Genomic DNA, 57,671 nt, shown 5'->3' on the forward strand with positions numbered 1-57,671 from the left:
ATCTTGGCCTCATCTCCTCTGCCCTCATTATATTTTGAATCAGAGGAGGTGTCCAAACGAGTTAGGGGGCCTGAGAGATATACTCTGAAAATCGTCGATATCAAAACGCAGGTCAATATTTCGCTAAAAAAAACCGTTGTCTCAGCCGACAGGAGCCGTTTTTCAATAGCCTGCAGGCAGAAAGCCCGGTTCTGAATAGCAGAACCGGGCTTTCTCTTTAATTATTAATGTATTTTTCAAACACGTAGCCGAAATCTCTGATGCTGTACTGCTTTTTCGTGTCCATCATCCAGTTGAATGCAGTCTGGTTCATTTTTTTGAATTCTTCGGAGAGGTTTCCGTCGGTGCTTCTCATGTTGCCGAGAGTCGTGGATGCCATTTGCAGACTTTGCTTCGCATATTCCAGGGCCTGGTGGCTTTCACGGTTGATTTCAGCAATTTTGATCAAGGCTTTGTAGAGGTCTTTCAGCTCTTCCAGGTGTTTTTTATGTACATCAATGGAGAAAGCTGTGTTTCCGAGCTTGAATTTAATCTCTACGTCCAGGTCGACCGTGCCGGCTGTTTCGAGGAAAACATCGGTAATCTTATTGGCGCGGTACTCGAAGCGCTTCAGGGTGCGTTTTTTGCTGGCTGCGCTTGCTCCATCAAGATGTACCAGGGCCCGGTTGGTGAAGCAGTATTCGTCCGCTTTTGATTTGATCAAGAAGTAAATGCGCTCATTATCCTCGTGCAGGATGTAGTCATCCGCATCCACCTTATCAAAATCCGCAGGCTTGATGACACTTCCAATATCGCTGAGTCCCAGCATATCTGACGCTACTTTTCCAAACATTGTCCTCTTCCTCTCTTCATTCAGGCTGCTATTATTTACGTCTTACCTTGTAAAAAGTTTCATCATTATCTTGGACGGGCAATGATCCCGTTGTGCACTTTGATGTAACCGTGACGGAGAATATCAAAACCGCCTTCATACATGTACAGCCCCATCTGCCGGATATCCATCAGCTCCCGGTACGTATGATTCATGACGTCCGCCATAATGGTGTAGAACAGCTTCGATTTCATCTGCAGCCTCGGTGTTGTCATGATCACATAGCCTCCAGGCTTTAAAAACCTGCGGTGCCAGTCCATGACCTCTCCTTTGAGCTCGTCTGGAAAATGCTCAAGCAGTCCGACACTGAGGATGATATCGAATTCTTTTCCAAATGATAGATTGCGGATATCTTCCACGATGTACGTGATCTTCATCTGATCTTTAAACCATACTTTGAGACTTCCTGTTGCAGGATTAGTGCCGAGAAACGGATACGTCTCAGGGAAGTGCCCGAACCGGTCAGTTTTGCAGAATTCGTCATAGTCAGCCATCACAATCTCTCCGCCGGGATACATGGCATGGAACTGCATAGCTTCATACCCTTCAGCTGCCCCGAGAAACAGGATCCTCGGTTTGCTGACATCCAAGCCTTCAAACGGGGCCCCATACACCATCTTCAATCCGGTGGGCATAATTCCAAAGCGACAACCGGACCGTTTCACCCAGAGCTTCCTTCACATCGGCAAGCCGGAACCGTGCCAGATGGCTTTTCAGTTCCTGCCTGCTTTTGGTGAGCTCCCCCGGTACGTCTTTTACAAACCACTCATGAAAGGAGCGGTTGAAATATTCCCATGACGTTTTAACAGACATCTCTCCGTTTTCCTTTTCATACGTGCGCTTCGATTTGGCCACCGTCCGGACTTCGTAAGGCTTGCGGGCTTCCTTCCAGGTCAGCTGGGACCAATCACTGACAAGGCCTGCATGAAAAAATCGGTCCCGGTGCCCATCATGCCTCATATCAATGCGGTAGCTTGGCAGAAGCTCGGTAACCCCCGCATCATCCTCGGTATAGCGAAGCGGTCTGTCAGCTGCTGTCATCCATTCCAATAAAATCACGCTCCAATCGGATTTTATACGCGGAAGGAATAAGTGCTTGATTAAGAGAGGGCGCCGGTAGATTTGCGTATACCTTTCCTATTCCATACAAAATTAAAAAACCCTTCAAGCCCATTCACTGCAGCATCGCATATACCCAGTCGCTCCCTTTATCAGAGGAGTAGCGCTCCTCTGCCTCGGAAGCGGTTCCGACAAACGAAAAAGCACCGTTCTTGAGCACGCCGATCCGGTCAAAAAGGGTTACGATTTCGTTCAGGTCATGGGTGGTATACACAATCGTTTTTCCATCCTGTGCCAGCCTTTTAACAAGCTGATTGATCTCAAGCTTGGACTGCAGATCAATCCCGACAGTCGGTTCATCCATCAGAAGAATATCAGGATCATGGATGAGAGCCGCTGCAATGTTCAGTTTTCGCTTCATTCCTCCGGAGAGGCTGCTCACTTTTTCGTTCCACTGGTCCTCGAGCTTTACGTCCGAACACAGCTTTTTCAGTTCGTCCTTAGTTGCCTTGGATTTCGAAAGCCTGCCGAAAATGGTCATGTTCTCTTTAACTGTGTTTTGCTCCCAAAGGGCGACATCCTGAGGGACGTAGCCTATTTTCCGACGGACCTGTTTTTTCTGTTTTTTACTATCCAGACCGCCGATCTGCGCAGTACCCTGATCCTGGACGGAAATCGTCGCAAGGATGGAGAGAAGAGTGGATTTCCCTGCACCATTCGGCCCGAGCAGTCCAAAGACCTCCCCTTCCGGAATTGTGAGTGACACACGGTTCAGCGGCTGTTTTTTGCCGTAGGATTTTGAGACATTCTGAATCTCGATCATCGGGTCCTCCTTAAGCGTGACATAGCTGTAAAAATAAAGGCCGCGCCCAAAAGCATAAACACATACAGCGCCGGACCTGCACCACTCCGCCAGGCAAGTACCGGTCCTTGCGGAAACCACTTTTCCGCTTCCTTAAGCTGCGGCAGAATTTCACCAGCCGGCAGAATGCTGCCTCCAAACAGGCTGATGAGAAATATCCACACTGTGCTTGCTGTATAATAATTTCCCGGATAAGCGGAAAATGCCGCTATGAGAAGCTGCACAGACATAGTGAACAAAATAAAAATGCTCATCGGGAACAGCAGTGACAGCGGTGCAGAAGGATCCAGCTGTCTGGTGATGGTCCAGCTGACGATTCCCTGCAAAAGATGGACCGCAGCAATGAATCCGAACGATTTCAACATGTATTCATTTAATCCGGCCGGGGTTGTAGTAATTCTTTTGAAAAGGGCGTCCCGCTCTTTAATGATCCAATCACATGAAATCATACACAAGACAAGGGTGATTGCCGTCCATATTTGAAGCGGACCCGGCAGGAATCCTGCTTTCTCTCCTGTCTCAGGCATTTGGGCTCCGCTGACCGCTGCCTCATTGTACTCGATGGTCATGAGCGGTTCCGGTTCCCATTGCTGATCCGCATACTGGTAAGCCTCATCCCGGAGGTTCCCGGATGCGGGAAAAGCAGCATTGTATTGATCAGCCAGCTTCTCCACCCGATCTGCTGCTTTGGCGTTCGATGTGAGCCGGATGATTTCACTGGCAGCCATTTCCCTTACTACTCCGGATGCAACAGATAAAGGAGTGGTCCTCAGTTCGATCAGTTCTTCCCGGTCTCCATTATTGACCGCTTCTTCAAAACCGTTTTTGATGATAAACACTGTGTCTGTTTCTTCACGAAGCAGCAGGTTTTGGGCTTCTTTACTCCCAGTCTCCTCAAGCTCTAGCCGCTCCTGCTGCTTAAGCCTTTTTATCAATGTCTTCGAGAGGTCTGACTGATCCTGGTCTACGACGGCTACCGGAATAGACAGATCCCCCTCAACCTCCCCTGAAAAATAATGGATAGCGAGTATCGCCGCTGCGGGCAGGAAAAGCAGAAGGAGGAGATAGGGCAGCTTTTTCAGCCTTCTCTGCATCATTTGAAAGCACCCGCTTCCTTGATTAAAGATCCAAGCCCCATCATCAGCATAATGCCTGCGAGAAGAGCTGCAAGGGTTCCAAAACCTTCCAATCTCCCGTCAAATAGAGCGAAGGCGGTTTCGAGTGCATATGTATTAACCGTAAAAGCATGATAAGGCTCGAGCCATGAAGGGAGGTAAAAATCGGGAATAAAATGACCGCCCAACAGGCAGCCGGCCGCAATGATCAGAGCAGACATCAGCTGAAAAAGCCAATCCATTTTAAACAGTGCGGACAGAAAAGCGAACAATGAAGCAAACAGCATAGCAGTCAGCACTGTCCCTGCTGCTGCCGGCAGCAGATTTTCCCCATTCCATATACCAGCCTGTTTTAAAGTAAACAGACCGAGAAAAAGCAGGGGAAGGAGGAAAACACCCGCAGTCATCCATTCGGCCGCTGTCCTCTTCCACGGATTCACCTGGTACAGCAGAAGACGTGATGCCACTCCTTCCGTCACCTGTCCCCTCATAAAGAGAAGAATTTGATAGGACCAGACCATCTGAAGCAAAACAAAAATCGAGATCCCGTAGTAAGACAGGACATTTTTGATAAACAGGCTGTTTTCCTGCGTTTGTTCGAACACTTCATTCCGTCCCAGTGCGTGGAGGGAAAAAGAGAGCAAATCCTTGCGGTATTCTTTTTTTACGACCTCTTCCGGCAGTTCTGCCCTGATCATAAAATCATAGACCGTATTAATCCCGCTCTGGGCAGCAGACGTATAATCCGCAGCACTCTCCATAATCTGCCGGAACAAATAGGCCTGCAGCGGCTTTTCACTGTTCCCTGTTACTGTGAGAGGCACATTTACTCCATTTATTACGCTTTTACTGAAGCCCTCAGGGAGAACAGCAATTCCTGCTATCTGATTCTCTGCGAGCATTTTTAAGGCCTCATCCTCCGTCGTCACAACCGGCTGTATAACCTTTGTGATTTCTTCACTGCCAAGAAGCTGCTTGATGACATATTCAGTCTGAACCGTCTGGTCAAGATCCACGATCGCCGCTTTAAATGGTTCAAGGCGTTCCTTGTCGGTGAACGCCTTGCCCGCAATATAAGCCGATCCGCCCATTAAAATGAGCGGAACGGTGAAAAGGAAAAGGAGAACTTTCCACTTTCTCAGTAAACCTTTCAAAAAAAACCCGGTTAGATAAAAGATTGGTTTCATCCCCTGTGTCAGAATAACCCGAGATCAAGGAACAGCCTCTGAATGTTCAGAGTGATATCTTTTGAGATCATATCCATATCCTCAGGTGTCACTTCGTTTACATTTACAGCATCCTGGACATCCAATTCAGGCAGATCTGCTTTTTCCTTCAGCTTTGATTCAAGATCTGCCTTTAACGAAACGTTTATGTTGCCCATCTCATCTCCGCCGTTTAGTTCAAGGTCAAATACTTGTTTGCTGGTCTGATCTTCAGCATCAACATTCTGCTCCTGAACTAATTTCCCTGTTAAGCTTACAGGGTTCATTTCCCCGTCAGACTTTAGTGTGAAACTTCGGTCAGCAGTTTGCTTTGCAGCGGTTTTCCCCTTAATATCGGATTCCATTGTGAAGGTAAGGCTCTCTTGCTCAGTGCCGGTGCGGATCTCTGCTTTCAGGTTTTCTTTGCGGTTCTCATCATCTTTTTTCACACTATTGTTTGTTAGAAGGAATTCAACTTTCTCTCCCTCTGAAGAGGCATTGACCTTAAGCTCCTGGTCACGTTTATTCCCGTTGTCATAAGCCACATCAACCGTGTGAATGCTGATTGGCACTTCTGAGCCATCGCCTGTTACGGTCAGATCCATCTTTCGGTCAATGACCTGCTCATCCCCGTTGATCAGGATAACGGACGTGAATCCTTTTGGTAATTCAGCACCCTTCAGCTCTTTCCTCGCATCTTCCAGCCCCTCAACAAAATCCTCTTTCGTTTCTGCTGCTCCAATCATATCCATCTGATTCACATTATAGTTTGCCAGTTTTGTAACTCGGGAGCTTACGATGCTATGAAGCTTTTCATCTTTAATCATCCGTTCAAAAAGATTGTCCAATAGCGCTTTCGTTTCTTTTTCGGAAAGCTTCATCGTAACCTGTGTCACGTTCAGATCTTCTCCGTTATGTTCATATGATACGTTGTCTTTTTTCGTAAAATACTCATCTTTCAGCTCTTTATAAAGAAAGTCTCCATAAGTCTCTTTCAAATGCGTTTCTTCTTTTTCAGACAGCTCAAAATCCTTCATGCTCAGAGGTTCCAGGTTCAGCTTTTCCGGCCCTGAATATGAAGGGTCCGTCTTGCGCATAAACTGTCCGTATTCATCCGTATTCAAATAAAAAGGCTTGTCGTAAAGGGCAGGAACGGCAGCTGCAAGCTGCACTGGGGACTGATGGAGCTCCAGATTCAGGAGTTCTTCCCCTTCAAGCTCCACTCCGGCTTTTGTAAAGCTCTTATTCGCCTTCGGATCCTGCTCTGTTTCAGTCGTAATCGAAAGTCCGGCCAAAAGCTCCTGCATCATTTCAAGCTCTGGCGGCAAGTACGCATCCGTTCCAAATCCGCCTGTTATCTCGGCTTTCGTACTGGACGGCTGTTCTGTCATTTTTTCCTGAAAATCAGCCAGTTCCCCGTTTTGATCTTCGAGCTCTTCGCCGGCTTTTTCCAGTGTTTTGATCTCAGATAGCAGATACAGCTGTTTCGGGGATTTATTCGCAAATAGGGCGAAGGCTGCTGTGCCGCCAATCACTAAAAACGCTACAATTCCGGCAATGACCCATTTGAGCGGAAACCCGGGCTTTTTCAAGTTAGGAGCGGTCTCAGTCGCTGCTGCGGTCTCTGACCTTGTTGTTCGATTGTCCATTTTGATTCCTCCAGTATATGTATTATGGATAAATAATTTCCAGACACAGCTTATATCATAAAAAAACATATTTTCAAATTCTATACATTCGACAATCTTTGCACATTATCCTTCCATATTCCCGTGCTGATTGATTCAGAAAATGATGCATACGGGTCTGAAATACCTATACCCTTCCGAAGGAAAATAAAACTATAAAATACTTAATTTTACATATAAAGAAAGCCAATCTGCAACGAGCCGATCCGCAGTCATCTCAAAAAAACCCGGAAAACGGTTTCCGGGTTTAGAGACGGTTTATTTTTGAGAGCCTGATTTGTTGACCTGAACAAAAAACACTTTTAAATAGTTGCCCTGCTTATATGAAGGAATGGTCTTGAAGTCATCCGGCAGGCTGAAGCTTTCCAGGATCCGGCAGGAAATGCCGGATTCTTTAAAAGCCTGATCAATGAATCCTTGAAATTTCTTTTCACTTACATTGGCCGCATTCGTAGAAGCGATGATTATTCCATTGTCAGCGGTAAGCCGGATCGTATCCTTCAGCAGATTTTTGTAATCTTTGGCTGCACTGAAGGTGTTTTTCTTCGTTTTGGCGAAGCTTGGGGGATCGAGGACAACAAGATCATATACCTTGCCTTTTTTGGCTGCGTATTTAAAATACTTAAATACATCCTCCACGATGATTTCCTGTGCTTCATGGTCGATCCCGTTTATGCTGAACTGTTCAATCGTTTTGGGCAGACTGCGGTTTGCCACATCTACACTGACCGTCCTGGATGCCCCTCCAAGCGCTGCAAATACAGAAAAGGCACCTGTGTAGGAAAACATGTTCAGAACCGCTTTACCGGCAGCATACTTGTCTCTAATGGCTTTCCTTACTTCCCTTTGGTCAAGAAACACACCGACCATGGCCCCTTCATTTAAATAAACGGCGAACTGGACCCCGTTTTCTTTTACAAGCAGCGGAGAAGGAGCCTCTTCTCCTGAGACAAAATCATCCTCTTCAATATAACCGCCTTTTTCATTAAACCGCTTCTTTTGATAAATGCCCTTTGGCTCCACCGCTTTCTCGATAGCCTGGACGATTTCCGTTTTGAAGCGGTAAATTCCTGCGCTGTACCAGTTGATCAGGCAAAAGCCTTCAAAGTAATCAATGGTCAAACCGCCGATTCCGTCCCCTTCTCCATTAAAAAGACGAAAGGCTGTTGTTTCAGCACTTTTTAAGTAAGAAGAACGGTATTCAACAGCACTGCGGATTTTCCTGTTAAAAAAACGCTGATCGATCTCTTCTTCCTGATTTGCTGTCAAAAGCCAGCCAACCCCTTTATTTTGCAGCCCATGGTAGCCTGTCCCGAGGTATCTGCCCTTCGGATCCGACAGGATAAAAAGCTCCCCCTCTTCCGAGAGTGCATCCGGATTGGTGACCGAAGCTCTCTCCACAAGAGGGAGCCCATCTATATATTCACCTGCAGCAGCAGGTTTTGCCTGTAATTTTTTTATCATTTCCTTCACTCCGAATCCAGTAATCTTTCCTCTGCCCGAGTATAACATACGATAATTTTGCCGTGTTTTGCTAAAATTATGAATGTATGAGACAAGCAAATAGAAAATGGGGGTTTTTACATGACGCTGAACGTTGGTTTCATCGGCTTCGGGAAGAGCACCACAGTTTTCCATCTTCCCTATCTGCAAATCAGGGACAACCTTAAGGTTAAGAAAATTTACAGCCGGACGAAGAAAACGGAAATGGAAGAGCCATACAAAAAGGACGGGATCGAATTCGTCTATGATCTGCAGGAGCTGCTCGCGGATGAATCGATTTCCCTGATTACGATTTGCACCTCTGATGAAACACATTATGACTTTGCAAAAGCATGCCTCGAACACGGCAAGCATGTTTTAGTGGAGAAGCCTTTCTCTTTTACAGGCGAAGAAGCCAGAGAATTGCTGAGGCTTGCTGCAAGCAGAAATTTAATCATTATGCCTTATCAGAACAGGCGGTTTGATTCAGACTTCCTCGCTGTTCAGCAGGCGCTGGAAAGCGGAAAACTGGGAGACCCCGTCGAAATTGAATCCCATTTTGATTACTACCGGCCGGAAGCTCCGGATTCGCCGGAAAGCAGCCGGTATAAGGGAGCTGTCTACGGTCTGGGCGTTCATTTAATCGATCAGGCCGTCTCTTTATTCGGAAAACCGGAAAAAATGTATTATGATATCCGGTCGGTACGGAATCCGGGCAATCCAGACGACTATTTTCATATTGAGCTTTTTTACAGCGGTTTCAAGTATATTCTCAAGATGAGCCATCTTGTAAAAGAACCTTACCCAAAGTTTCTGATTCAAGGAACGAGTGGAACGTTTATTAAATACGGCATCGACCAGCAGGAGGACCATCTCAGGAAGCTCGGAAAAAAACCGGGCGAAGAAGGATTTGGTGAAGATCCTGAAGCTTCTTACGGGAAACTCATCTACATGGAGAACGGCATGGAGAAAACAGACATTCTCCCTACTCCTCTCGGGGATTACGGGAAGATCTACGACCTGTTATACGACTCGATCGTTCACGGCAAGCCAAAACCGGTAAGCAATAAAGAAATTGAAACGGTGATTGAAATCATGGAGCGCGGAGTAAACGGAGCGAATCCGAAAGTCCTGACCTTCACGGTGGAAGATGAAGGAATTTCCTAGGAAATGAAATAAAGCTCCCTCAACGGGAGCTTTATTTGTTCATGCTTGACAGGAAATCACCGAGCAAATCATCTGCGCTTTCTTCTGTTTCATCTGATTCCATTTCACTGTTCCGGACTTCCTGCTGGACCCGGTCAAAGCTAAAGCCTTCCAGGTCATCATCTGAGTCATCCCAATCTGCAGCCTTAGTGTTCTCTTCGGCTTTAACAGGAAAAGGGGCAGGTTCAGAGGCTGCTGCAGTCTGCTCTTCAAACAGGATCAGCTCCTCCGGATCGAGTGTATGGCTGTTCAGACTGGCAAGAAGTGCTGTTGCCCTCACTGGATCTGCAAGAAGCTGGTGAATCATGCTTCCTAGCAGCGCTTCTGAGTGCTCGTGCTTCAGCCAGTTTCTTTGTTCTTTCGTCAGCTGCCGGGGAAGCGGAATGGTAAGAGTCTGCCTTTCTTTTGAAAGAGATTCACTTACCCCCTTCATGACAAATTCTCCAATCCTGCTCGAAAAATTTCTCTTTTCGGTTTCCTTCAGACGCGCTAGCTGCTTAAGCAGGTGATCGGGAGTATCAGAGGGGACCCGAAATGTAATGGCCTGGCCCCGCTCTATACGTTTTTCCGACGGTTTCATCTAGTCATCACCTTATTTGGATGAGGAAGCCGGCTGCTTTTCATCCTTTTTTTCTTGTTTTGTATGTTTGCGGACAAAATCAGAGATCAGCTTGTAATAAGCATTGGACATCATCCAGATGCTCTCTTTCTCATCCTCGAAAAATTCAATGTTGTATCCGTCGAGATTATTATTCAATGCCTTTAAATAATCCTTCAGTACAGATGCACCGCCCCCTACAAAGTAGCAGATCTCCGTCTGGGAATTGCGTTGCCAAACATTACGCAGGAAGCGATATTGTTTCTTCGCAAGCTCCAGCAAAATACGGTCTGTAATATCGTGAACGCTTGTCCGGCTTCCGCGCACCATAATATGGTTGCGGTCATTTTTGCGGGTAATAATGTCCACCACATCACGCCTGCTGTCCAATTCTACCCCATGCTTCGTCCGAATTTCTTCGCGGATTGCCTCAAGCGATTCAGAAACACCCAGATTGAAGCCCTGTGCTTTATCATCGTCTACATTCCGGTTCCGTATCACCGCGATATCTGTAGAAAGACCGCCGATATCCTGAATCAGAATACGTTTGTCGATCAGGTCTTTATTGATAATGTTCAAATCGTTATCCATCACAAGGTTCACGAATGCTGCGAAGCCCTCCGGATATACCTTCACCTCATCAAAACGGATATTGATCTTCAGCCCCTGGTACTTCGGGGTTACAAGGAATTCCACCTGATGGACAGAGCCCAGAAGCTGTGAACGGTAACCGACATCTTTTCCTTCTTTTACTTCCCTAAGCGGAAGCCCGGTTCCGAGCGTATAGTTTGCGTCAATGACTTGGTTGTTCTTTTTAAAGCCTTTTTCAGAAGTTCCTTCAACTGCATCAAGTGCCAGAGAAGCAAACAGCATCACGAGCGTCTGATCTTCCTCTGACTTGCTGCTGCCCGGGTCTAGTTCTGTCGAATTATTGCTTTTTGTAGCAAGGCTTCCAACTCGGTAAATCACGTTGTTTTCTTTCAAAGCAGGGGAGTGCACTTTAATGTGAATGTTTTCCAGTGGATCTTTTTCATTTAATTCTTCTATTCCGATTACCGGACGATCCTCTAAATCTCTTGCGATTACGTTTGGTATGTATAGTTCTGCATCAAGTTTTCCGAAAAGTGCCTTCACGGCATCGTTGCCTACATCTACTGCGGCAATTCTTGAAATGGTCATGGTCATACTTCCTTTCATGTTAAGTTCCATACACCATTCGAAAGCATGGCTTATTTTTAAGGTAATACATATGGCCAATTCTTTCAATACAGGAATTATTATGTTTGCAATTTTGTTTACTTGATTACTTTTCTGTATACAAGAAGCTTAACTTTGTATACATGTTTACTTTTGTGTACACATCTTGTCAAATCAACATGCGTACAACTTTGTGTACATGTTTACACTTTTGTCCACATGAGTATTCTTTTTGTATACTTGTAAACTTATTTGTAAACATCTAAAAATCAAGCTGAAATTCCAGAAAAACCAGACTAAAAGAGAAAATAAATTTGCGTACAAATAAAGAGAAAATATAAAAATGCCCTACAAAAGAGGATAAAAAAAGAGAAATGCAATCTGCATTTCTCAAAAATCATTGAGCCATTCCAGGAAGATCCCATAATCAGAATTGGTCTGGCGTTTGTAGGCAATTGCAGCAAAAGAGAGTTGATCAATAAAACGGCTAGGATCAGGACCGATTGCTTTCATAATTTCTAGTTCACTATGATGGGTAAGCAAAGCATCCTGAAAATCAGCATCCGATCTGGAGTGGATTTTAGCAGTGATCTTACCCATTGTTTCAAGTGCTGCATCCATAGCATGAAGATCCGCTATATGCTTAGCTTTTAATTTCTTTTTAAACGGTGAACGTTCCCGTATATAAAAATGCCGATTCTCAAATGTTACATAGCCAAGGAACGGGTCTTCGTGATGATGCATGGCTTTCTGTGTAGCGATTACCCTTTCTCCCTGATGGACGTGTTCATCCCAGAACTGGCTGCTTTGAGGGAGGAAGAAGCCAGGTACCGGAGCCCGAACCTCTTTCATTTCCAAGACAAGATCGTCACTCCCCTGATTCCCTTCGATTAATAGATAAAATCGGTCCAATCCGATAGAAGCGGTACCTGAGCCATGCTTCCTGGCAATATCCTTAATGAAATAATAGGAAAGTTCCTTCCGGTCCTCCTGGTCCAGCGTTGAGATGTAGTCCGGCCACACTTTCCGGATTGCATCCTGTTCTGCATCGGCAGCCGGCTGAATTTCTTCGGACCATTTGAACTTCCTTTTTCCCGTCTCTGTCAGCTCGGTATAATCGTCCAATAATTTATTACCCGTTCTTTTGCGGAGCTTTTTTAAAAGCTTGCGTATCGGATTCTTTACGTTATTCTCGGTAATATAAAATGAAACGGGGTTGTCCTTCCGGTTAACAAAGCGTTTTACCTGTGCACAATATGCATGAAGAAACGTTCTGATCCGCTGCTCCTGCTCCACCTCATTAACGTCCTCAGCTTCTAAAAACAAAGCGATGCTGACAGCCATCCTGAGCACATCATAGAGGTAAGAACCCATTGTGCCTTCATCAAAATCATTTACATCATAGACAATGTCCCCCTTTTCATTCTGAAACGCACCGAAGTTTTCAAAATGCAGATCGCCTTGAATCCAGGTTGGCTTGTCTTCCGGAGTATGAAATGAAAAAGGGATTTTAGTAGTATCAAAATAGAAAAGGTAGGCACTGCCTCTGAAAAACCGAAACGGGCTTTCCGCCATTTTTCTGTATTTTTCAAGTCTCATATGCCGGGGAAGATTCATGATTTCACCGTCAAACTCATGAAGTACAGCATCAATCGTTTGCAGGCGAAGCTTTTTTCTCGTACTCATTGTGCGTTCTGCCATACTTGCATAATTCATCTGATCCACCGCCTGTCTATTCTAAAATAAGTATATTCCTAATTAACCAATCATGCAAAAGAGGGAGGAAAAGGAAGCAGCTGGTCTGCTAAGATGGATATAGATGGATAGGAGGATGACAGAATGGATATTAAGCATCTTCAGTATTTTATTGAAGCCGTAAACTGCAAAAGCTTCACAAGAGCAGCTGACCGGCTGTTCATTACTCAGCCGACCATCAGCAAAATGGTGAAAAACCTTGAGGAGGAGCTTGGGGTTCAGCTTTTTGAACGCTCACGCAAAAAGCTGATCCTTACAGATGCCGGTCAGGTCATTTACGACCAGGCGAAGCTGATCGATAAAGCGTTCACCAACCTGCAGCAGGAGCTGGATGAATTAAGGAACCTCAAAAAAGGAGTCATTCGCCTTGGCCTTCCTCCCATTATCGGGACAAGCTTTTTCCCAAAAATGATTGGCGCATTTCACAAAAAGTATCCCGATATTACTTTTCATCTGGCGGAACACGGCTCCAAGCGGATTGAAGAAGAAGTAGCATCCGGCATCCTTCACGCCGGTGTTGTCGTTCTTCCTGCAAATGAAGATGCGTTCGAAACGCTGCCCTATAAAGAAGAGAACTTCAGGCTTGTCCTTCATCCGGAACACCCTTTTGCACACCGGCAAGAAATAGAATTGCCGGAGCTGAAGAGAGAACCTTTCATCCTTTTTAACAAGGATTTCGTGCTGCACGACCGGATTCTCTCTGCATGCAGCAAGGCAGGGTTTCAGCCAAAGGTAGTATCGGAGAGCTCTCAATGGGAATTTATCGAAGAAATGATTGCCTGCGGTTTGGGAGCAGCGCTTTTTCCGGAGAGCATCTGTCAAAATCTATCCTCTAAAGTGTGCACTTTAAAAATTGTAAACCCCTCGATCACCTGGAAATTAGCTGTTATTTGGAAGAAAGAACAGTACCTCCCGTTTGCAGCAAGAGAATGGCTTTCCTATACAAGAAACCAATTGTTATAAGGATCTGGAGGTCCCCCTTCCGGTTCTTTTCCGCGTATATTCATTATTGGAAGCAGTTACATAGATAAAACGAATGATCAGCATAAAAACTATCCATTTTACTTCCATTTCTTCTCATCATACACTAGCCCTGTAGAACAGATCAGGCAGGAAAGGATTTGGGTGGAATGGAAGCGAAACGAGCAACAGAGAGCCGCATCGTGAATACAGACCAGGTATTGACCTGCGATTTAAATAACTACAACACCTTGTTCGGCGGAGTGCTGATGAAAAAGCTGGACAGCTGTGCAACATTGTCTGCAAGACGCCATGCCCGTGCTAAGGAATGCGTTACTGCGTCAACGGATTCCATCGATTTCCTCTGTCCAATTCATCAGACAGATTCGGTATGCATCGAGTCCTTCGTGTCTTTCACGGGGAAAACATCTATGGAAATTTTCTGCAAAGTCATCGCTGAGGATATGATGAATGGGAATCGCCGGATTGCAGCTACTGCCTTTTTGACCTTTGTAGCCCTGGGTGAGGATAAAAAGCCGCTTGAAGTGCCGGCTGTCATTCCCGAAACGGAAGAAGAAAAATTTCTGTTTGAGACTGCAGACGGAAGGGCTGAGATGAGGAAGATTCGGCGGACTAAAAGCAAGGAACTGGCTAAAAACATTACACTCAGCAAGCCATGGGACTAATTTAAGAGAGGCGGGAACACAATGGTAGCGGTGTCAAGTCTGGAAGAGTTAAAAACCATGCAAGATGAATTGAAAAAAGTGCAAGCAGAACATCCTGGTCTTTATACTAAATGGCTCCATCTCGTAAATCTCACTCGGCAGCTTCAATTTAAGCATCATTTTATGGGAACCCTGCTCTTGGATACCGAACCAGGCAGATATTATCCCGACGCCGCAAAGGCATCCGTCATTCGTTTATATGTAGAAGAAGCGGAGAAACTGAAGCAGGATCCGCAGTTTCATTTACTGCAGGCCATTTTACGGAACCACTCTGAAGCAGGTTTTTCAAAAATCAGCCGGCTATCCTTGGGGCATTCTCCCGAGTCGCTCGCAGGCGTCTCCACAGCCTGATAGATCCTGCTAGTCATTTCCAGGAAAATGACGAAAAATTTAATCCTCCATCCTATTGATTTTCCCTTCAAATCCGGTTATCCTTCTTTCTGGATAGGAATAATTTTTTGGAGGAATGGCAATGGAGAAGGGATTTCGAATGGCAGCAGATATGGTATACCGCCAGCCGGAATTTATTCGGGTAAGTATCTACATTATGCTTGGAGCCCTGGCAGTCGTTTGCGGATATGGAATCGGCCGTCTTGCAGGCCTGCTTTTATTTTAATAAAACGAACAAAGCCGCCCCTGCTGTTGCCGGGACGGCTTTTTACTTTTAACGATAGGAGGCTTGGGAATGAAGCTCAGCTCTCTGAGACCAGCTTCATCAATTCCTGACAGAACAGGTAACGAAGCTAGGGACGACCGCTCTATAAGCCGCCCGTTCACTCACCAGGTGTATAGCTCCGCTTATGAAAGCCTTTTGCATAATAAACGACAAGCAGCACAGCGAACCAGATGGGACCTACGATGAGAGCCACTCTTGTATCCGCACTGAATGCCATCAGGACGATAACCATACCGAGGAACGCCAATGCCAGGTAGTTGGCGATCGGGAACAGCGGCATTTTGTATTTCAGGTTTTTCACTTGCTCCGGGCTCAAAGATCTCCGGTAGCGCATTTGAGACAGGAGGATGATCCCCCAAGTCCAGATGGCTCCAAATGTAGAGATGCTCGTGACCCAGACGAATGCTTTTTCAGGAACCAAATAGTTCAGGACGACACCGATCAGCAGGGCTGCCGCAGATGTCAGGATCGCAGCTCCAGGAACACCATTTTTTGTGACCTTGCCATAGGTGTTCGGCGCCTCCCCTTGCTGGGCAAGGTTAAACAGCATCCGGCCTGTGCTGAAGATGCCGCTGTTGCAGGAGGAAAGTGCTGCTGTGAGCACGACAAAATTAATGATTCCTGCCGCTCCCGGAATTCCCAGTTTTTCGAAGGTCAGCACGAACGGGCTGCCCTGAGTCCCGATTTCATCCCACGGGTAGATTGACATGATGACAAATAATGCGCCGACGTAGAAAATCAGGATGCGCCAGAATACGGTATCAATCGCTTTTGCCAGGGATTTCTCAGGATTTTTTACTTCACCTGCTGTAACACCGATCAGTTCGATTCCAAGAAAGGCAAACATGACCATCGATAAGGACAGCAGGACACCTTCCAGTCCGTTGGGGAAGAATCCTCCGTTGCTCCACAAGTTGGAGATCCCGGTTGCGACTCCGCCGTTCCCGATCCCAAAGATAATAATCCCTGCTCCAATCACAATCATTCCGATGATTGTGACAATTTTAATCAAGGCAAACCAAAACTCGAGCTCTCCATATGCTTTTACAGCGAGAAAGTTAACGAGTGTCATAATAATAAGTGCGAGCAGCGCCCAAATCCATGGTGCGACCTGTTCTTCAGGCACCCAGACGGTCATATACTTGGCAACTGCCGTTATTTCGGCCATACAGGTGACGACCCATAGGAACCAATAATTCCAGCCGGTCAAAAATCCCGGAAGCGGTCCAAGGTAATCACGTGCGTAACGGCTGAATGAACCGGCTACCGGCTTTTGAATCGCCATTTCCCCGAGAGCCCTCATGATAAAGAACATGACCATGCCGGCAAAGGCATAGGCAAGCAAGATTCCCGGCCCCGCCATTTCGATGGCAGCCGCGGATCCAAGAAAAAGCCCTACCCCGATGGCAGCCCCGAGCGACATGAGGGTGATATGCCTCTGCTCTAGTCCCCTTTTCAGCTCATTGTTCTGCTGATTTTGCATAAATATGACTCCTTCCAAAAACGTTTGCTGACTCTATATTAACAGAGCATTGGGACATTGCCACTATCATCTTTTGCAAACTGCCATTCCCTATCATACCACAAGTCAGAACGTGATTTTTGATACCGCTTACATTAAATAAAAGTTAAAAAATTCTTTTTCTAATAGCATTAAGAATTATACTATGAAATCCTACCACGATTCATACTGTAAAACCAGTACAAGCCTTTAGTACTTTTGGCCGAATTAATTCCTTGCATTATGAAAAATAATCCGGCAAAAGGTTTACAAGCCCCTCATTTAAGGCTATTTACCTTTATAGAAGTTAAAAGATGGAGGAATGAATATGCCGCAGAATCACACGATGATGCAGTTTTTTGAATGGCATCTGGATGCAGACGGGGAACACTGGAAGAATTTAGCGAAGATGGCGCCGGAACTGAAGGCGAACTGTATCGATTCTGTTTGGATTCCTCCCGTTACAAAAGGACAGTCTGCAGAAGATACCGGTTATGGAATTTATGATTTGTACGACATTGGAGAATTTGATCAAAAAGGAACGGTTCGAACAAAATACGGAACAAAACAGGAACTGATTGAAGCGATTGTTGCCTGTCATAAAAACGATATTCATGTTTACGCGGACGTTGTGATGAATCACAAAGCCGGAGCAGATGAAACGGAAACATTCAAGGTCGTTGAAGTGGACCCGGATGACCGAAGCAAAGTCATCTCGGAGCCTTTTGATATTGAAGGCTGGACAAAGTTTACGTTCCCGGGCAGAGGGGAGCGCTATTCCTCCTTTAAGTGGAACTTCGGCCATTTTAACGGGACCGATTATGATGCGAAAACCGGCAAAAACGGAATTTTCCGCATCTTAGGCAAAGGGAAAGACTGGAACGAAAATGTAGACAGTGAGTTCGGGAATTATGACTACTTAATGTTTGCGAACATTGATTATGATCATCCGGATGTTCAGCAGGAAATGATCGGCTGGGGCAAATGGCTTGCCGATACATTAAACTGTGACGGATACAGGCTGGATGCGATTAAGCATATCAATCATGAATTCATTAAAACGTTTGCGGAAGAAGCTTCAAAGCACCGCGGGGATGATTTCTATATGGTGGGTGAATTCTGGAATTCCGAGCTTGCTGCATGCCAGGAGTTTTTGGATAACATTGACTATCAAATGGATTTATTCGATGTCTCCCTGCATTATAAACTGCATGAAGCATCCCTTGCGAAGCGGGATTTTGATTTAACGACGATTTTTGACGATACCCTCGTCAATTCCCATCCTATGAATGCAGTTACCTTTGTCGACAATCATGATTCCCAGCCTAACGAAGCACTCGAATCATGGGTTGGTGACTGGTTTAAGCAGAGTGCCTATGCACTGGTTCTCCTTAGAAAAGACGGCTATCCATGCGTATTTTACGGAGATTACTATGGAATTGGCGGCGAAGAGCCGGTAGAGGGGAAAAAAGAACAGCTGGATCCTCTGCTGAACGCCCGCTGCAACAAAGCCTACGGGGATCAGGATGATTATTTTGATCATCCGAATACGATCGGCTGGGTCCGGAAAGGACACGAAGAAAAGGAAGGTTCCGGTCTCGCTGTTGTCATTTCCAACGGGGATGAAGGAGAAAAGCGGATGTTTGTCGGAGAAGACCGCTCAGGAGAAGTGTGGGAGGATCTTACAGGGAACAGACAGGATACCGTGAAAATCGGAGAGGATGGCTTCGGGCTTTTCCCTGTGAACGGTGAAAGTGTTTCAGTATGGGCGCTTCCTGATCAAGCATAAAAGAAAGAAAGATCCGCTGAGAAATCAGCGGATCTTTCTGTTTCAGCAGCGGATCCATTTAAAGGACAACGGGTCCATTTTTAAAACGTTCCCTTCCGTTATCTCTGCCCCGTCCAGTACATCTGTGCCGCTTGCCGGACTTGTTACCTCAGCAGGTGTTTCACGGTTGTTAAAGATGGCAAGGATCGTTTCCTCTTCATGCTCCCGCATCATCATAAACAGGTTTTCTTTTGCGTACAGCGTCCTGTATGTTCCGCTTGTCAGTGCCTTGCTGGATTTACGGATATGGATCAGCTTTTTGAAAAACTCCAGCAGGTCCCCGTTGCGTTCCTTCTCATCCCAGATCATACAGTTTCTTGACTGCGGCTCTTCGCCCCCGCTCAGTCCCAGTTCATCTCCATAATAAATATAAGGGACTCCGATATAGGCGAACTGAAACGCAGCAGCGAGTCTCATCGATGCTTCTCTCTCCCCGCATTCTGTCATGAACCGTTTCGTATCATGACTGCCCACCAGGTTCCACATCTGGCGTGTGACAGAATCCATATAGATGGTCCGGTTGTACGTGAGGATATCATCAAATTCTTCTGCAAGGATGGTACGTGTACCGAAAAAATCTGCCATCGCCCCTTTAAACGGGTAATTCATAATGCTGTCCATCTGGTCGCCTTTCAGAAACGCGCTCGATTCATGCATAATTTCCCCAATGATGACTGCCTCCGGGTTCGCTGCCTTCACTCTCTTCCTGAAGGCCCGCCAGAACTCATGATCCACCTCGTCGCTGACATCCAGTCTCCAGCCATCAATTCCAGCGTCTTTTATCCAGAACTCCGCCACGTTTAACAAGTAATCGCGGACCTCCGGATTGGACGTGTTCAGCTTTGGCATCTCCGGAATTCCGACAGCGAATGTATAGTAATTGATTTTTTCCTCGCTGACCGGATAGCTGTCTGCAAAATACCAGTCTTTGTATCTCGAATTCTCCTGATTTTCCAGCAGGTCCTTGAAAGCAAAGAAATCACTTCCCGTATGGTTAAACACGGCATCAAAAATCACCTTCATGCCTTTTTCATGGCACTTGCGGATCAGTTCCTTCGCCGTCTCAAGCGAACCGAACTGCGGGTCGATCGAGAAATAGTCTGCGGTATTGTATTTGTGGTTGGAAGAGGAGGGAAAAACGGGCGTCATATAAACAACGGTAACGCCGAGATCCTCAAGGTAATCCAGCTTATCCATAATCCCTTGAAGGTCCCCCCCAAACTTGGAAGCAGCCGTTATCTCACTTCCCCACGCCTGAGTACCCGGTGGATTGATGGAAGGGTCTCCATTATGAAAGCGGTCAGGGAAAATCTGATACACGACTGATTTTCCATGCCATTCCGGCTGCTCATATACATCTGCTTCTGCAATGTATGCATACTGAAACGCGGTCATCTCGTTCTTCTCTAAATCATGTGTTCTGAAGCCCCGTTCATCATAAAAAAGCAGATTCCCTTCCTGATCTGTAAGTTCAAAATAGTACCGGTACCGGTTGCGTTCCAGCTGGACGTTGGCTTCAAAGAATGCAAAAAGGCCGGTTGATTCTTTCAGCTTCATCTCCTTTATATAAAAAGAAGAGGTCCAGTCATACCGGTCTTTATAACGGATGACACATTTTTTCAGGTCTCCCCTTGCTGCGCGGAGCCGGACAGTGAGCGTATGATCGTCTTTCGGGTAAGCGTAAGGAACATCCGGCAAATGGTAAACAGCATACTTATTCATTCAAACTCTCTCCTATGAAAACATTTTTTTCTTGCACTTCCATCAAATGGACTATAATAGAGGCAGAAGAATCATGATTTATGAGGTGTATAAATCCATGCATGAAACATATTGCTCCGATCCCCACCTGTTCACGATAGATGCAGCATGTCTGATCGAATCAAGAGATAAACCAAAAATGATGGAGCTTATTTCAGCTAAACATAAAGAAGAAACGGAACAATTCCTCGCCCCTGAAGAGAAGAAAATTGACCTCTACATCTGGAATGCTGTATACACCAGAGAAATCATGAAGCTTGGTGTGACCAAAAAATACCTACACACCCTCTACAACCGGTTTTATTCAGTCATCCCGAAGCAAATCCGTCTGCAGGAGCTTCAATCGCTCGAGCTTGAAATGTCCTCTGCCTACTTTGATCTGGTCATCCATGACATAGAAGTGACAAAAAGCTTTACAGCCAATAAAATACTGCCTTATCTCCATATGAACATCGAAAATCATGTCTCCATCAGAAAACTTGCGGAAGATCTCGACATATCAGCCAGTTATGCTTCCTCCTGCTTTAAAAAGGAAATGGGCATCAGCATCATGAAATATGCGAAAAAAATTAAAATTGAACGCGCCAAACTGCTGCTCTCCACTACGACCAAAAGCATATTTGAAATCAGCATGATTCTCTGTTTTCATGACCAGGGACATTTCAGCAAAACCTTCAAAACCTTTACCGGCATGTCTCCATCCCAATACAGACGGAAACTGCCGGCTACGCAATCATAGTTCATCATGCAGACCCCGTTTTATCTATTTATCTTTTTTTATGTATATTTTTGCTGTGAAATTTTAGAGATAAAGGTTAGAGGATTGAATTGCTGAGCTTTGCGCTGAAAATGTTGCTCGGAAATGAGGATTTTTATGAGGTATGAAACAAAGATTTGAATTCTGACAATTAAGAGTATTCCGTCCCGTAATAGGAAATTGGTCTGCTTATGTGTAAAATAAGATGATGAAACCAAGGGGGTATTGCTGATGAAACAAGAATTGATCGAACGTTTTGTGTCCTATGTAAAAGTAGAGACACAATCCAATGAAGAGAGCGAATCCTGCCCTTCCACATCCGGCCAGCTAGAGCTTGCGGAGATGCTGAAGCAGGAATTAGAGACAATTGGCATGGAAGACGTCACCATGGACGAAAACGGCTACGTCATGGCCACCCTCCCTTCCAATACGGAAAAAGATGTCCCTGTTATCGGGTTCCTGGCACACGTGGATACGGCAACGGACTTCACCGGAAGGAATGTGAACCCGCAGCTTCATGAAAACTATGACGGAGAACCGATTGTACTGAATGCGGAGCAAAGCATCATTCTATCTCCGGACGATTTTCCGAACTTAAAGAATTACATAGGACACACGCTAATCACAACGGACGGGACCACCCTGCTCGGTGCTGATAATAAAGCAGGCGTTGCCGAAATCATGACCGCCATGCATTATTTGATCCAGCATCCGGAAATCAAGCACGGAAAAATCCGTGTCGCTTTTACTCCCGATGAAGAAATCGGACGCGGGCCACACCGGTTTGATGTAGAGAAGTTCGGCGCATCATTCGCCTATACGGTGGACGGCGGACCGCTCGGGGAGCTCGAGTATGAGAGTTTTAACGCGGCTGGTGCGAAGGTGACGATTAAAGGAAAGAACGTCCACCCGGGTACCGCCAAAAACAAAATGATCAACTCCGCTAAAATTGCGATGGAGTTCAACAGCCGCATTCCTGCTGAGGAAGCTCCTGAAGCAACCGATGGCTATGAAGGCTTCTACCACCTCACCTCGATTACAGGTGACGTTGAGGAAACGAAGCTCAGCTATATCATCCGCGACCATGATAAGAACAAGTTCGTGGACCGGAAAGTCCTCATGGAGCAGACCGTTGCGGACTTCCAGAAAGCCTACGGAGAGGACCGCATCATTCTCGAAATGAACGACCAATACTACAACATGCGCGAGAAGATCGAACCGGTCAAAGAAATCGTGGATATCGCCTACGATGCGATGAAAAGCCTCGATATCGAACCGCTCGTCTCCCCGATCCGCGGCGGAACCGACGGCTCCCAGCTATCCTACATGGGACTGCCGACACCGAACATCTTCACCGGCGGAGAAAACTTCCACGGACGCTATGAATTTGCCTCTGTCGACAACATGCAGAAGTCTGTACAAGTGATTGTGAGGATCGCAGGTTTGTTTGAAGAGCGGGCATGATGGATGGAACCGACCTTTAAAAGGTCGGTTTTTTACTTTATATGTAAATATAAGGTTTATTTTGGATTACGGTGAGGTATATGACTAAAATCATCTGAATTTATTATGCTGTTTCAAGTAAATATAATAAAAATTTTTATGTTTCTTGACTATATACTTATATAAAGTGAATAAGTATTTTTTGTTATTTTATTTTATATAAAACAATAATACTTAAGCTTAATAACCGTGAATGAATAACTTTATAGAGGGAGGAAAATGATGAAAGTTACATATAGTTTCTTGTCTGTTGGGCTAAGTTTAATTTTGTTAACAGGGGGATGTTCATTTATGGGAGGGTTTGAAGATAAAGATAAAAAAGCAGCTAAGAGCAGTCAAGAGCAGGATATTTATGCCAGTGTCCAGGAATATACAGGTGAGGGTTTTTATTTACCTAATAGCAGCCCAGTAACAGTTGAATTGGCCAAAAAGCATAAAGATGAAATAACTAAAGCCGTGGAAGAATTTTTTATGAGCAACTATAAAACTCCGGTAACTGTTCATAATTTAGTGGGAGCACAGGATGCCATTTCGGTATTTGTGGAATCAAAGGGGGAGCCCCACTTTTATACACTGGCAATTGTCCCTGTAAATTTATCGGATGAGGAAGTTTTATTGGATAAAGTTGCACCTTTGGAAGGGGAAATTGAAAATTCTATCCAGTCTGGACTTTATGGAATGATTTATAAAGAAGGACTTGAACAGCTTGATGACTATATAGAAGATGTGCAAAAACGTTTTCCGGTAACCACTAAACAAAAAGAAGCCATTGAAAACACCCAAGCTACAGGATTTACAAAACCAGCCTATTACATATCCAATTTTGATCAATCGCTTGAAGAATTAAGTGACCGTTATATTGAGAATCCGATGGATGTTAAAAATTTGATTATATCGGGTGATACGCCCTCTTTAGATCCAATGAAAATAAATATAACTATAAGTCTGTTTATGAATACTGCCAATGAACAGCCTCGTCAAAATATAATCAATCAAATTTCAGAAGAAATCAAAAAAAATCGCAATCTACCTCCTGGTATTTATAACGTTATCTTAAATGACAATCAAATAATTAAAAGGACTGGGACAGGAGTAAAGGATAATAGTTTAAAAACCGTCGATGAATCAATAATAATTAGATAAGGGGAAATTTTCATGGCCACTAAACATAAACAATCGGTTAGTAGCTTACACAAAGATTTGGTTGAACTTTCGGGAAGTACTGCTTATCAATATCCTGAAGTTTTCACCGATATTGGAGTCAACCAATCTAAATATAAAATCATTGATACCTCTTACGACAACCCAAGCGGCTTTGACGCAATTACCGTAAAAAATAACGATACAGAAGAATATTCCATTGTTTTTGTTGGTACGGAACCTGCACAGGATCAAAACTATAATGATATTTATACTGATGCTCAACTTTTAAGTGACCTCGATATTAAACAAATTAACGAAGCAAACCAATATTATGAGGAAATGAAAAAAAATACAACGTTACTTCTGTAGCAGGAAATTCCTTGGGAGGCGGTCTTGCTCTCAGTGTTGGAGTCAATAACCCTAAACTCAAAACCGTAGCATATAATCCTGCCCCCCTTCCTAAAGGAATGGTCGATCCTGAAAAAGATTATCCGAACATGACCAGCTATTTTGGCATGTACGATCCTTTAACCGGAGCTTTAGTAAGCTCAAACCTGGCAGCCCTGATTCCCGGTAATCATATTACCATTCAAAATGGTTTGCCTGGATTTGAATATACACTCAATAACCACACAGGATATGGTAATCCGGATAATCATCTAATTACAAATATCGGTGCTGATGAATTTATTGCTGTCAGCATCTGGACCGGAGAGCCGCTTTATGGAGAAGGTGCTTCCGTCAAGATCAAATTGGATAAAGATGCCCTGACCACTCTCACTGATAGTTTGGATACAGAGATTAAAGACAGGGCTTCACTGATAAGCAAATACATTACCGAAAGTGAAACGATTGTACAAATTGAAGCCGATGCTTTTAATAAAAGAATTGAAAAATTGCAAAATGTGTTAATAGAAGAGATAAAGGCGACAATAGGTGATCCGGCTGTTCAGAGCTTAACCAAAACCGGTGAAGCAGCAAAATCACTACTGAACGGCTGCAACACAATCATAGATTTTGCGGAGGATCTCTGCAGAGGACTTAATCAGATCTTGAACTCTCCTCCTTCACAGCTCGTAGAATTCATTACCTCAACTGATATTAGTGTGGAAAGTTTATTCAGTACACTTCGGAAAGAGATGAATTACTCATTTAATGCTGTCACTCAAACTACATCTATGTTTAGTCATATCATTGAAACAGCCATCCCGCTTCTGATTCGCGGCGGTACCGATTTTACAAATGATGCAGTGGTAAACGAATACAACAATCACTATCAAATTCTTCAAAGAAACACAGCGGTCATTACTTCCCAGATTGAACATTTTAAGAGTCAGATCAGCAGTACAGCAAATGAGTTCTTTAATCGAGATGAGAACCTTAAAACTAATATCGCGAACGGCTCCGGAGCTATACAGGGTGTCGGATTTGTTCCGAATACCTTTACCGGAACGATTGACGAGTCCCCTTACTTTCATTTTTCAACGGATTTAAAGGATCTCGTTTTTGAATCAGGTTATGCTGTTTTCAGAACAGAATGTACTTTAAAACTGCTTCCTGTCCTTATAGGTCTTGAGAATGTCTTAACTGCTGCAGCTGTTATATTACAAGGCATCATTTTTGCAGTAAAGGGTGCATCTGCTTATGCAGTCACTATTACACCTGACCTTACAGAACTTTTCAAAGAGTTTGATGCGCAAATTAAAAATTATACCGATAAAATAATTGAAAACGTTGATGAAGTGCTAAGCTTAGTTCAAGGACTCCAAGAAGGGATTGCAAAACTAATCATGCATCTCCCTCAACTTATTGAATTTTTCCAGCCATACTTTGAAACTGCTATTTTTGAAACCAGTAATTATAAAGATGTTCAGCTTTATAACCATGCCTCTCTAAATACTTTAGAATATTTAAAAACCCTATTTAAAGATATCATCTTTCAGTTATCTGACAATGAATCAGAAGCAATCACCGTATTATGCGATATTTCTCAAAATCTCACTAAAAATTTTGATAGCCTTCAAAAGCAAATTCAGTGCTGTACAGTCAATCAAACAGAGTTTAACAAGTAACAGGCTTGCTTCACACAGATGATACATATGATTCCATACAGCATCGAAGCTCTTCGGTCTCCACAGCTCTTATTTTCACGAAACAGACCCTTTTTCACGTTTTTCGGTCTCAGATGCACCTATTTTCCTGTTTCGGGGCTAAATCCAGCTGTTTTCACGCAAATAGCTGCGCCTCAGACCGATCCGTTCAAAATTCGGGCGTTTTTTCCAAAATAGCGGCCGCTGAGACCGGCTACAGTCTGGTTCGGTCTCCACAGTTCTTATTTTTACGAAACAGGCTCTTTTTCACGCTTTTCGGTCTCAGATGCACCTATTTTCCTGTTTCGGGGCTAAATCCAGCCGGGTTCACGCAAATAGCTGCGCCTCAGACCGGTACATTCAAAAATCAGGCGTTTTCATCAAAATAGCGGCCGCTGAGACCGGCTACAGTCTGGTTCGGTCTCCACAGCTCTTATTTTCACAAAACAGACCCTTTTTCACGCTTTTGCACCTATTTTCTTGTTTCGTTGACCGTTTTGTGACGGCAATTTGGACTATTTGCGACATGTTGAGCAAGAGAGCTTTTTCAAATTTCAGGGAAAACAGCCAATGTTAAGGCTGGAAATATAGTATAATCGTAACGTGATAATAGATGCTGTTTGCACTCATATACTTTTTAAATTCTATTATTAACTACGTTTAAAGGATAGTGAGCACGATGAAGGTTTTATTGAAAAGCCCTGCAGGCTTGACGAAAGAAGTAAAAGTAGGGTTTAGCTGGACTACTTTCTTTTTCGGATTTCTTCCAGCTTTGTTCAGGGGAGATTTGAAATGGGCATTGATTATGTTTCTGGCGGAAGCAGTAATCGGTTCCTTTACTTTTGGAATTGGAGCGTGGGTCACTGCGATCGTTTTCTCCTTTATTTACAACAAGATTTACATTAAAGAACTAATTGAAAAAGGCTACCAGCCAGCCGATGAACAAGCAAGAGCTGTACTCGCCCAAAATCAGATTCTGGCATCAGCTTAAGATTAAAAGTAAAGCATAGCTCTTACTAAAAAATGGACCGGGTTCACTGCCCGGTCCTTTTTTTAACACACACACGTTTTCCTCTTCTTCCCGATGACGTCCCGCTTTTCCATTTTCCCAATGTATTCAGTCGCCAAAGGCACCTTGCATGCCGTATTCCCGACGTCCACTTTGACTTTTCCGATGGCTTCTGCGACTCTTTTTGATTCTTCCAGCAGCGGCGGGTAAAAGCCCCCGGCAGCAATGACAAACCCGTTCATCACATAGCGGACGCGGTTGCGTTCATCGTGAATGCTTTGCTCTATTTTGAGAAGGAGGCTCCTCACTTCCTCTTCGTCAATCATTAAATCCTCAGTAATGGAAAGGTAATTGGAGTAGGTACTCCAACCGGCGGATGCAATCATTTCCTGCTCGGACTCCATCCATTCCCTTGCAAGCTCCAAAGCATATGGGGATTCTGCAGTTACTTGAGCGACCGTGTATTCGCTGAGCATGTACCAGTAAGCCTGCTCCGCCCATTTCTGCAGTTCTCCTTTTGTCATCTTCTTCGGGTTCACCGCAAGCCCGGCCAGATACATCGCGTCGCTGTTTCCTGATTCATACAGCTTCAAAGCGAGCTCCTGGTCTTTTTTCACCTTTTTCAAAAGGTGCTTTTTCATATCTCCGACCCGGACGCCGTACATCGGCTCCTTTGCACCATGATTAAAAAACGTTTTCTTCGTCTGTTCCGTACCGAGTTCTTCAAGCTTTGACATCACTTCTTCATATGTACTCATCGGGTTCCTTTTCCTTTCCTCAGAAATTCTGCATAAAGTCTCCGGAACGCAAAGGGCCGGAACATGTTGGCGGCATGGCCTGTGTGGGGGATCTCTTTGTAGAACACATGTGGAATAACCTCATCCAGGTCGATAATACTCGATTTGAAAAGGTTGTCGTGGTCTCCCATGACCCACAGGACAGGAACCGTAATCTGTTTTAAGTCCTTTTTCAGATCATAGTCCAGCCGGTGATCGATCGCTCTTTTTAATATGTTTTCCTTCAGATGAAGGCCATATCTATAGTAAATTCTTGTTGAAATAATGGCATAAGGGTCGACTGCACTGCTGTTAGGGAACAGATCTCTTGAATATCTCTTCAGCCAGTCACTGTAGCTGCTGTAGCTGTTCTCCTTGAAATGACGCAGCACATAGGATAGCGGGGAATCAGAATTGTAGTGGCCTCCGATATAACAAAGGCTCTGGACCTTTTCTTTGCGCTTTACAGCGAAAATGGTAGCCGGGTAGCAGCCATAGCTGATGGAACACAGGTGGGCTTTCGTTATCTCTTTCTGCTCAAAAAGCTGTTCAAGCTGGGAAACGAGACCGTGCAAAGTGAAATCGGTCGTCTTGTCCAGGTTTTCCCCATGCCCGAGCAGATCATAAGCATGCGTGTTGTAAAAATGGCTGAAATAATCGATCTGTTTCTTGAAGGCTTTCCTGGAACCGGTCAGGCCGTGGATGAAAACGATCGTTTCTTTCATAAGACCTCCAGTATTCGGGATTACCCTTAATATAGCACAAAACAGAACCGGCCCGTGAACCCGAAAATGAGCGAAGCTGGCCTGTAAACCCAGTAGGCGGGCCAGACCTGATTTTCCCAAAATAAAAAAGGCCTATCCATTTGGACAAGCCCCTTTTTTTGCAGTTATTCTTTTGGTTCTTCCATCTCAAGATCGTTCTCTAGTGCATATGCTTCGAGGTCTTCATTGAAAGCATTCATATCCTCTGACGCTTTATTGAGCTTTTCATCTGCTTCATTATAGAGTTCCTCATTCTGCTGTTCAATCGACTGAGCGACCATATCTAATGCGTCAACCCGATCATTGACGGCATCTATGTAGCGTGAGTGAAGCTTTTTTAGCTCTCCATCTTCTATTGTCAGGTTTCCGGCTTCATCTGCAATTTTGGTGTATGCCGGAATCACGTCGCTTTTCAGAGAATCGGCAATGGCTTGCTCATTGTCCGCATTGGATTGAAGGACTTCCTGATAATCTTTCATCACTTCATCCTCAACCTTGCTGAGCTCTGGAAGCTCCTCATTAATGTACGTTAGCAGCTCTTCCTGCAGCGGGCTCGCACAGGCAGCAAGCATGAACAGGGTAAAAACGGGCAATAAGGCTAGTCGTCTTTTCATCGTGTACAGTCCTCTCTAGGTCTAAAGTTTATTTATTATCCAAATACCACCAAGAGGGACTTTCGAAACACGTTTATTCCACTATCAGGAAAAATTATTTCCTTGCTTCATGTACCTTGAGCTGCTTTCCCTTGATTGTTTTCTGCTTCATTTCTTTTAACACATACGGCCCTTTTCCATTGAGTATTTCTACATAAGAGACGTTCTCCTCAATGGTGATAATCCCGATATCGGATGCTTCCACCCCATCAATTCTTGCAATCGTTCCGACAAAATCAACAGCACGGATTTTCTTCTTTTTGCCGCCGTTAAAGTAAAGCTTCATGATGTCCTGGTTCAGCGCTTCACTTTTATCCTTTTTGATTACCGGCTCTTCTTCCATTTTTGCTGAAAAAGCACGTTGCATCGCCTTCACTTGTTCTTTTGAAGGGGGTGAGGATTCCGGAATGACGAACCCGGTATAATTCTGAATCTCTTCCCTGAACCTCTCCTCGGCCGGCTCCATAAAGGTGATGGCTTTTCCGGACCGCCCTGCACGGCCGGTCCTGCCTGCCCTGTGAACATAGCTTTCCTTCTCCAGCGGCAGATCGTAGCTGATGACAAGCGATATGTTATCGATATCGATTCCCCTCGCTGCCACATCTGTCGCTACAAGATAACGGAACTCGCCCCGCTTGAATTCGTTCATAACGGCAAACCGATCTTCCTGCACCATCCCTCCATGGATCTTGTCAACAGTGTAGCTGAGCCTGTCCAGCCACTCAAACAGCTCGTCCACCCGGTCCTTCGTCCGGCAGAAAATGATGCAGCTGTCGGGGTTTTCCACAACGGTTACATCCCTCAGAAGCCTGAACTTACTCTCATCACTGACTGTATAAAGCATATGTTCAATTTTTCCGCCGGTTTGTGCAGTTGACTCTGCCTCAATATCGAGAGGATCCTTCATGTAACGGTGGCAGAGGGCCTCCACATCTGCCGGGAGCGTGGCAGAAAAGACCATCGTCGTCCGGTCTTCAGGCAGCTCCTGAATGATGGCTTCCACCTGATCGATGAAGCCCATGTTCAGCATCTCATCTGCCTCGTCGATGACGAGATATTTGATGCGGTCGAGAGCAAGCGTCCCTTTCTGAATGTGATCCAGTACCCTGCCTGGCGTACCGGCGACAACGTGGCTTTTTTGCTTCAGCTCAAGCTTCTGCCGGTGAAAGGGCGACTTTCCGTAAACGGCTGTAGCCTTAATGCGCTTAAAGCGGCCAATGTTCGTAACATCCTCTTTAATTTGAGCGGCAAGCTCCCGCGTCGGTGTCAGGATCAGAGCCTGAGGTTTGTTCTCCCCCCAATCGGCCAGCTGGCAGAGCGGAATCGCAAACGCTGCCGTCTTCCCGCTTCCTGTGCGGGATTTCACCGCCAGATCCCTTCCCTCCAACGCGTGCGGAATTACTTTTTCCTGTACATGGGTCGGCGCATCGTATCCAAGTCCGTCCAAAGCGCGCAGAATGTCTGCGTCCAGTGCAAAATCTCGAAAGCTGTTTATAGTCAAAGCGTTAGCTCCTTTTCATCCATAGTCTCTCTTTATTATACGGAAGCAGCGGCTTCTTTAACAGCTGCCGGGAAATTGACGGAAGCTGTCCGGTTTTCTATACTGAAAGAATTGAAAGCGGGAGGTAAAAGAATGGATTTTGCCATGAAGTTTCTGTCATTTTACGTCATTCAGGCTGAGGATCAGGACTCAAAACGATTTAAACACTATCAGACACTCAATCAGGAAGAATTTGAAGCGAGTGCACTTAAGGATTTTCTCGACGGGGAATTAAAGCGGATTGTGAAAAGAAAAGCAGAAAAGCACCCGGCTTCTGAACAGGTCCCGACGAAGATCGGCTATTTCGGGGTAGAACCTGGATATGACCTTGATTCCAATCCGAATTACAATATGCTGCACCGGATCCGCTATGCAGACTCGAAAGAAGCGTTCATGGAGGGCAGCGAGCAGCTCGTCCGCACCTATCTTGATACAAGTGCTGTCAGGGGCGGCGCTTTTCTGATCGCCTCGGCAGTGCCACGGAAGTATTTTGACGATTCGTTTGTGTTCATCATGAAGTGTGACTTCGAGCCGAAGGTCGCGTCCATCGCCGATGAAAAAGCACTGATCCATAAAGTGGAGATGGCCATCACCACTAAAAACATGAAGTCCATCCAGTATCCGCATATGCCGGAGGAAGGCATGACCGAAGAATCCGAACTCAAAATCCACCAGGCCTCCCATGCCCGGTACTTTGAAGATTTCCTGAAATATGTAGAGTATGGCGAATCGATGCCGGAAATCATGAAAACCCAGGTCATGACGATGGTTCAGGAGCATGTGCTCGAGACATTCGAGGAAAACAGCCAGGAACGCCAGCAGTTCGAGCATGATATGGAAATCTGGGAAGCGAGTGAAAAAAGGGAAATCCAGGAGCGCCTCGACACCCACCAGGTCATCGAAGCCGCCGCCCAAATCGTGGAGCACACCCCGGAAGCCCAGCTGAAGATGAAGCTCGGAGAAACAGAGATCAAAGGACTCCTCGCTGAATTCGGCGACTCCATCCACCTGGCTAAAATAAACGGCCGTTATGTGCTGCTCGTTGAGGCAGACACCATTTCGTTTGAAAAAGGATTCTCTCCAATCGAGTTTCATAAACCTGAAGGGCTGCATGAGGTGATTGAGAGGATTGCGGGGAAGGGGGAGCAAGGATAGGGTTTAATGGTAGAATGAATCAAACGGCCATTATAGATGGGAGATGCCGATGATCTGGTTAAAAACATCTCTGATTCTGGTTTCTTTCGCCATTATTTCTGTTAGTCTTTATACGGGATTTATCGATCCGTCCCAACCTGTCATACACATCCCTTCACCTTTAACCGGGATCATGCTGCTTCTTTTAGCGGTCCTGTATGCAACCGATAAGAGAAAGAAAAGAGCCGGGTAACGGCTCTTTTTTTATATGTGCAGTACAGTTTACAGGGCATTTCCAATGCGGACAAGCAGGAAACCGCCTTTACGTTTCCAGTTTATAGGTTTCTTTCCTTTTCCCCGTCATCGCAGAAATAAAGGCAGCAAGAAACAGCAGACTGGGAAGTGAAAGCAAGAAATAACTTTCTATATCGAGAGGCTGGATAGAAAAACAGATTCCGGCTCCGGCTCCGCTAATCAGGGCCCACAGGAGAAAGCAGATGCTCCACCATTTCTTTTTCATCCAGACTCTTATGGCAGCATAGAAGATTAAAAGATAGAGGGTTCCCAGAATAACCGTTATGAACCAGAACGGCTGAGTCAGCTCACCTTCTGCAAACAAAATGAGTATGGAAAACAGAAAGATCGCTGCTGCAAGCCCAATAAAGAGCAAAATACTTCCAAGTATGGCGAAAACGAAACTGAGCTTATATCCCATCTCGCTCTCTCTTTCCCTCATATCCTGCTGCCTTATTCCCTCTTCCCTCCAAAATATAAACCATTATTATCCAAACTAAAGCCCCGCTTCACCTGGAAGCGAGGTTTTGGATCAGGGCTTCATACCCCTTTGTCTGTTTTTCGATCCAGCCTTCTTTTTCAAGCTTTTTAAAGGCTTTTTGGATGTCTTTTTCTTCCCAGCTGCTTAAATATCCGTAGAGCGGGGTTTGATCCCATTCCTGTCCGCGTATTTGGCTGGAGGTTCTTCCCTTCAGCAGCTGTGCGATTAGATGGAGGGGCTGGCTCTGAAGTGAATTTCCCAGCTCCTGCAGAATGCTGAACACCTGCTCAAATGTAAGATCCTTGCCTTTTACGGTCAGGCACACTTCTTTAGCATCATATGGACTTTGCTCTGCTTCCTGTTCAAGCTTCTGCTTAACAGTTTGCAGTTCCTGCTCAGCCTCTTCCAAAGAACGCCGCCTGACTTCTTTTAAGAGGGCAACGTCCGGAAGCCGGAACTGTGCAAACCATAAAAGGGCAGATGATGGCCGTTCCTGCGGTACCGCCGTCTGCTGGAGTCTTTCTGCAAATGACAGGAAAGGGTCTTCCAGGAGGCTGGAGCGGACGGGCCTTCTAGACAGACTTTCTTTTAAACGCAGCACTTCGTCCAGTCCGCTAAGCTTGTGCTTAAAACGGACCATCTTTTCCAATGCTTCAATCAGCGGCACATTGTTACCGGCCAGCTCGTTGAATTGCCGTTCAATGGTGGCGATTCTTTTAACAGCCTTGTCCATATCCGGTTCCTCTTCCAGTTCAACCCTTTTTTGTTCCACATGAAACAATTTCTTTTTTCCGCAATCCTCACAGAGCTCAATGATCCATTCTCTTTCGGAATCGAAGGAAAGGACTTTCTCATGCTCGCAAGGCTCCGGAAGTTCGCGGTACGGCCGCATGACAATCTCTACTCTGTGGCGCCAAAACGCTGTTTCTTCTGGCGGGGAGAGCAGGGACAGAAGCGAGGAGCGGTTCATTTTTTCAACCGCCTGTATGACCGGCTCCTTGTCTCTGGCAAGCATCACAAATGGATGGCGATCATAGCTTTTCTCAATTTCAGATTCCCACTCTGCTTTGCTTTTCATGGCAACACGTGCAAGGAAACGGTAGTCTCTAAGGACTTCCTCTATATGAGAGCTCAGCCCTGTTTTTGAAAGATCTGCAAAATTTTCATCATAAAAAGCTTCTTTGTTCTTTGGGATACCATGAACACTGGAAAAGTCATTCCATAAAAAGAATTCAGGCTTCATGAAGTGGGGATGCACCTCTTCCCCGCGATTAAGGAAGACGGGAAAATAAGCCTTTCCCTCAAGTTTAAGAAACTGCTGAATGTCTTTCCCGCCGGCAGGCTGAAGTCCATCCAGTGCTTCCTGCACCCGGTTCAGCAAAGCACGTTCCGTTTTATGCCCAACTGAACGGACTTCTTTATTTTTCTTGCCAAGCGGAAGAACAGCAAGTAAAGGGTACGAATCAAAATATCGTGCATGCAAGGTAAGACTCATGGCCATTCCTGCTTTCCATCGTAGTTACTGACCATTATAGCGGGGAGCGGGAAGGAATGAAAATGGTAAGGTGCCCGCATTTGTCTTACTGGCCGGTCCGGTTCATTTTCTGCAGGATAAATACAATGAGCAGAATAGACACGAGGCCTATGATGATGTTAAACGTCCATTGGGACTGGTACCACTCGGTATTCTCTTGTTTTTCCTGAGCAGGGGCTGCTTCTTTTTCAGGCTCAGGCTGATTTTTTACAGGTCCAAGGGAAGCCTGCACCGGCTTTTCTTTTTCTATGAAGCTTTTAAATTCCTCCAGATCATATTGAGGTGCCTGTGCTTCAGGGGAACCGTAATATAAAGAAACCGACTTGCTGCCGCTTTTATCAAAAACGAGCTGGTCCATGTAATAATCCATCGTTACTTCCTCTATATTCAGCGGCGGGCTGTCACCATTCTCGATCACAATGAGGATTTCCTCTGAGGCCACCGGCTCATTGAACTGAAGAGTGGTTTTTTGAATGCTGGTTTCTTTGAAATCTGCACTGTACAGTTCTTCACCTTTTAAAAACCAAGCACCGGATTTATCCGTCACATCTGCCAGTCTTTTAAAGCTGCCGTCTGCCTTCACATAAATGCTGGCCGCTTTCAGCTTTTGCGGATTGCGGACAGTAATGATCGTCTCGGAATCCTGCTGTTGAATGCTATATTCCGGTTTTTTCTGCTTGAGAAACTGTTTAAAGCTTTCTGTTTTTTCACTGTGAAGGAGAGTAAGACCGTCAAACGGCTTATCTTTGCTGCTTCCCTTCACCTGCAGCCGGTAGTAGCGGTATTTCTCCGGCTCCCCAAGTTCAATCGTATCTTTTACAGCATCGCCCGTATCATATAGAATATCCTCCGCTGCAGGCTCCCATTTGGAGCCGTCATAGCTTCCAAATAGGGTAACTTTGTATAAAAATGGCGGTTCCGGAAGATCCACTTGAATGATTTCGCCGCTGATGTCCGTATTTTCTTCTAACGGGAGCAGCTTAAAATCATAGAAAATGCTTCCATCCTCTTCCATACTTCCTGTGCTTTCGGAAGAGTAAACCGTTTCCTCCTCCGAAATGTCCATATAGCCGCTATTCACGTAATACGCGATGTCTTTCCCTTTTTCATTCCGGATGCGCAGGTCCGATAGATCTTCATTCGCTCCTGCATACACCTCTTCATCAAGAAAAAGAGAGACATAGTTTCCGGTTTCCGGAGTCTGAATCGGCTTAGAATACTTCCATTGTTCCTCTGCTGCTGCAGCAGGGACAGCAGTCAGAAAAACGGATGCCAATATGAGCCCCTTAATCCGCCGAAACATTGGATGGGTCCTCCTGGCGGCTCGATACCCTTTGATACATATACGAAATGCCCACAAGTGCAACACCAAAACAGAAATACGCAATGATTTTGCTGCCTTCAGTCAGGAAGGCCAAATCAAGCAGGATCAGCTTGGCGGTGGCAAGGAGCGTGACCCCGAGTCCAATCCTCCTGACGTAGACGTACTGCTTTCTGAAGCCGTAGAAAATATAGCCAATCGAGACAGCCAGAAAAATCGTGCTGACGAGCACCCCCACATCCCCGAGACGGAACTGGACATAAAGGAAGGCTGCCAGAATGACAAGCAGATAGACACTGAGAATGGATGGGTAAATTTCTGCATTCATGTACCGGCTACGGATGTATTTGAGCAGCAAATCCCGTCCGGTCAGGAAAATCAGCACGTTAAAGCCCAGCAACAAAATGAGTGCCATGTATTCGGTGAACGTATTTTCTGCTAATACTGGATTCATGACCGGAAGCAGTACTGTTACAAAAAGCCCGAGCAGACTGCCGGCCCCATGGAGAAATACCGCAAACCAGCGCACGTACCGGTCATAAAGCAGGGTAATCTTCGGCAGAGCGTAAGCAAGTCCGACGGTAATAAAGGCATACATCATGACCCCGTAGAATGTATACTGCTCAAAGTCTCCCGGAACGTTCTCCCGGTATATCCGACCTGCTTCATAGATGAGGTAGATCCATACGTTCACGACAGCCGCATATTTCAAACCGTCCAGCACCTTCTGAAACGATTTGAACGGTGCCGTTAAGGCAGTCTGCTTTTTCATCTGCATGAAATAATAAACCGGTACAGCTAGAAGACCGATTGTTACAGCGGTGTATTTGATTTCAAAGAACGGAACGAGGTTGTCTGCCCCCATTCGCTTTCCGGCCGCTTCGATCAGGAAGACGGAGAGACAAAGTGCATAGATCGCCCATCCGGCCTGCTGGAGCATTTTATTTTTCGATGCATGACCGTAAAACATGAGAACAAGCGCCTCGGCAAGCCAGCCGATAGATACCCACTCCATGCCGAACTGGAACGGAATGACGAGGACCGCAAACGTCAGTGATGTGCCGTAGAATAGCAGCATCGTCTGTATTTCCTTCGGCATCCGTTTTTCAGCAAAACGGCCGAGCCCGAAATAAACAAGACAAAACAAAATGGCTAAAAGCCCTCTTAAATGATTCCAGTCAAGCTCATAAAACAGCGCGTATGTGACAGCAGAGCTGATAAAGGTATTAAACCCGAGCAGCAGAACGTCTGTTACATGAAGAGGCACCTTCCGCCTGAAGGAAAAACCGATCGTTACGCCAAGGTACAGCAGGAAGGTCAGGAACGCGTACCCGAGATCCAAAACGGCATTTCCGGACAGAATGATTAAGAACAGCATGGTCGGCATGTTCAATACAAAGCTGATTGAATGTACAATGCTCCATTGTCTCTGGAATGAGATCCATAAAATAAAGATATTCAGTAAAAGGACATAGCCCATCGCCGCAAAAACCGCACTGCCTTCAAGTCCGATGGCAAAAACAAAGGAGTAAAGCGGAATGTATCCGCCGATTAAGCCAAAGGTGCAGACCGTTCTTGAATGATAGCGCAGGGATAACAGCACGGCCGCTGCTGTGACGAGAACGGAGAGCAGCAAAGCAGGCACCATCCCGATAATATCCAGCAGGAAATAACTGAAGAAGATCGACCCGTACAAGACGGCAATTCCTCCCCCGATCAGGCCGAGAGCAAACGTTTTCTGCTTTTTACGGTACAGCCATTCTCCTCCGGCAAGCATAACGCCGCCCAAAAGGAAGAATGTAGCGCCTTTAAAGTAATCATTGAACCACGTGGCATACGTATACCGGAAGGCTGCGGCAACACCAAGGATGATCAGTAAAATCCCGATCCGGTTGATCCAGCTCAGGCCAATTTTCATTTCGACCTGATTCTGCTTCATCCGCTTCTGCATCACCTCTTCAGTCAGCTGTTCATCCGCGAGCTGCTGATACTGTCCGGCTAAATTGCCGCCCAGTTCTTTTTCACGGTTCTTAAGCTCTTCCCTGTGCTGACGGATCCGCTCCTCTACCATACCGGAAAACCGCTCCAGCGCAGCCAGGATTTCCTGCTTTTCGTCCCCAAGGTTTTTCGAAGCCCGCTCCTTCAGCTGCTGAATATCCCGTTTTGCGTTTGCCTCCAAATCATGCAGACGGCTCTCCCGGTCATTGCTCTCTTTTCCGAAATATGTACGGAGCTTTTGCCGTGAAGCCTTCAGAATGCTGAGCTTCTCATCCAGCATCTGCTCCTGCAAGGCATGACGGAGCCTGCTGTTCTCATCCTGAACGGCACGGTTTTTCTTTTTCAATTCTTCAGCCTGCTGTAAAGTATTTTCATAATCCTTCCGCAGCTGTTCATTTTCTTTTATGTAGTCCTGTGCTTCATACATTTTTACTAATTCACCGAATTCAGCAGACAGCTGTGATTGAGCTGTTTTTGCCTGCTGAAGTCTTGCTCTCAATTCGTCCATTCTAACCCCCCGCTTCGCTCATTCCGCAGATACATCCTACTATATACCCTTATTTTTACATCCTTACTAGTAAAATACAAACTTTTCTCAATGCGCAGATCAGAGTAGACTTTCGATCAGCAAAATAGGATAATAGAACTAGTAAAACCGATGGAGGGAGTGTTTCCTGTGCTGATACGGGATCTGATCACCCATACCGCTATTCTGACTTCTTTCCTGTTTATCGCCGGCCAGATTTTCAGAAACCACCCCACAGATTTAAATGTATATACCCGGCTCTTTACAGGGCTTACAGCAGGAGTGCTTGGCACCCTCCTCATGGTCTTTTATTCAATTCCTGTTGACGGGCAGCTTCTTTTGGATTTCAGATTCTTTGCTGTCCTGTTAGCTGCGATGTACGGCGGAATGTCTGCTTCCTTTCTGTCAGCCAGCATCATCAATGCTGCACGAATTGCGATCTATGGATGGAGTTTTACTACGATGACTGCAGTCGCTGCACTGTATATGATTGCTGCGATTTGCACCCTGATCGCAAAAGCGAAGCTGAACCGGCTCATGAAAGCCGTTCTTATGAATTTTTCTACCGTGGCAGTCGTTATGATTGCTTATTATACAGTGCTCCAAGACCGCGGCCAGCTGCTGAAGCTGTATCAGCTGATCCTATTGGTCGGACTTCCATCAGGATTTTTCCTTACCTATGTAGCCGACTATATTAAACGCTCCAACATCCAATTTCACAATCTCAAAAACATTTCATCCAAAGATTACCTTACCGGTCTGAATAACGTCCGGCGCTTCGATGAATTACTGAATACGTCCGTACGGAGAGCTCTCAAAACACGCAAGAACCTCTCTATGCTTCTCATCGACCTTGATTACTTCAAGCGGGTCAATGACACATATGGCCACCCTGCCGGAGATGCCGTCTTAAAACAGACTGCGAGGCTGCTTGAGCTTCAATCCAGGGATAAGGAAGAGGTTTCCAGAAACGGCGGGGAAGAATTCAGCATCGTTCTCTATAATTGCAATCTTCAATCCGCTGCAGCCCTTGCTGAAAAGATCCGCAGGGCTATTGAAGAGGAGCCTTTCGTTCTCCCGGATGGGACCGTCATCCGCCTTACAGCATCCATTGGAGCAGCCTGCTATCCCGAAAATACTGAAACGACGGCTCTTCTCTATGAAACGGCTGACCAAGGCCTATACGCAGCGAAGCGGACAGGAAGGAACCGGGTGGAGTATTTAGGGGCCGAAAAAACGGCAATGAACCATACGTAGCATCAGGAGACTACGATCATTTTATTAGTGAAAGAACGAATCTAGTCTCCGCTCGTTTTGAAAAAACAGGCTGCCCCCAACCGGGACAGCCTGTTTTCTTATACCATGATTCTGCAGATGTCGTTCGTAAATTCAACCGGATCCTTGATCGGCAGGCCTTCGATGAGAAGGGCCTGATTGTAGAGGAGGCTTGTGTATAGAGCAAGCTTTTCTTCGTCTTTGCCGATCGCATCCTTCAGGGATTGGAACACTTCGTGATTCGGATTGATCTCAAGAATTTTGTCTGCCTGGATGTTTTGGTTATCCGGCATCGCCTTTAGGATTTTTTCCATTTCAATCGAGATGTCTCCATCTGCTGTCAGGCAGACCGGGTGGGACTTCAGGCGTTTAGAGACGCGGACGTCCTTCACCTTGCCGGCGAGGATTTCCTTCATACGACCGAACAGCTCTTTGTTTTCTTCGTCCTGCTCTTCTGTTTTCTCCGCTTCTGTGTCTTCAATGCCGAGATCGCCGCTGGAAACGGATTTGAATTCTTTTTCCTTATAAGCCATGAGCATACGGATGGCGAATTCATCCACTTCATCTGTGAAATAGAGGATCTCGTAGCCTTTTTCAGACACCATCTCTGTTTGCGGAAGCTTTTCAATGCGCTCGTTGCTTTCGCCTGCTGCATAATAAATGTATTTCTGGTCTTCAGGCATTCTGGAAACGTAATCGGCCAGGGAAACAAGCTTCTTCTCCGTGGAAGAATGGAACATCAGGAGATCCTGAAGGTCTTCCTTGTTTGCGCCGAAATCGCTGTAGACGCCGTATTTCAGCTGGCGGCCAAAGGATGCATAGAACTTCTCATAGTTCTCGCGGTCATCCTTCAGCATGCTGAGCAGCTGGCTCTTGATTTTATTTTTGATGTTTTTCGCGATCAGCTTCAGCTGGCGGTCATGCTGCAGCATTTCACGGGAGATGTTCAGGGACAAGTCTTCTGAATCCACCATCCCTTTCACGAAGCTGAAGTAATCCGGCAGCAGATCCGAGCATTTCTCCATGATCAGAACGCCGTTGGAATACAGCTCGAGCCCTTTTTCGAATTCCTTGGAGTAGTAATCATACGGTGTCTGCTCCGGGATGAACAGAATGGCATTGTAGCGGACAGCCCCGTCTACGCTGATGTGAACGTGCTTCAGCGGCTTGTCGAAGCCGTAGCGCTTTTCTGCGTAGAAGTTCGCGTAATCTTCATCCTTCAGTTCATTTTTATTTTTCCTCCAGATCGGCACCATGCTGTTGACGGTCTGCTCTTCCTGAACGTCCTCAAACTCATCCTCGCTGCCTTCTTTAGGTTTGCTTTCGGTTACATCCATCTTGATCGGGTAGCGGATGAAGTCCGAGTATTTTTTGATAACGGATTTTAGGCGGTATTCTTCGAGGTACTCTTCATAATTGTCCTCTTCAGAATTCTCCTTGATGAAAAGCACGATTTCAGTGCCGACGGTTTCTTTTTCAGCCGTTTCAATCGTATAGCCGTCCGCGCCTTCCGATTTCCAAAGATACGCTTCTTCGCTGCCGAGCGGCTTGGTCAGAACCGTTACGGTGTCTGCCACCATGAACGCAGAGTAGAACCCGACGCCGAACTGTCCGATGATATCATGGCCGTCCTTCGCTTCATTTTCTGTTTTAAAGGCAAGAGAGCCGCTTTTCGCAATCGTTCCGAGGTTGCTTTCAAGCTCTTCCTTTGTCATTCCGATTCCTGTATCAGCGATTGTTAACGTACGTTTTTCCTTATCCGCTGAAATCTTTATGTAGTAGTCCTCTTTATTGAAGGTGAGGGAGTCATCTGTCAGCGCTTTGTAGTAGATTTTGTCGATCGCATCGCTGGAATTGGAAATCAGCTCGCGCAAAAAAATCTCTTTTTGGGAGTAGATGGAGTTGATCATCATCTCCAGCAGACGCTTGGACTCTGCCTGGAATTGCTTCTTTTCCATTGTGATCTTCCTTTCTGTTGTAAAAATCTTTCCACTACCAGTATATGAAATTAGCACTCTATCATCAAGAGTGCTAACCGTTTTTTCTTAAATTATAAAGCGAACCTGACTAAAAAGTAGCCAAGACCTGCAAGCAATAAGGATCCGGCTGAGACGGCCAGGAGAACACGGAGTCCGAGCTTCCGGAACGCCTTAAAATGAACGTTCAGACCCAGCGCTGCCATAGCCATGGCAATCAGAAAATAAGCCAGACTGAGCAGGAGACGGGACGCTTCTTCCGGAATAATTCCTATTGTGTTGAGGCCACCCATTCCCAGAAACCCGAGGATAAACCAGGGAAATGCAGAAAGTAATGCTTTCCGGTCTGCCCCTTCTTTTCTTCGCCCGGCAACCATACCGATTAGCAAAGCAGCAGGGACCAAAAACGCAACTCTTGTCAGTTTTGCCAGAATGGCGTTGTCGGCAGCCGTTTGCCCACCGGCAGCTCCGGCAGCTACCGCATGGGCTACTTCATGCAGGGTGGACCCGGCGAAGAAACCGTACTGATCCGGTGAAAGGTGCAGGACAGAATAAAACACCGTATAAACTAATGTGAAGATCGTCCCAAGCACCGCGATGACAGCGGTGCTGACGGCTGTCTGTTCATGGTTCGCCTTCAGCTGCGGGGCGATCGCTGCAATAGCCGCCGCGCCGCATATCGCTGTCCCGCATGCAGCAAGGAATCCGGTCGTTTTTTCCGCACCAAACCAGCGTGCCAGGTAATAGACCACTGTGAAAGCAAAAATGATATGAAGAGCTGATAAGAACAGCAGGCTCCAGCCTGCCTCGTATATATGTGAAAAGTTAAGCCTTAACCCGAGCAGGACAATGCCTGCCCGCAGCAGGAATTTGCTCGAAAAAACCGTACCTGCAGCGAACGTTTCAGGAACTCCGAAGACTGACCTGTACGCCATTCCCAATCCAAGGGCAATGACCAGCTGGCCAAGGATGGCAAGCACAGGTAAACCGGACACTGCTTTTGCAGCGGCAGCGAGGGCGAAAGTGAGGGCTGCCCCTTTCATCCAGTCTGTCCGGATTATTTTCCTTTGAAGAACTTCTTGCATAGGACCACTTCCTTCTTGTGCTTCTTTTACTCTAACCCGGTTTCTATTATTAGTAAAATACATAGTTATAATGGTCGTTATTAGTATTTCTGATTTTAAAATCCGAACAGTGCTGTCATCCATTCTAAACACCCGCTTAACAATTCACTGCTATGATTGCTTTGTTTAAAACAAGGAGGTTGTACGTGTGAAATCGTTCTGGTCTATTTTGTTCACTGCCGTTTTATTTTTCTCCATCGCCCCTTCAGGCCTTGCCGCTGAAGAACCAGCTAATCCCAAACAGGATGGCGGGATTGGCGATACAGAAAATTTTCTGGATGAAGAACCGGGAATTACAGCTAAGAATGCAAAAGTGAATCAGATTCTGTATCCGCTCTTTTCCACTCCTTCCATCACAAAAAAAGGCACTGCCATGACAGTGAAGGTCGATACTCAGGGAAAAACCGCCGATAACTGGTCCGTCAAGCTTACGCCAACGAATCATTCCCCGCTATCCTCTGAATATGAACTGCCTGTGAAAAATACAGCTCCGGGAAGCTCACATTGGAAGAAAAGCGTCAGCATACAGGATGTTACAGTTGAAATTCCTGCTGAAGTGCCGGAGCAGCTGTATGATCTGGAAGTTTCCTATACGGCAGACGGTAAACAGATAACAGACAGGCAGCCCCACTCTGTCAAAGCCGTTGATGAATTCAAGAAGGATTTTACGTTTTTTCATGTGACGGATACGCACGTCGGCTCCCCCCGCAACCTTGCTGACGGCATTTCTTCAGTCAGTATCGCCCGGTCTAAAGAAACCGGGATGTGGCACCCAGACAAGGATAAGCGCTGGCTTTACCTTCAAAAAACAATCAGCGAGGTCAATCTGGCAAAGCCGGATTTTGTTGTGATTACCGGTGACTTAATGTTCGGACAGCTGAATCCGCTGGAGTACGTATACGAATATAAAGAAACGTACGAAGTTCTGCAGAAACTGAATGTGCCGGTTTTTCTCGTACCAGGGAACCACGACTACTATGCGCAGGATGCGACTCTGACAGACGGGGCGAAGTATTGGGAAAACTATTTCGGCCCGCAGTATTTCTCCTTTGATTATGGTCCGTACGCCCACTTTATCGGCTACAACTCTTTTGACTGGAATAAGATCAACCGCAGCGGCAGCGGAACTGTCCTTGTCCCGACCTGGGGCGGGCAAATCCGGAATGAGCAGCTGGACTGGATCAAAAACGACCTTGCGCAAAACGCCGAAAAGTCGGATGACAGCCAGATCCGTGGCCTGTTCTCCCACCACAACCCGCTTTGGAGGGACCGTGATCTTTGGCCGCAGACCGATCATGACGTTCAAAGGTACTGGGAGCAGTATGATGAGCAGCATGACCCGCAAAAGCTTACTACGCTTGCCCTCGGGATGAAGCTCGGCATAAAGTATGACCAGCAGTGGCATGGAGAAGGAGCCCAGGAGCTTGTCGATGTCATGGAGCAGTATGAGGTAGATACAAGCCTGCACGGTCATACGCACGAGGATAACATCACCGAACAGAACGGCATCCTTTATGCGACAACCACAGCGATTGAACTGTCAGGCAAGCCTTATGCTGGCTTCCGGAATTTCACGGTTCAAGATGGCCTCCTCAAAGATTACATCTACGAAGGAGAACACAGCTCCATCCCTATATATGAGAACGGGGACATCACGACGAGAACAATGTCTTATGAAGCCTCCTATGAAGAAGCAAATGACGGACAGGCTGAATCCCAGCAAGTCACACTGACGAACAGGCTGAAGAAGCCGATGACCGTTTCCGTTCCGGTTTATATGAAAGAGGGAACCTATCAGGTTTCAGCCGGGAAAACGGTGCAAAACTATAGCGCGGACGGCAAACAGTATCTGGAAGTAAAAAGAACGATTCCTGCCGGAACGACAGAAACGATTACGATTCAAAAATAAAGCCAGAAAAACCGGTACTTCATCAAAGGGCCGGTTTTTCTTATGGATTTTCTGTATTGGAATTTGTAAAGTAGAAAGAAACGATTCATCTTTTTAGCAGAGGGGCGGCTTATTATGCATTTAGATTCACTCAAAACATTCACTACTCTCGCAGAAGTGAAAAACTTCACAAAAACGGCGGACATCCTCCATATTTCACAGCCCAGCGTCAGTCTGCATATCAAAAACCTTGAAAAAGAGTTTCAGACAAGCCTTTTCGTGCGGTCTCCAAAATCCTTGAAAATCACTCCAACCGGCGAGATCCTGTATAACCGCGCAAAGCAAATCATTAATATATACAGCCAGACGAAGCTTGATATCCTCGAGCACCATCACGATGTGAAAGGAAAGCTTGTGATTGGGGCCAGCTTTACAATCGGCGAATACATCCTTCCGGCCTTCCTCGTCGGCTTTCAGAAAAAATATCCGGACCTCGACATCGAAGTGATGATCGGGAACACAGAAGAGGTCATTGAATCGGTCAGGCTTTTCAAAGTGGACATCGGCCTGATTGAAGGACAGACAAATGAAAAGGAACTGACCGTTGAACCGTTCATGGAAGATGAACTGTTTCTCGTCTCATCTGCAGACCACGTGCTCGCTCAAAAAAAGCGCGTAATGATTGACGATCTTCACAGCCGCAACTGGGTAACGAGGGAGGAAGGCTCCGGTACAAGGGAGTATCTCGAACATGTCATACGATCCAACGGATTAAAGGTGAATTCCTTTCTCACCATCAGCAGCAACCAGGGGATCAAAGGGACGCTGATAAGCGGAATGGATGCGTTATCCCTTTTATCCCGCCATGTCATCGATCGGGAGGTTCAGCACCATGCCCTCTCGATCATCCCGCTGCAGGGACATTCTTTCAAACGAAAACTCTCAATGGTGTATTCCCCTGCGATGGAAAGCAAAATGAATGTGGCCGCCTTTATCGAATCTTTGGCGGCTGAAAGGTAAAATGGCCAAATTGATAGATGTCCAAACAAGCTTCTTTGGTAGAGCATACTATAAAAGGAGCTTGATGAAGGAGGTGAAGGGTCCTTGGCTGAAAAGGATGCTGCTAAAAAGAAGCCATGCGGCTGCGGAGGAAAACCTGTTCTGCAGGCAAAAATCATTGTGAAAGAAGGTTCTTCTTCAGGTCCTGCAGCTTCTAAAAGACCCGCTGCAGGTAACGTGAAAAAAGGAGCTTGGTATCACCGTTTCCTTGCAAAAATGAAAGCTCTCTTTTAAAAAGACGGCCCCGGCAACCGCCGGGGCCTTCTTCTTACTGTTCAATCAATTACTCAGCTGCCTGCGGGCACTCAAATACCGGCTGTGCAGTAACAGTGATGGTATCGGCTTCTGTATCCAAAACAAATTGAAGATTTTCAAGTGTAAACGCATCACATGGCAGTTCAGGCGGACACGTTTTTTCACAGTAATAGCAGATTTGAGAACCGATGTCATACGGGATCACCAGCGTGATGGTTTCCGGCACAGGGCATGTCTCGCCATCAAACACTGGAAGCACAATTGTAAAGGTTACGATCCCGCTGTACCGGACGTAGTAAAGGTCAATGGAGCAGACAAGGCTCTGTCCGCAAATCTCAACCTCTGCCTCTGCGGAGCAGCACCCTTTTTCAGAATCCAGATTAATCGGACAGCTGTAAACAGTCGGTGTGCCAATGCTTGCAACGCAAGGAGGAACCGGAAACGTTTCATTGATCGGCGCCAGTTCCGTACTGCAAGGACACTCATTAAAACAATTGTTCATTCTTTCAGCCTCTTTCCTTAAAGATATTCCAAACAATCATTTGGAACTCTCTATAAGGTATTACTATTAGTAGATTCTGCTTGGTCTGAAACCCTAAAAAAGGTATAACTCACCAAAATTGGCGTTTGTCTCATGTATGATTAGCGCAGAAAGGAGAAAGCAGGTGAGAAATTGAGAGATTTGAGAAAATAGGCATCCTTTTCTCCAGTCCATTCTGAATCAAGATGGTTTCCCCGGTAGCACATCCTCTCTTTTTTCGATACAATTACTGTAAAAACGTGGTGAACCCCTTTGTTTAAACTCCTACTAATTGAAGACGATACAACGCTATTTTCAGAGATAAGAGAGCGGCTTTCTCAATGGTCCTATGAAATTCATGGAATCCACGATTTCAGCCTGGTTTTTCAGGAATTTATCGAGATCAACCCCGATCTGGTCATTATCGATATCCAGCTGCCGAAGTATGATGGCTTTCACTGGTGCAGGATGATCCGTTCCCGCTCAAATGTTCCGATTCTCTTTTTATCCTCCCGGGACCACCCGTCTGATATCGTCATGTCGATGCAGTTCGGCGCCGATGACTTCATTCAGAAGCCTTTTCATTTTGACGTGCTGATTGCTAAAATTCATGCATTGCTGCGCAGGGCATACAATTATGGTGCAGAGAAGCCCGAACTAAAAACGTGGCGCGGTGCTGCACTGGACTATGAAAAAAATACCGTCAGCAATGAATATGGCTCGGTCGAACTATCAAAAAATGAAAGCTATATTTTAAAACTGCTGGTTGAGCAGAAAAACAAGATCGTCAGCCGGGAAGCACTGATCAGCCGGTTGTGGGATGATGAACGCTTTATCAGTGATAATACCTTGACCGTCAACGTAAACCGCCTTCGGAAAAGACTGGATGAACTGAAGCTTGGACACTGCATTCAGACAAAAGTCGGCCAGGGATACATCGCATATGAGGAAGACAGCTATGATCAGTAAATACATAAGGGAAAAAATAAGCTGGATCGCCGTTTTTCTGTTTACACAATCCCTCATCCTTTTTACCGCTTTTATTGACTCTACCGTTCCCTTCGCTTCGGTTTTGTATATGGTCGCTCTTTCAACCGGGATCTTCCTTTTGTTTCTTTGCTTTCGTTATCAAAAAGAAACGAGGTTCTACAGGAGCCTTCTGGAACGGGGGGAAGAGCTTGATACGACAGGGATCGCTGAACCGGATAGCCCCTTTGAGAAGATTGTAGAGGCAAGCATGGTCTCCCACCTTCATCACTTGAAGGAAACAGCTGCAGCCCAGCGGTCAGAGCTTGAGCGGGAGAAGGATGAACTGCTCGCCTGGATACACGAGGTCAAAACACCCCTTACAGCTATGAATCTGATTATTGGAAGGATCGACGATGAAAAGATAAAGAGCCAGTTAAATCACGAGTGGCTCCGGATCCATCTGCTGCTGGACCGGCAGCTGCATCAAAAGAGACTGCCCTTTATGGAAAATGACCTCTATATCGAAAATGTAAATCTGCAATCGCTCCTCTTCAGTGAATTAAAAACACTGCAGGCATGGTGCATGGCCAAGAACATCGGCTTTGAGGTGCAGCTTGAAGCCGGCTCTGTTTTAAGTGACGGAAAATGGCTGGCCTTTATTCTCCGGCAGATCCTTACAAACGCCGTGAAATACAGCAGCAGCAGTGATATCCATGTCACCAGCAAGTTTAACGCCAGCAAGGTGCAGCTTGAAATAAAAGATTTTGGCCGGGGAATTGACCCGAAGGATTTGCCGAGAATCTTTGATAAGGGATTTACTTCCGCCGTTCATCATCTGGACCCCTCCTCGACCGGTATGGGGCTGTACCTCGCAAATAAAGCCGCCCGGGTTATGCACATGGATCTTGAGGCAAGCTCCACGCCTAATGAAGGGACAAGCTTTATCCTCACCTTCCCTGACCAGAATGAATTTGTGAAGATCCACACCATGTGACAAAATCGTCACATGGTTTTTCTTTTTGTGCCCTGTTTCAAAGGAAAACCACGGGAAATGCTTTTATACTTTATGTAACAGCGAGTAAAGGAGCCGATTATATTGATGATTTTAGAAGCATCCAACATTCATAAAAGCTATGGCACTAAATTTAACAGGCAGGAGGTTTTAAAGGGACTGGACCTTCAGTTTTCCAAAGGGGAATTTGTCAGCATCATGGGAGCATCCGGCTCCGGCAAAACCACTCTTCTAAACGTCCTTTCCTCAATAGACCGGATCAACAGCGGATCCATTTCCATCCAGGGCACGGATATCACCTCTATGAAAGAAAAAAAGCTTGCCGAGTTCCGGAAGCACCACCTCGGATTTATCTTTCAGGAGTACAATCTTCTTGATACCCTTACCGTTAAAGAGAACATCCTGCTCCCCCTTTCCGTTACGAAAGCTCCCCGGAAGGAAGCACAGCAGCGGTTTCAGACCGTTGCCGAAGAGCTTGGTATTCTGGAATTGGAAAATAAATACCCGAACGAAATTTCCGGGGGGCAAAAACAAAGAACGTCTGCAGCCCGGGCATTTATCCATGAACCTAGTATCATTTTTGCAGATGAGCCGACAGGGGCACTTGATTCAAAAGCCGCATCCGACTTGCTTAATAAGCTGTATGATCTGAATAAGAAACGGCACGCCACCATTATTATGGTTACCCATGATCCCACAGCTGCGAGCTACTGCAGCCGCGTGGTCTTTATAAAAGACGGACAGCTGTTTACTCAGCTCCATAAAGGAGATCAATCGAGACAAAGCTTCTTTCAGGATATTATGAAGACGCAAGGCGTGCTTGGCGGTGTGCAAAATGAGCATTAATCAGCTGATCTTCCGCAATCTGAAGAAAAACCTGAAAAATTATTACCTGTATGTGTTCGCTTTGATTTTCAGCGCTGCCCTGTACTTTGCCTTCGTTACTCTTCAATACGACCCTTCTATGGATGAAGTGGAGGGATCCATCAAAGGAGGCGCAGCCATACGAGCAGCCTCTGTCCTGCTGGTCGGAATTATTTCTGTTTTTCTTTTGTATGCCAACACCATTTTCATTAAAAGAAGAAGCAAGGAGATTGGTTTGTTTCAGCTGATCGGCATGACAAAGTCGAAGATCTTCAGGATTTTAACCGCTGAAAATTTCATTTTATATTTCAGCTCAATCGCGGCCGGAATCCTGCTCGGTTTCTTCTTTTCAAAGCTCATTATCATGATTCTGTATAAAATTACCGGAGTCCAGGCGATCGCCTCCCTGCGGTTTTCTCCGGAAGCCCTCCTGCAGACGGCGATCGTGTTTATAGCAGGCTACCTGCTGATCATGGCGATGAATTACCTTTATATAAAGCGCCAGACAATCCTTTCCCTCTTCCGCAAAACATCCTCAACAGAGGGAAAAGTAAAAAGGACATCGGTTTTGGAGGCTGTTATAGGAATACTTGGAATCGGTCTGATCGGAGCAGGATATTATGTTTCTTCAAGACTGTTTGAAGGGGATTTCACCAACATGATGGCCCTGTTTATGTCTATGATTTTCATCCTTGCATCCGTCATTATCGGAACCTACTTCTTTTATAAAGGCTCTGTCCGTTTTCTATTAAATATAATGCGCAGGCGCAAAAAAGGGTACATGCCGGTCCGGGATGTGCTGTCGCTTTCATCCATCATGTTCCGGATGAAATCCAACTCCCTGCTGCTGACGATCATCACGACGGTTTCAGCTCTTGCTCTGGGCCTGCTTTCCTTAAGTTATATTTCCTACTATTCTGCAGAAAAAACAGCGGAATATTATGTGCCAAACGACTTCTCCTTTACAAACCAGGAGTCTGCCGAAACCTTTCAGACAGCCTTGAAAGAGGAAGGGATTCCTTTTGAACTGGATACCAGGGAGGTCCTCCAGGCTTATGCAGATTTTCAGGATATCCTCCTATCTGAAACCGAGAACGCTGCTTTTGACTCAAGCAGGGCAGTTTTGCCAGTAGTCAGCGATAAAAGCACGGATGGGCCCGATCTCTCACCGGAAGAAGTTTATTTTACCGGAATGACAGATATACAGAATCGCATTCTGCCCCTGAAGCCTGAGGGAGAGATCGCATGGAAGATCGGGAATCAGACCATTCCGCAAAAGTATACAGGCATGGAAGACCCGTTCATCGTTTCACTGAATTTCACTGGCGGAATGCCAGTTGCTGTTGTAGATGAAGCGGTCTTTCAGGAACTGAAAAAAAATCAGGACCCCGCGATAAAGAAGGATAACAATCGGTATATCGGAATCGACATTCCGGATGCGGAGAACCTTGATGCGGCCAACGTTTTGTTCAAAACCGTAGCCGTGAAAGAGTACCAGGTATCCCAATTCCAGGAAGCAGAAGGACAGAAAATCAATATGGGTCTCACCATGTTCATCGTCGGCTTCCTCGGCCTCGCCTTCCTGATCAGTTCAGGGTGCATCCTCTACTTTAAGCAAATGGACGAAAGCGAGGAGGAAAAACCAAATTACACGATTCTGCGGAAGCTTGGATTTACCCGCGATGACCTCATCAGCGGAATTCGCGTTAAGCAGCTCTTCAATTTCGGAATTCCGCTGATTCTCGGACTGCTCCACAGCTATTTTGCCGTGCAATCCGGATGGTTCTTCTTCGGAGCAGAGCTTTGGACCCCCATTATTATCGTGATGGTCATTTATTCAGGGCTGTATTCTATTTTTGGAGTGCTGTCAGTCATTTATTACCGGAAAGTGATCAAAGAAGCGCTCTAAAAGAGGCAGCGGGACTGCAACACCACGGATATCGACCATTTTTTTGATATATCGACGATTATTTCGTTTTATCGACTAAAATTTGGATATATCGACGATTTTTAAGATATATCGACCATTATTTAGATATATCGACTTTTCGAGCGTATTCGACATTTGCAAAAAGCAGCCATAGGCTGCTTTTTTGCAATTTATTTCCCCCTTACAGGATCAAATTGAGCTATAGTCTAAGAAGAGACTGGAGGTGCAGGAGCATGGAAAAAACAGCTGTCTTACAGCTTCATAAGGTAAGCAAAACCATTCGCCGCCGGAGGATACTGAATGAGATCAGCCTTACTGTCAGCAGCGGGGAAATTGTCGGCCTGCTCGGTCCGAACGGCTCCGGCAAAACGACGCTGATCCGGTCTGTGCTCGGGCTTGTTTCCTCCACTGGAGCTATTCAGATTTCGGGGTATTCGATTAGAGACCGGTTTGAGGAAGCCATCAGCCAGGCAGGGGCGATTGTGGAGAATCCTGAATTCTATCATTATCTGAGCGGGTATCAAAATCTTGTCCATTTTGCCAACATGAGTGATCCGGTTGAAGGTGAACGGATTTCGGAGGTTGTACAGCTGACCGGCCTTATAGACCGGATTCATGATCCGGTTCGCACGTATTCACTCGGAATGAGGCAGCGTCTCGGGATTGCCCAGGCCATCCTGCACCGTCCGAAGCTTTTGCTGCTGGATGAGCCGACGAATGGACTTGACCCGGCCGGGATACGTGAGCTCCGCGATTATTTGAAACGGCTGAGGGATGAAGAAAATACGGCTATCCTGATTTCAACCCACCTGTTGAAGGAAGTGGAAGATTTGTGCGACCGGGCAGCCATTATCAACAATGGTGAGATCTTATCGGTGCAGGAGGTCCGCGGAAAAAGGGACAGCCTCCCGATTCCGGTTTTCTTTGAGGTAGACAAGCCGGATGAGGCTGTAAAGCTTTTGGAAGGCACTCAGACAGAGGCAAAACCGGATGGGATACAATTGCTGATCCCTCATTCAGAGATTCCGGCTGTTAACCGGAGACTTGCTGAAGCAGGTATCGGAGTGTATGCGATTCAGCCGAAGCCAAAAAATCTGGAAGATTCTTTCCTCGAATTAACGAAGGAGCCGAACCGATGATTCGCTTGCTGAAAAATGAACATATGAAAATACTATTCAAAAAAAGCACGTGGACGCTTGCTATCTCCCTAACTGTCATTTGCTTTATCATGGCCATCTTCATGAAAAAAATGCTGAGCAGTGCAGGAGTAGGGGAAAACGTTTATGGCTATCTTTCTTTTACAACGGGATTCCTCGGTGTCCTCCCCTTTTTTGCAGCCGCCGTATCCGGTGCCATTGTGTCCAGCGAGTTTGAGCGGGGGACGATTAAGTTCCTGCTCATCCGCAGAGCCAGCCGAAGCAAAATTCTGACTGCCAAATACCTTACGGCGGTCCTCTTCTCGCTGTATTTTCTATTCTTGTATTTTCTTCTGTCCATGCTCCTCGGGCTTTTATTATTCGGCCCATCAACTGAATCCGGTGATGCGCTTTTTCAGTCCGCATTGCGGAGTTATGCTGACGGACTGGTTGAATCGATCATGATTGTGACCTTTGCCTTCATGCTGTCAGCTGTTTTCCGAAGTACCGCTCTCGCTGTCGGACTGACGTTCATTGTTACCCTCGCTGCGAAAAGCAGCATATCAGTGCTCGCCTATTCCGGTGCGGAGTGGGGAAAATATCTTTTGTTTGCCAACACAAATTTCAGCCAGTACGCAGAAAATGCCCAGCCGGTATTTGATGGGATGAGCCCCGGCTTCTCTGCAGCTGTACTGATTTTCCATCTTGCTTCTTTTCTGGTGCTCGCCTGGGGAGTTTTTGTTAAGCGGGATGTTGCATAAAAAACCGGGCTACTGAAGCCCGGCCTCCTTATGTAAAGATGCGGATGCACGTTTTGATTTAACGAGGATCATGATGCCGGCCGCTATATACAATACCCCGCCCACAAAGCCAATCATTGCCGTGAAGATGATTCCCGCAGCGCCAGCCACGATGCTCAATACTGCAGAAGCACCCGGTCTCGATTTTAAAAGCAGAAGGGAAACAAGGCCAAGGACCGTACAAACGGCTGCAGCTGCTGCTATGAATAAGGCACCTCCGCTCATAAAATCCATCACCTGCTCCTCCGAGAAGCCCGGAATGTTCTCCTCAAAGGTAAACGATCCGCTCGCTTTAAGCTGCTCCGAATTGGCAAAGATAAAATGAAACAGCAGACTTCCTAAAACCAGTATTCCAAACAGGATCATTCCTATTACCGTCATCACTGTCTCCGCTACCCTTTTCATGCCATTCCTCCTGGTCATAAAGATGATTTCCATCTCTATTTACCCATCTTTTCCATTTTTAAAAGCATCAGGAAAAAGCTTTTTTCGCTTTCTCCTTGATTTCCTGACCAATTTCAGTAAGAGCGGCCCTTGTTCCATACGTTCCATGGCTTTTCTGGAGGCTGTCCGTACTGCCGCCAAGACCGAGGAACTGTTCGGAAGGCTTAAAATGCAGACCGAGGACAGGGATGTCCAGCTTTGAATAGAAGCCCTCCTGCCAGCGGGCACTTGGATAGGAGGATGCTGCCTGCTCCGGCTCAAATTCAATCCCCCAGCCCTGCCCCTGCACCATACTGCAATGCTCCTTCCCAAGAAAAACAATCAGGCTCGGCTTCAGAAATTCAAGCTTTGCCTGCAAAAACTCTCTCGTAAACGGGGAATTCAGAAGCTGCACCTTTTCTTTCAGACGCCCCATGTGCGTGCGCGTTGCATATGGAAACAGATCAGAATGGATCACAGGGTGATGATTGGAACTGTAAAAAGAACCGCCAAGCCCGTTCATAAACCCCTCAAGCTTAGCTCCACCCTGCCTTCCAAACCATGTCTGGTATGCCTTTCCCCCTGTAAAATACGATTCATACGCTTCAATTAATTCTTCAAGCTGCTCTTCTTCCCGGAACAATTTCCGGATGGGAAACCTTGCTGATTCATCAGAAAGAAGCCGGCCATCCCTCCTCAAAAATTCCTTAGGCGATGGATTTGTGGCAATTGTCAGCCAGCTCCCCGGCCTTGACTCACCAAGCCAGACAACCGGAAAGGCTCCCTCAATCAGCTGATTTCCCAACGGAGTTTGATTAAGTGTCATCTCATATTCTGCTGCCATCCTGACCAGCGCTTTTGCCTGATGCATATGCTGTTTTTCCATATCTGCCTGCCCCATTTTCTTTTTGCTTATCTTATCAGCTGCAGATACGGCCTATAAAAGGATAATGCTCTACGAGTTCTCTGAATATGCAAGCCGGATTTCCTTCACCCTCTGCCGCTGCTCCTCCGGCCACCACGCCCCGCAGTCATCAGATACTACACAGGCCGCACAAGCCTCAAGATCATACACCTTCATCCCGGTAATCGGCGGGGCATACAAATGGAGCGTGACCAGTTCCCCTCCGCCTTCCGCCTTCATTTTATGAACCCCTTTTCGAGGCGCAAAAAAGAGCCTGCCCTCTTCGTGCAGCTCTTCAAATAGCTCCCGCGGTAAATACCTGTCCCGGGCCTCAAACACTGTATTTTTTGAAACCCCGCTCAGCACCTGAATCCAGCCATGCGATTCCCCATGATCATGCGGGGCACACTCAAGGGCCGACCAGTTCATCACAAGCAGCTCCACCTCATCATTCTGAAACAACAGCTTCCGGTAATAAGGCTTTCCGTCTGATTCATTCAATTCCGGCAACACGTCCTCAAGCTTGCAGTCAAGCTTCCGCAGAGCCTCTTTAAGATCCGCCTTATCAGGACTTTTTAAAGCATTCAGCACCGCCACGTTCAAAGCTATCGCCTCCTATAGGATCCCTCTTATGAATGTATCTAAGAAGGGCTCATCATATGAGGGAAATTCGAAAGAGAAGGCGGTGAAAAAATAAAGCCGGCAGTTCATCTGCCGGCTGAACGTTATATCTGTTATCTTTTGGAAAACACTACTTTGCTCATACCGGCAATATCGATATGATCTCCGGATTTCAGGGTTGTCGTTACACTTGTTACCCCATAATCACTTTGTCCATTGGACAGGATTTCATTTACAAGCAATTGATATCCGCGCGTTACTACGAGATTTCCTGAATGAGATGTCGTGGTAATCCGGTATTTCCCGGGATCTATGTCTTTTCCGACAGTCCAATGTCCTGCATGAAGCGTATTGGATTTTACATTCTTCACTTGTACGAACTGAACTCTTTCCATTCCTGAGATTTCAATGCTGTCCCCTGACTTGATGTCTGTGGTTACTGTAGTTACGGCATACTCATCGTATTCACTGGAAAGGATTTCGTTTACAAACCGGTCTGTTCCCATACCGATGACCAGATTTCCGTATCCGGATTGGGCTGTAATTTTATAGCGGCCTGCCGGAATGTCTTTCCCGCCCTTCCAGTTTCCTGAACCAAGGCTTTTTACGTAAGGGACAGTTATGGTGGTCACGGCCGTCTTCCGGTTAGAAGTCGAAACTGTTATTTTTGCCGATCCAGCTCCTACAGCTGTTACTTTTCCTTTGCTGTCCACTTTTGCCACTTTCGTGTTGGAAGAAGACCATTTTACCGATTTGTTGGTCGTGCTCGCGGGACTGACTGAGGCAGAAAGAGTCACATAGCTTCCTTTGCTGACGGTAGCATATGCTTTATTAATTTTTACTGAGGAAGCAAGTACTGGCGGAGTTACCGTAACCGTTACTTTAACAGTCTTGGCTCCTTTGACGGAGGCAGTAATGACCGCTGTTCCCTTTGTTTTCCCCGTTACTTTCCCCTTGCTGTCCACCGTTGCAATTTTCGTGTTGGAGGATTTCCAGGAAACCGCCTTATCTATACTGTCAGAAGGTGAAACAGCAGCTGTCAGCGTTTCCGTCTTTCCTTGAAAAAGAGACGTTTTAGTCTTGCTCACTTTTACACTTTTTTGAGTAACCTTAACGGTTATGGATTTGTACACTTTCGTGTTGGCTTTTGCAGTCGCTGTAATGACAGCTGTTCCATCCTTGACCCCTTTAATGGCACCTTTGGAATCTACAACAGCCGCTCTCGGATTGGAGCTTTTCCATTGGACGGTCTTATCGCTCGCCTGAATAGGCAGGACAGTGGCAGTTACCTTGTACGTTTGTCCCGGTGTAATATTCAACGCCCCTTTACTGAGGCTGATGCTTGCAGGCAATGGCTTTGTAACGGTTATCGTAATCGACTTCTTTACAGAAGGATTTGCCTTAGCAGTTGCAATAATCACCGCCGTTCCCGGTGCGATCGCTGTCACTTTTCCTTTGGAATCTACCGTGGCTGTCTGTTTGCTGCTGCTGCTCCACGTTACACTTTTATCAAATGCGTTCACGGGGAGGACAGTCGCTTTAAGGGTATGGGAGTTCCCGGCTGGAATCTGAAGGCTTGTTTTATCAAGTGTAATACTGGATGGAGCCGGATTTAAAAGTTTGAGATACATGGTATCACTAACAAAAGATACATAGAGATAATCTCCGGTTGTCAGAGTCCTGGTCAAAGCCGGATCTTCAGGTAAGAGGATAAAACCGTCTTTCTGAGTAAAGGCGGAATCCAATATATAAATTTCCGGTTCTAAACTGCTGTTTCCCTCCGGAAAGTCCAGCGCGTACTTCCCTGCTGGAATGTCCTTTCCGATTTCATATAACCCGTTAGGAAGGTAATTCAAATCTGCTTTCGCTGTGTGCTCAATATGAACACCGGAAGGTCCCGCATAGGATTCTATGATTATTTCATCCCCGGCTTTTAAACTGGCCGTAAACTGATCGACATCTTCGTACTCATCCTCGATCACTTCTTCTACATATATTACATCACCGCGGGCAAAAGAAATCTCAGCCGTCCCTCCAGGTGCGGTAATCTTGTTCAGTCCAGCTGCAATCTCTTTGCCGACTGTGTAAGTACCTTCCTTGTAAACTTTCTGTTCTGCCGCTTCAGCCGGCTGATAACCTGAAAACGAAATGAGCAGCAATATGGCCATCATTAGCTTTAGCGCAACCCCATTAAACCTTTTCATCCCTGCACCCTTTTCTTTAATATATTCATTGTCTTTATAAGCCCTAAGAATCATCATACAACCTTTTTATCGGATTATATAGACCTTTTTACACTGTTATTTAGTATTTTTTCTCATCTAAAAAAATCCCGGGAAGTCCCGGGATTCAACTTGGTCCGCCAGCTGGCAGATGTCTTCCTGTATGATTTTTATTGGAGACGTTTAAAAGTTGCTCCGTCTCTTTTGTATATGCCATCTGCATCCAGGGAAGCCGTAGTGAGGCATGAGCTGTTGTCGTGATCGACAATTACCAGGTAATCTGCTTTCTTCAACTCGCTGCGGAACTGTTTTTTCTGAACGTCATTGGAGCAGGATTTGATGGTCGCGTGATTTTCCGAAAGCTGCTCGTACGTAGCGAGGAAATGAAGATAACCTGAATCTTCCTGGCTTTTTGGACTATAGTAAAGAATTCGTGCGTTTTCTTTTTCATCTTCTTCAATTCTTTCAAGCGCAGGTTTTACTTTCGCGCGAACTGTATCCTGTAACTCGGGCCTGGCAGTCTGGTCATAATTCAGATAAACCGGTGTGAGAAACAGAAGGGCAAAAATGACAGCAGAGACCGTCTTTACAGCAGGCTGTTTGATCCTGCTCCATTCTAGAAGAAGAGCCCCCATTCCGATCGCACCCGTATAAAGAATAATGGTTACTGTGTACCGTCCA

General features: G+C 46.0%; 54 protein-coding genes (1 of these 54 running past the window's edge). 25 read left to right on the forward strand and 29 right to left on the reverse strand.

All coding sequences use genetic code 11. The annotated features are described in order from the left end of the window. Window positions 1-195, forward strand: a 195-nt coding sequence (locus tag GKZ89_RS21085; protein ID WP_206672152.1) for a hypothetical protein, incomplete at its 5' end; no start/stop codon positions are given. Between the two features lie 22 nt (window positions 196-217). Here GKZ89_RS21085 and GKZ89_RS14785 read toward each other — a convergent pair. From GKZ89_RS14785 to GKZ89_RS14815, 8 genes are all read right to left on the reverse strand, one after another. Continuing rightward, a complete protein-coding gene (locus GKZ89_RS14785) occupies window positions 218-832 on the reverse strand; it encodes a PH domain-containing protein (protein WP_155113181.1) in 615 nt (204 codons plus the stop codon). 65 nt (window positions 833-897) lie between these two features. Next, a complete protein-coding gene (locus GKZ89_RS21290; protein ID WP_241680277.1) occupies window positions 898-1,488 on the reverse strand; it encodes a class I SAM-dependent methyltransferase in 591 nt (196 codons plus the stop codon). Then, complete coding sequence (locus GKZ89_RS21295) at window positions 1,466-1,921, reverse strand: hypothetical protein (protein ID WP_241680274.1); 456 nt, start codon at window positions 1,919-1,921, stop codon at window positions 1,466-1,468. Before GKZ89_RS21295 ends, GKZ89_RS21290 begins: the two co-directional genes overlap by 23 nt. Before the next feature lie 124 nt (window positions 1,922-2,045). Then, window positions 2,046-2,753 carry an ABC transporter ATP-binding protein gene (locus GKZ89_RS14795; protein ID WP_155113182.1) on the reverse strand — a complete coding sequence of 236 codons (708 nt, stop codon included), beginning with the start codon at window positions 2,751-2,753 and terminating at the stop codon, window positions 2,046-2,048. Next, on the reverse strand, window positions 2,750-3,889 hold the full coding sequence (locus GKZ89_RS14800) for an ABC transporter permease (protein ID WP_155113183.1): 1,140 nt from the start codon (window positions 3,887-3,889) through the stop codon (window positions 2,750-2,752). The genes GKZ89_RS14795 and GKZ89_RS14800 overlap by 4 nt, the downstream gene beginning before the upstream one ends. Further along, entirely contained in the window at window positions 3,886-5,061 is a 1,176-nt protein-coding gene (locus GKZ89_RS14805) for an ABC transporter permease (RefSeq protein ID WP_162356924.1), read from the reverse strand. Before GKZ89_RS14805 ends, GKZ89_RS14800 begins: the two co-directional genes overlap by 4 nt. Window positions 5,062-5,102: 41 nt before the next feature. Continuing rightward, entirely contained in the window at window positions 5,103-6,761 is a 1,659-nt protein-coding gene (locus GKZ89_RS14810) for a DUF6583 family protein (protein WP_155113185.1), read from the reverse strand. 297 nt (window positions 6,762-7,058) lie between these two features. After that, a complete protein-coding gene (locus tag GKZ89_RS14815) occupies window positions 7,059-8,264 on the reverse strand; it encodes a class I SAM-dependent rRNA methyltransferase (protein WP_155113186.1) in 1,206 nt (401 codons plus the stop codon). Window positions 8,265-8,384: 120 nt separating this feature from the next. Here GKZ89_RS14815 and GKZ89_RS14820 point away from each other — a divergent pair, with 120 nt between their 5' ends. After that, entirely contained in the window at window positions 8,385-9,449 is a 1,065-nt protein-coding gene (locus GKZ89_RS14820; protein ID WP_155113187.1) for an oxidoreductase, read from the forward strand. 31 nt (window positions 9,450-9,480) lie between these two features. On the opposite strand, the gene GKZ89_RS14825 is transcribed toward GKZ89_RS14820, so the two are convergent. The 3 genes from GKZ89_RS14825 to GKZ89_RS14835 all read right to left on the reverse strand — a co-directional run bounded on the left by GKZ89_RS14825 (window position 9,481) and on the right by GKZ89_RS14835 (window position 12,999). Next, on the reverse strand, window positions 9,481-10,068 hold the full coding sequence (locus tag GKZ89_RS14825; RefSeq protein WP_155113188.1) for a hypothetical protein: 588 nt from the start codon (window positions 10,066-10,068) through the stop codon (window positions 9,481-9,483). A 12-nt stretch (window positions 10,069-10,080) separates the two neighbouring features. Next, window positions 10,081-11,265 carry a ParM/StbA family protein gene (locus tag GKZ89_RS14830; protein WP_155113189.1) on the reverse strand — a complete coding sequence of 395 codons (1,185 nt, stop codon included), beginning with the start codon at window positions 11,263-11,265 and terminating at the stop codon, window positions 10,081-10,083. A 408-nt stretch (window positions 11,266-11,673) separates the two neighbouring features. Then, on the reverse strand, window positions 11,674-12,999 hold the full coding sequence (locus tag GKZ89_RS14835) for a DUF2252 domain-containing protein (RefSeq protein ID WP_155113190.1): 1,326 nt from the start codon (window positions 12,997-12,999) through the stop codon (window positions 11,674-11,676). 123 nt (window positions 13,000-13,122) lie between these two features. Between GKZ89_RS14835 and cidR the strand changes: the two genes are divergently transcribed. The 4 genes from cidR (at window position 13,123) to GKZ89_RS14855 (ending at window position 15,339) form a co-directional block, all read left to right on the forward strand. Further along, the gene (cidR, locus tag GKZ89_RS14840) at window positions 13,123-14,001 is read left to right on the forward strand and encodes a cidABC operon transcriptional activator CidR (RefSeq protein ID WP_155113191.1); all 879 of its coding nucleotides are present in this window, start codon (window positions 13,123-13,125) and stop codon (window positions 13,999-14,001) included. Between the two features lie 167 nt (window positions 14,002-14,168). Then, on the forward strand, window positions 14,169-14,684 hold the full coding sequence (locus GKZ89_RS14845) for an acyl-CoA thioesterase (protein WP_155113192.1): 516 nt from the start codon (window positions 14,169-14,171) through the stop codon (window positions 14,682-14,684). Between the two features lie 21 nt (window positions 14,685-14,705). Then, on the forward strand, window positions 14,706-15,074 hold the full coding sequence (locus GKZ89_RS14850; protein WP_155113193.1) for a hypothetical protein: 369 nt from the start codon (window positions 14,706-14,708) through the stop codon (window positions 15,072-15,074). A gap of 121 nt (window positions 15,075-15,195) precedes the next feature. Next, entirely contained in the window at window positions 15,196-15,339 is a 144-nt protein-coding gene (locus tag GKZ89_RS14855) for a hypothetical protein (protein WP_155113194.1), read from the forward strand. Window positions 15,340-15,496: 157 nt separating this feature from the next. On the opposite strand, the gene GKZ89_RS14860 is transcribed toward GKZ89_RS14855, so the two are convergent. Next, the gene (locus tag GKZ89_RS14860; RefSeq protein WP_155113195.1) at window positions 15,497-16,882 is read right to left on the reverse strand and encodes an amino acid permease; all 1,386 of its coding nucleotides are present in this window, start codon (window positions 16,880-16,882) and stop codon (window positions 15,497-15,499) included. 346 nt (window positions 16,883-17,228) lie between these two features. Here GKZ89_RS14860 and GKZ89_RS14865 point away from each other — a divergent pair, with 346 nt between their 5' ends. Next, entirely contained in the window at window positions 17,229-18,689 is a 1,461-nt protein-coding gene (locus GKZ89_RS14865; protein WP_155113196.1) for an alpha-amylase, read from the forward strand. 42 nt (window positions 18,690-18,731) lie between these two features. Here GKZ89_RS14865 and GKZ89_RS14870 read toward each other — a convergent pair whose 3' ends face one another. Beyond that, complete coding sequence (locus tag GKZ89_RS14870; protein WP_155113197.1) at window positions 18,732-20,450, reverse strand: glycoside hydrolase family 13 protein; 1,719 nt, start codon at window positions 20,448-20,450, stop codon at window positions 18,732-18,734. A gap of 97 nt (window positions 20,451-20,547) precedes the next feature. Between GKZ89_RS14870 and GKZ89_RS14875 the strand changes: the two genes are divergently transcribed. The 6 genes from GKZ89_RS14875 (at window position 20,548) to GKZ89_RS14900 (ending at window position 26,973) form a co-directional block, all read left to right on the forward strand. Then, the gene (locus tag GKZ89_RS14875) at window positions 20,548-21,228 is read left to right on the forward strand and encodes a helix-turn-helix transcriptional regulator (RefSeq protein ID WP_155113198.1); all 681 of its coding nucleotides are present in this window, start codon (window positions 20,548-20,550) and stop codon (window positions 21,226-21,228) included. 249 nt (window positions 21,229-21,477) lie between these two features. Beyond that, window positions 21,478-22,710 (forward strand): peptidase T, encoded by a 1,233-nt coding sequence (gene pepT, locus GKZ89_RS14880; RefSeq protein WP_155113199.1) that lies wholly within the window; start codon window positions 21,478-21,480, stop codon window positions 22,708-22,710. A gap of 261 nt (window positions 22,711-22,971) precedes the next feature. Beyond that, the gene (locus GKZ89_RS14885; RefSeq protein WP_162356926.1) at window positions 22,972-23,892 is read left to right on the forward strand and encodes a DUF1672 family protein; all 921 of its coding nucleotides are present in this window, start codon (window positions 22,972-22,974) and stop codon (window positions 23,890-23,892) included. Between the two features lie 12 nt (window positions 23,893-23,904). After that, the gene (locus GKZ89_RS14890) at window positions 23,905-24,261 is read left to right on the forward strand and encodes a hypothetical protein (protein ID WP_155113201.1); all 357 of its coding nucleotides are present in this window, start codon (window positions 23,905-23,907) and stop codon (window positions 24,259-24,261) included. An 11-nt stretch (window positions 24,262-24,272) separates the two neighbouring features. Next, a complete protein-coding gene (locus GKZ89_RS14895) occupies window positions 24,273-25,964 on the forward strand; it encodes an SA1320 family protein (protein WP_155113202.1) in 1,692 nt (563 codons plus the stop codon). Between the two features lie 697 nt (window positions 25,965-26,661). After that, a complete protein-coding gene (locus GKZ89_RS14900; protein WP_155113203.1) occupies window positions 26,662-26,973 on the forward strand; it encodes a DUF2628 domain-containing protein in 312 nt (103 codons plus the stop codon). A gap of 62 nt (window positions 26,974-27,035) precedes the next feature. On the opposite strand, the gene GKZ89_RS14905 is transcribed toward GKZ89_RS14900, so the two are convergent. The 4 genes from GKZ89_RS14905 to GKZ89_RS14920 all read right to left on the reverse strand — a co-directional run bounded on the left by GKZ89_RS14905 (window position 27,036) and on the right by GKZ89_RS14920 (window position 30,685). Continuing rightward, window positions 27,036-27,749, reverse strand: coding sequence for a DNA alkylation repair protein (locus GKZ89_RS14905; RefSeq protein ID WP_155113204.1), 714 nt, complete (start codon window positions 27,747-27,749; stop codon window positions 27,036-27,038). Next, window positions 27,746-28,492, reverse strand: coding sequence for an alpha/beta fold hydrolase (locus GKZ89_RS14910; protein WP_155113205.1), 747 nt, complete (start codon window positions 28,490-28,492; stop codon window positions 27,746-27,748). Before GKZ89_RS14910 ends, GKZ89_RS14905 begins: the two co-directional genes overlap by 4 nt. Before the next feature lie 164 nt (window positions 28,493-28,656). After that, entirely contained in the window at window positions 28,657-29,145 is a 489-nt protein-coding gene (locus tag GKZ89_RS14915) for a hypothetical protein (protein ID WP_155113206.1), read from the reverse strand. A 94-nt stretch (window positions 29,146-29,239) separates the two neighbouring features. Further along, window positions 29,240-30,685, reverse strand: a complete 1,446-nt coding sequence (locus GKZ89_RS14920) for a DEAD/DEAH box helicase (protein ID WP_155113207.1) — start codon at window positions 30,683-30,685, stop codon at window positions 29,240-29,242. A gap of 132 nt (window positions 30,686-30,817) precedes the next feature. Here GKZ89_RS14920 and GKZ89_RS14925 point away from each other — a divergent pair, with 132 nt between their 5' ends. Next, a complete protein-coding gene (locus tag GKZ89_RS14925; RefSeq protein ID WP_155113208.1) occupies window positions 30,818-31,879 on the forward strand; it encodes a DUF3900 domain-containing protein in 1,062 nt (353 codons plus the stop codon). A gap of 49 nt (window positions 31,880-31,928) precedes the next feature. Next, the gene (locus tag GKZ89_RS14930; RefSeq protein WP_155113209.1) at window positions 31,929-32,111 is read left to right on the forward strand and encodes a hypothetical protein; all 183 of its coding nucleotides are present in this window, start codon (window positions 31,929-31,931) and stop codon (window positions 32,109-32,111) included. Between the two features lie 69 nt (window positions 32,112-32,180). Here GKZ89_RS14930 and GKZ89_RS14935 read toward each other — a convergent pair whose 3' ends face one another. The 4 genes from GKZ89_RS14935 to GKZ89_RS14950 all read right to left on the reverse strand — a co-directional run bounded on the left by GKZ89_RS14935 (window position 32,181) and on the right by GKZ89_RS14950 (window position 37,994). Beyond that, window positions 32,181-32,573 (reverse strand): hypothetical protein, encoded by a 393-nt coding sequence (locus GKZ89_RS14935; RefSeq protein ID WP_155113210.1) that lies wholly within the window; start codon window positions 32,571-32,573, stop codon window positions 32,181-32,183. An 88-nt stretch (window positions 32,574-32,661) separates the two neighbouring features. Further along, window positions 32,662-34,128: an RQC-minor-2 family DNA-binding protein gene (locus GKZ89_RS14940; protein WP_162356928.1), complete on the reverse strand. Its 1,467-nt coding sequence runs from the start codon at window positions 34,126-34,128 to the stop codon at window positions 32,662-32,664. A gap of 85 nt (window positions 34,129-34,213) precedes the next feature. Beyond that, window positions 34,214-35,470 carry a DUF3999 family protein gene (locus tag GKZ89_RS14945; RefSeq protein ID WP_155113212.1) on the reverse strand — a complete coding sequence of 419 codons (1,257 nt, stop codon included), beginning with the start codon at window positions 35,468-35,470 and terminating at the stop codon, window positions 34,214-34,216. Continuing rightward, window positions 35,454-37,994: a DUF2339 domain-containing protein gene (locus tag GKZ89_RS14950; RefSeq protein WP_241680275.1), complete on the reverse strand. Its 2,541-nt coding sequence runs from the start codon at window positions 37,992-37,994 to the stop codon at window positions 35,454-35,456. The genes GKZ89_RS14945 and GKZ89_RS14950 overlap by 17 nt, the downstream gene beginning before the upstream one ends. Window positions 37,995-38,162: 168 nt before the next feature. On the opposite strand from GKZ89_RS14950, the gene GKZ89_RS14955 reads away from it, so the two are divergent. Continuing rightward, window positions 38,163-39,269, forward strand: coding sequence for a diguanylate cyclase (locus tag GKZ89_RS14955; RefSeq protein ID WP_162356930.1), 1,107 nt, complete (start codon window positions 38,163-38,165; stop codon window positions 39,267-39,269). 98 nt (window positions 39,270-39,367) lie between these two features. Here GKZ89_RS14955 and htpG read toward each other — a convergent pair whose 3' ends face one another. Both htpG and GKZ89_RS14965 read right to left on the reverse strand, forming a co-directional pair. Further along, window positions 39,368-41,245: a molecular chaperone HtpG gene (gene htpG / locus GKZ89_RS14960; protein WP_155113214.1), complete on the reverse strand. Its 1,878-nt coding sequence runs from the start codon at window positions 41,243-41,245 to the stop codon at window positions 39,368-39,370. 92 nt (window positions 41,246-41,337) lie between these two features. Further along, window positions 41,338-42,348, reverse strand: coding sequence for a YeiH family protein (locus GKZ89_RS14965; RefSeq protein WP_155113215.1), 1,011 nt, complete (start codon window positions 42,346-42,348; stop codon window positions 41,338-41,340). 187 nt (window positions 42,349-42,535) lie between these two features. Here GKZ89_RS14965 and GKZ89_RS14970 point away from each other — a divergent pair, with 187 nt between their 5' ends. From GKZ89_RS14970 to GKZ89_RS14980, 3 genes are all read left to right on the forward strand, one after another. Further along, window positions 42,536-44,296, forward strand: a complete 1,761-nt coding sequence (locus tag GKZ89_RS14970) for a metallophosphoesterase family protein (RefSeq protein WP_155113216.1) — start codon at window positions 42,536-42,538, stop codon at window positions 44,294-44,296. 114 nt (window positions 44,297-44,410) lie between these two features. Beyond that, window positions 44,411-45,295, forward strand: a complete 885-nt coding sequence (locus GKZ89_RS14975; protein WP_155113217.1) for a LysR family transcriptional regulator — start codon at window positions 44,411-44,413, stop codon at window positions 45,293-45,295. 84 nt (window positions 45,296-45,379) lie between these two features. Further along, on the forward strand, window positions 45,380-45,568 hold the full coding sequence (locus GKZ89_RS14980; RefSeq protein WP_155113218.1) for a hypothetical protein: 189 nt from the start codon (window positions 45,380-45,382) through the stop codon (window positions 45,566-45,568). Window positions 45,569-45,617: 49 nt separating this feature from the next. Here GKZ89_RS14980 and GKZ89_RS14985 read toward each other — a convergent pair whose 3' ends face one another. Continuing rightward, window positions 45,618-46,091, reverse strand: a complete 474-nt coding sequence (locus GKZ89_RS14985; protein WP_155113219.1) for a hypothetical protein — start codon at window positions 46,089-46,091, stop codon at window positions 45,618-45,620. A gap of 291 nt (window positions 46,092-46,382) precedes the next feature. Here GKZ89_RS14985 and GKZ89_RS14990 point away from each other — a divergent pair, with 291 nt between their 5' ends. From GKZ89_RS14990 to GKZ89_RS15015, 6 genes are all read left to right on the forward strand, one after another. Next, a complete protein-coding gene (locus GKZ89_RS14990) occupies window positions 46,383-47,078 on the forward strand; it encodes a response regulator transcription factor (protein WP_155113220.1) in 696 nt (231 codons plus the stop codon). Next, window positions 47,068-48,072 (forward strand): sensor histidine kinase, encoded by a 1,005-nt coding sequence (locus GKZ89_RS14995; RefSeq protein ID WP_155113252.1) that lies wholly within the window; start codon window positions 47,068-47,070, stop codon window positions 48,070-48,072. Before GKZ89_RS14990 ends, GKZ89_RS14995 begins: the two co-directional genes overlap by 11 nt. Before the next feature lie 102 nt (window positions 48,073-48,174). After that, window positions 48,175-48,936, forward strand: a complete 762-nt coding sequence (locus GKZ89_RS15000; protein ID WP_155113221.1) for an ABC transporter ATP-binding protein — start codon at window positions 48,175-48,177, stop codon at window positions 48,934-48,936. Beyond that, window positions 48,926-50,863, forward strand: a complete 1,938-nt coding sequence (locus GKZ89_RS15005) for an ABC transporter permease (protein WP_155113222.1) — start codon at window positions 48,926-48,928, stop codon at window positions 50,861-50,863. The genes GKZ89_RS15000 and GKZ89_RS15005 overlap by 11 nt, the downstream gene beginning before the upstream one ends. 254 nt (window positions 50,864-51,117) lie before the next feature. Continuing rightward, window positions 51,118-52,023, forward strand: a complete 906-nt coding sequence (locus GKZ89_RS15010; protein WP_155113223.1) for an ABC transporter ATP-binding protein — start codon at window positions 51,118-51,120, stop codon at window positions 52,021-52,023. Continuing rightward, on the forward strand, window positions 52,020-52,781 hold the full coding sequence (locus GKZ89_RS15015) for an ABC transporter permease (RefSeq protein WP_155113224.1): 762 nt from the start codon (window positions 52,020-52,022) through the stop codon (window positions 52,779-52,781). Before GKZ89_RS15010 ends, GKZ89_RS15015 begins: the two co-directional genes overlap by 4 nt. A 9-nt stretch (window positions 52,782-52,790) precedes the next feature. On the opposite strand, the gene GKZ89_RS15020 is transcribed toward GKZ89_RS15015, so the two are convergent. The 5 genes from GKZ89_RS15020 to GKZ89_RS15040 form a co-directional block, all read right to left on the reverse strand. Next, a complete protein-coding gene (locus GKZ89_RS15020; protein WP_162356932.1) occupies window positions 52,791-53,225 on the reverse strand; it encodes a DUF4064 domain-containing protein in 435 nt (144 codons plus the stop codon). A 67-nt stretch (window positions 53,226-53,292) separates the two neighbouring features. After that, window positions 53,293-54,129 carry a hypothetical protein gene (locus GKZ89_RS15025; protein ID WP_155113226.1) on the reverse strand — a complete coding sequence of 279 codons (837 nt, stop codon included), beginning with the start codon at window positions 54,127-54,129 and terminating at the stop codon, window positions 53,293-53,295. A gap of 69 nt (window positions 54,130-54,198) precedes the next feature. Continuing rightward, complete coding sequence (locus GKZ89_RS15030; RefSeq protein WP_338324937.1) at window positions 54,199-54,744, reverse strand: cysteine dioxygenase; 546 nt, start codon at window positions 54,742-54,744, stop codon at window positions 54,199-54,201. 137 nt (window positions 54,745-54,881) lie between these two features. Further along, on the reverse strand, window positions 54,882-57,026 hold the full coding sequence (locus GKZ89_RS15035; protein WP_162356934.1) for an Ig-like domain-containing protein: 2,145 nt from the start codon (window positions 57,024-57,026) through the stop codon (window positions 54,882-54,884). 134 nt (window positions 57,027-57,160) lie between these two features. After that, window positions 57,161-57,671: the final stretch of a hypothetical protein gene (locus GKZ89_RS15040; protein ID WP_155113229.1), read on the reverse strand. The gene runs 1,283 nt beyond the window's last position; the window shows 511 of its 1,794 coding nt (coding positions 1,284-1,794); its start codon lies off the right edge, out of view; the stop codon is at window positions 57,161-57,163.

Source organism: Metabacillus mangrovi, from assembly GCF_009711125.1.
Taxonomy (GTDB): domain Bacteria; phylum Bacillota; class Bacilli; order Bacillales; family Bacillaceae; genus Metabacillus_B; species Metabacillus_B mangrovi.

Coding starts and splice junctions, on each gene's coding strand:
- GKZ89_RS14785 (WP_155113181.1), bottom strand. CDS start 832: ATGTTTGGAAAAGTAGCGTCAGATATGCTGGGACTCAGCGATATTGGA.
- GKZ89_RS21290 (WP_241680277.1), bottom strand. CDS start 1,488: ATGGTGTATGGGGCCCCGTTTGAAGGCTTGGATGTCAGCAAACCGAGG.
- GKZ89_RS14795 (WP_155113182.1), bottom strand. CDS start 2,753: ATGATCGAGATTCAGAATGTCTCAAAATCCTACGGCAAAAAACAGCCG.
- GKZ89_RS14800 (WP_155113183.1), bottom strand. CDS start 3,889: ATGATGCAGAGAAGGCTGAAAAAGCTGCCCTATCTCCTCCTTCTGCTT.
- GKZ89_RS14810 (WP_155113185.1), bottom strand. CDS start 6,761: ATGGACAATCGAACAACAAGGTCAGAGACCGCAGCAGCGACTGAGACC.
- GKZ89_RS14815 (WP_155113186.1), bottom strand. CDS start 8,264: ATGATAAAAAAATTACAGGCAAAACCTGCTGCTGCAGGTGAATATATA.
- GKZ89_RS14820 (WP_155113187.1), top strand. CDS start 8,385: ATGACGCTGAACGTTGGTTTCATCGGCTTCGGGAAGAGCACCACAGTT.
- GKZ89_RS14825 (WP_155113188.1), bottom strand. CDS start 10,068: ATGAAACCGTCGGAAAAACGTATAGAGCGGGGCCAGGCCATTACATTT.
- GKZ89_RS14830 (WP_155113189.1), bottom strand. CDS start 11,265: ATGACCATTTCAAGAATTGCCGCAGTAGATGTAGGCAACGATGCCGTG.
- GKZ89_RS14835 (WP_155113190.1), bottom strand. CDS start 12,999: ATGAATTATGCAAGTATGGCAGAACGCACAATGAGTACGAGAAAAAAG.
- cidR (WP_155113191.1), top strand. CDS start 13,123: ATGGATATTAAGCATCTTCAGTATTTTATTGAAGCCGTAAACTGCAAA.
- GKZ89_RS14845 (WP_155113192.1), top strand. CDS start 14,169: ATGGAAGCGAAACGAGCAACAGAGAGCCGCATCGTGAATACAGACCAG.
- GKZ89_RS14850 (WP_155113193.1), top strand. CDS start 14,706: ATGGTAGCGGTGTCAAGTCTGGAAGAGTTAAAAACCATGCAAGATGAA.
- GKZ89_RS14855 (WP_155113194.1), top strand. CDS start 15,196: ATGGAGAAGGGATTTCGAATGGCAGCAGATATGGTATACCGCCAGCCG.
- GKZ89_RS14860 (WP_155113195.1), bottom strand. CDS start 16,882: ATGCAAAATCAGCAGAACAATGAGCTGAAAAGGGGACTAGAGCAGAGG.
- GKZ89_RS14865 (WP_155113196.1), top strand. CDS start 17,229: ATGCCGCAGAATCACACGATGATGCAGTTTTTTGAATGGCATCTGGAT.
- GKZ89_RS14870 (WP_155113197.1), bottom strand. CDS start 20,450: ATGAATAAGTATGCTGTTTACCATTTGCCGGATGTTCCTTACGCTTAC.
- GKZ89_RS14875 (WP_155113198.1), top strand. CDS start 20,548: ATGCATGAAACATATTGCTCCGATCCCCACCTGTTCACGATAGATGCA.
- pepT (WP_155113199.1), top strand. CDS start 21,478: ATGAAACAAGAATTGATCGAACGTTTTGTGTCCTATGTAAAAGTAGAG.
- GKZ89_RS14885 (WP_162356926.1), top strand. CDS start 22,972: ATGAAAGTTACATATAGTTTCTTGTCTGTTGGGCTAAGTTTAATTTTG.
- GKZ89_RS14890 (WP_155113201.1), top strand. CDS start 23,905: ATGGCCACTAAACATAAACAATCGGTTAGTAGCTTACACAAAGATTTG.
- GKZ89_RS14900 (WP_155113203.1), top strand. CDS start 26,662: ATGAAGGTTTTATTGAAAAGCCCTGCAGGCTTGACGAAAGAAGTAAAA.
- GKZ89_RS14905 (WP_155113204.1), bottom strand. CDS start 27,749: ATGAGTACATATGAAGAAGTGATGTCAAAGCTTGAAGAACTCGGTACG.
- GKZ89_RS14910 (WP_155113205.1), bottom strand. CDS start 28,492: ATGAAAGAAACGATCGTTTTCATCCACGGCCTGACCGGTTCCAGGAAA.
- GKZ89_RS14915 (WP_155113206.1), bottom strand. CDS start 29,145: ATGAAAAGACGACTAGCCTTATTGCCCGTTTTTACCCTGTTCATGCTT.
- GKZ89_RS14925 (WP_155113208.1), top strand. CDS start 30,818: ATGGATTTTGCCATGAAGTTTCTGTCATTTTACGTCATTCAGGCTGAG.
- GKZ89_RS14930 (WP_155113209.1), top strand. CDS start 31,929: ATGATCTGGTTAAAAACATCTCTGATTCTGGTTTCTTTCGCCATTATT.
- GKZ89_RS14935 (WP_155113210.1), bottom strand. CDS start 32,573: ATGGGATATAAGCTCAGTTTCGTTTTCGCCATACTTGGAAGTATTTTG.
- GKZ89_RS14940 (WP_162356928.1), bottom strand. CDS start 34,128: ATGAGTCTTACCTTGCATGCACGATATTTTGATTCGTACCCTTTACTT.
- GKZ89_RS14945 (WP_155113212.1), bottom strand. CDS start 35,470: ATGTTTCGGCGGATTAAGGGGCTCATATTGGCATCCGTTTTTCTGACT.
- GKZ89_RS14950 (WP_241680275.1), bottom strand. CDS start 37,994: ATGGACGAATTGAGAGCAAGACTTCAGCAGGCAAAAACAGCTCAATCA.
- htpG (WP_155113214.1), bottom strand. CDS start 41,245: ATGGAAAAGAAGCAATTCCAGGCAGAGTCCAAGCGTCTGCTGGAGATG.
- GKZ89_RS14965 (WP_155113215.1), bottom strand. CDS start 42,348: ATGCAAGAAGTTCTTCAAAGGAAAATAATCCGGACAGACTGGATGAAA.
- GKZ89_RS14975 (WP_155113217.1), top strand. CDS start 44,411: ATGCATTTAGATTCACTCAAAACATTCACTACTCTCGCAGAAGTGAAA.
- GKZ89_RS14985 (WP_155113219.1), bottom strand. CDS start 46,091: ATGAACAATTGTTTTAATGAGTGTCCTTGCAGTACGGAACTGGCGCCG.
- GKZ89_RS14995 (WP_155113252.1), top strand. CDS start 47,068: ATGATCAGTAAATACATAAGGGAAAAAATAAGCTGGATCGCCGTTTTT.
- GKZ89_RS15005 (WP_155113222.1), top strand. CDS start 48,926: ATGAGCATTAATCAGCTGATCTTCCGCAATCTGAAGAAAAACCTGAAA.
- GKZ89_RS15010 (WP_155113223.1), top strand. CDS start 51,118: ATGGAAAAAACAGCTGTCTTACAGCTTCATAAGGTAAGCAAAACCATT.
- GKZ89_RS15015 (WP_155113224.1), top strand. CDS start 52,020: ATGATTCGCTTGCTGAAAAATGAACATATGAAAATACTATTCAAAAAA.
- GKZ89_RS15020 (WP_162356932.1), bottom strand. CDS start 53,225: ATGAAAAGGGTAGCGGAGACAGTGATGACGGTAATAGGAATGATCCTG.
- GKZ89_RS15025 (WP_155113226.1), bottom strand. CDS start 54,129: ATGGAAAAACAGCATATGCATCAGGCAAAAGCGCTGGTCAGGATGGCA.
- GKZ89_RS15035 (WP_162356934.1), bottom strand. CDS start 57,026: ATGATTCTTAGGGCTTATAAAGACAATGAATATATTAAAGAAAAGGGT.